Genomic DNA, 57671 nt, shown 5'->3' with positions numbered 1-57671 from the left:
TCGTCAATCAGTAGAATAATTTGATATACTTCAGGATGATTTGCCGCAATTGCATTTGCAACATCTTTCAATAACATGGTTTTACCCGTTTTTGGTTGCGATACAATCATTCCTCTTTGTCCTTTCCCGATAGGAGAAAACAAATCAATAATACGTGTCGATATAGTACTTTGACGTTCTGCTAAATTGAATTTTTCATCTGGAAATAATGGTGTCAAATGCTCAAATGCAACTCTATCTCGTACAACTTGCGGATCCAAACCGTTAATTTTACTCACTTTAATTAAAGGGAAATATTTTTCTCCTTCTTTTGGAGGTCGTACAATTCCTAAAACCGTATCTCCTGTCTTCAATCCGAACAAACGAATTTGCGATTGTGATACATAAATATCATCAGGAGACGATAAATAGTTGTAATCAGATGATCTTAGAAAACCATAACCATCTTGCATGATGTCTAACACACCTTCACTTTCTATAATACCATCAAACTCAAAATCAGGCTCGCGGTAACGGTTGCGCTGATCTTTGTTTCCATTATTTTTGTTAGAATGATCTTTCTTGTTGTGTTTGTTAGAATGATCTTTTTTATTGTTGTGCTTTTGATTGTTGTTGTTCTGTTGCTTATTATTAGTATCTGAAGAATCGTTTCCAGCTTTTTTGTTATCATCCTTTTTAGAATGTGGCGCTGTATTTTTTTGACTCTTATCAGCTTGCTTACGAACAGGTTTGTTTTGTTTTGGTGCTTGCGGTGCACTTGGCTTTTCAGCAGCTTTAGTTTCAGTTTTAGCTTCAACTTTAACTTCAGGTTTGCTTTGTTGTGGCGCTGCTTGTGTAGTTGGTTTTTTCTCAGTACGTTGATTTGGCTCTCTTTTGATTCGCTTTCGCTGTTTTGGAGTTGAATCTTCCGTAGGTTTTGATTCAGATTTTGTAATTGGCGCTACCGATTCAGGATTGCTAGCTTGAAGATCTAATATTTTATAAATTAAATCTAATTTCTTTAAAGTTCTGTATTTTGGAACGGATAAAGTCTTGGCAATTTCCTGCAATTCTGGAAGCTTTTTGCTCTTTAATTCTGAAATTTCTAACATTTATATGGCTGTAATGAATTATAGTTTGAAAAATTGAGTGATAAAATACTCGTATGAAGTGTGTAAATCTATTAGTAGCAATAGATTATGATATGTCTATGCAATAATACAAATTTATTTTAATAAACAAAATAGTATTTTATGAAAAGAACTATTATTTTTGTGATCCAATTTTAAGATATGATCCAAAGAATACAAACTGTTTACATGTTATTAGTTGCTGCAATTAGTGGTGGACTGACATTTATATTCAGTTTATATACACTAGCAGATGGAACAATCGTTTTTGCAAAAGATGACCTTTTGTTATTAGGTTTGTTCATGGCTTCAGCGGTACTTGCCCTGATCACTATCTTTATGTTTAAAAATAGAAAATTACAATTTGTGTTGAATCGTTTCAACAACATATTTAACCTTATTTTATTAGGAGTATTTGTATATCGAATGCTAAATTTATCTGGAGAGATGGAAATCTCAGAGAAAGGTATTGGGATCATTCTACCTATTATTTCTATCGTTTTATTAGTGCTCGCAAACCGAGCAATAAAAAAGGATGAAGATCTTGTAAAATCTGTAGATCGATTACGATAAACCTAACATCTTAGTAATATTAGTGCGTAAGAAACTCCAAAGTGAAAACTTTGGAGTTTTTTTATGAACAGCTAATTTTTAAACAGTTTTAACTACTTCACTGATATTTCTTCTAGATTTTGGATTTTTACTTGGTTGATTTCCATCATCTTCATGACGATATCCTATAGCAACCGCAGCCAATGTTTTGTAATTTTTAATTCCTAAAATTTTATCATAATTGTCAGGTTCAATACCTTCCATCGGCGTAGCATCAATACCCATTTCGGCGCAAGCACTTAATAAAATACCTAAGGACAAATACACTTGTTTGTCAAACCATGCTTTAATTTCTGCATCAGGCTTCGGTTTTATAAATTCCTTGTAATAATCTACCGCACCTTTTGGAAGTGTTGCTTCAATTTGTTGCTCAAAAAGTGAAGTATCGTCAATTCTGCTAAAAACAATTACAGTGTCACTATCCACTACTTTTTCAGTATTAAGCCATGAAACTTTTGAAAGTTTTTCTTTGACTTCACTATCGGAAACAAATGTAAATTTCCATGGTTGACTGTTTATAGAAGAAGGACTTAGCCGTAAAATTTCTTTTAATTCCTCTATTTTTTCAACAGCAATCTTTTTTGAATCATTATACTTTTTTGTAGTATAGCGTTGTTGCATTGATGTAATAAAACTCATTGGATTCTATTTTTTAAAATTTTATACTATATTTTTTATAGTAGCAAAAATAAGTATAGTTTGTTACCTTTGCAATAACGGTCAAAAATGATAGTGCATATTTATGAAAGATAATACATCTAAAATATTGATTTTTAATGACAAAGAATATCCATGTTGCACAAGTTTAACAATGGGAGTCATCGGCGGAAAGTGGAAAACTGTAATTTTATATCACTTGCAAACTACACAATTGCGATATAGTGAACTAAGAAAGGTAATGCCAACAGTTACCGAACGCACACTAAGTTTGCAGCTGAAATCACTAGAAGAAGATGGATTAATTACACGCACCGTATATACTACAAAACCACCTTTAAAAGTAGTATATTCATTAACAGATTTCGGAAAAACGTTGATTCCAGTAGTGAAAGCTATAGCAGATTGGGGCGATCAAGTTGCAAAAGATGTTGTAAAAAAATAAATCCTCTAATATCGATTGGCAAGTTCAATGATTTCCAAATCTTTAATTTTATCCTGATCAATCACAAAGCGCAACATGGTCCGTACTTTATGAAAACCATGTTTTCCGCATGCGCCAGGATTCATGTGTAACAAATCCAATTTTTTATCAAACATCACTTTTAAAATATGTGAATGTCCACAAATAAACAATTTTGGAGGATTTTGCTGAATTTCTTCACGTACACGCACATTATATTTATGTGGATAGCCGCCAATATGTGTTATCCAAACATCCACACCTTCGCACATAAACCGATTGTGTTCTGGAAATTCCATTCGTGCTTTATCATCATCAATATTTCCATACACACCGCGCAATGGTTTTAATTTTTGAATGGTGTCCGTCACAGACAAATCGCCAATATCGCCAGCATGCCATACTTCATCAGCATACTGTACATGTTTCAAAATCTGATCGTCTATGTGACTATGCGTATCTGATAACAATAAAATTTTCTTCATAAAATATTTTGGACATCTTGTTAAACATACTGAGAAATCCACCTTTAAAAACATTGAATCAAGCATTGGTTTCTATAAATCTCGATTATCGAGTTAAACTTTGCTAAATAATTGTGAATTCAAGTAAAATAGTGAATTAAAACTTATCTTTGTGAGTCTGAAACAAAAGTAGCAAATATTACCTTGAGATACTTCATAGAACTTTCTTATAATGGCGAAAATTATCATGGTTGGCAAAATCAACCAAACGCTATTTCTGTACAAGAAGTTCTCGAAAAAGCATTGTCAACACTATTGCGAAAAGAAATTTCAATTGTAGGCGCAGGCAGAACAGATGCTGGTGTACATGCAAAGCAAATGTTTGCACATTTTGATGTAGGAACTGCAATAAATACAACGGAATTGATATTTAAACTCAATTCATTTTTACCAAAAGATATTGCTATTCAAGATATTCATAGTGTAAAAGAAGATGCACATGCACGATTTGACGCAACTGCACGGACGTATGAATATTGGATTGTTACAGAGAAAAATCCGTTTCACAATCAATCAGCACATTTAGTTTACAAAAACTTAGATGTTAATTTGATGAATAAAGCAGCGAACGAATTGTTCAATTATGAAGATTTTAAATGTTTTTCAAAAACGCACACGGATGTAAAAACGTATCTATGTACGATTGAAAAAGCAGTTTGGGAACAACGAAATGAATTGTTTGTATTTACCATCAAAGCAGATCGTTTCTTGCGAAATATGGTGCGTGCCATCGTAGGAACACTCATAGAAGTCGGATTGGGCAAACTAACTATTGACGAATTTAAACAAATTATAGCATCGAGAAATCGAAATAATGCAGGAACTTCTGTACCTGGAAAAGCATTATATTTAACCGCGGTAACATACCCAGCAGAAATATTTATAACACATGGCTAAAGTAACAGGAAAAGTATTCGACGTAGGTCTTTTTAAAAGATTAATGGTCTATACAAATCCCTACAAAATCACGTTGTATTTTGTGGCGTTGGCTGCAATTTTACTAGCTGCTTTTGCGGTTACACGACCAATTTTACTAAAAATTACAGTAAACGAATATATTCTGACCAAAGACGAATACGGATTGTTAATGCTCATATTGGCAATGTTAGGCGTTTTGGTATTTGAAGTTGTATTTCAGTTTCTATTTGTTTTCTATGCAAATTGGCTTGGACAAACCATCATAAAAGATATTCGTCAGAAACTCTTCAATCATATGCTCAATTTTAAAATGGCATATTATGATAAATCTTCGGTTGGACGTTTGGTAACTAGAGCCGTGAGCGATATTGAAACCATTGCAAGTATCTTCAGTCAAGGACTTTTTGTCATCATTGCCGATTTGCTCAAAATGTTAGTTGTAATGGGCGTAATGTTGTGGATGAGTTGGAAACTATCACTCATCGTTTTCGCCATACTTCCATTCATCATTTACGCAACACGTGTATTTCAAAAAGCAATGAAATCAGCATTTGAAGAAGTACGTACACAAATATCAAATCTAAACTCGTTTGTACAAGAACGTGTGACAGGAATGAAGATTGTACAACTATTTTCAAGAGAAAAAACAGAATACAACAACTTTAAAGAAATAAACGAAAAGCACAAAAAAGGTTGGTTACGAACGGTTTGGTATAACTCTATATTCTTTCCAATTCCAGAATTGGCGAACTCTATTGCTATTGGTTTGGTTGTTTGGTATGGCGGATTAATGGCTGTAGAGCAAAACTCCTTAGTATTATTAGGAGATGTCATGGCGTTCATTATGATGATCGGAATGCTTTTTAGACCCTTACGACAAATTGCAGACAAATTCAATACTTTACAAATGGGAATGGTCGCGGCTGGTCGTGTATTTGATATTTTAGACACAGAAAGCACTATTAACGATGAAGGAAAAATGACTTCAATTGATATCAAAGGCGATATCAGTTTCAAAGATGTACGTTTTTCATATGTCAAAGGAGAAGAAGTATTGCACGGAATTTCATTTGATGTGCAACAAGGACAAACCGTAGCAATTGTTGGGGCAACAGGCGCGGGAAAATCGACCATTATCAATCTGTTAAATCGTTTTTACGAAATAGATTCAGGAACCATTTACATAGATGAAACGGATATAAATAATGTCAAATTAGAGGCATTACGCACAAAAATAGCTGTCGTATTGCAAGATGTTTTTCTATTTGCAGATACAATTTTAAACAACATTACCTTAGAAAATCCTGAAATCAGTCGTGAAACAGTTGAAAAAGCTGCCAAACAAATTGGTGTACACGATTTCATTATGAGTTTGCCAAATAACTACGATTATAACGTAAAAGAACGTGGCGGAATGCTTTCTTCAGGACAACGACAATTGATTTCATTTCTGCGTGCGTACGTAACCAATCCTAGGATTTTAATTTTGGATGAAGCAACTTCTTCGGTAGATTCGTATTCGGAGCAACTCATTCAAAACGCAACGGATACCATTACACAAGGAAGAACTTCCATTGTAATTGCGCACCGATTGGCAACCATTAAAAAAGCAGATACAATTATTGTAATGGACGCTGGAAACATTGTAGAACAAGGTTCGCATGACGAGTTATTGCAACTCGAAAACGGCTATTACAAAAATTTATACGAAGTACAATTTATTCAGCAAGAAACGGCTTAGTTACTTGCCTTTTAATTCTTGTTGTTGTTTTACCATTTCTATAAAACTTCCGTCTAATACCATGGAAACGATCATGATGAGTCCAAAAAATAAGGAAATTACAATGTAGAATACCAAGCCAACTACAGTAAAGAGCATTGTTTTCAAAAAGATTTTCTTAAAGCTCAATTCAAACAATCGTTTCAATACGTATGCTACATAAAGTATGCTGATTGGAATAGATAAAATAGTTAAATAGCTCAAAAAAGGATCGTAAATAACAATCGTTATCAAATACAAAATATTCAAAAATGCCAACGTATGTGAGTAGGCATACAAATAAATAATGGCATGTTCGGTGTAGTTATATTTCTTATAATTATAAAATACAATTTTCGAAATCAATGCAAGTATCGGAATCAATAAAAAATACATCAATGATTGGTAATCAAAAATGGTAGCCATCAAATTCGAAAACATTTCTTTCTGCACTTCTGTCTGTTGCGATGCGTTCATATAATCCATCGCTCCTGTATAAACTTCAGGAAAAAACTTTAAAAAGATAAACGTAAAAAAACCTGTAATGGTAAGTGAAATTGCAAAATAATTGAAAACGTTCAAATACTTTTTTCGCGTTCCATTGATATAACTATCAATCACAACTTCGGGTTTGGTAAACAAATGACGAACAGTTTTAAAAAACGTATTGTCATAATTTAGAAACCGTTGTGAAAATTCGTTCCACAAACTTTTCAATGTCAATCGATTGTGAATCACTTTCGCGCCACAATTTGAACAAAATTTATTTTCAACTTTAAGTTGGAGTGTACAGTTTTTACAATTCATAAGCTTGGTTTTAGCCTAAGTTGGTTATGAGGGAAATCAGGTTTATATACTCTTTTAGTTGTGCAATGTGTAAAATGTTACCCTTGGCGGGAATTAACTCAGATCATTTTGAACCATTTCTGCTAGTATTGTAATATCTTCGTACAATACAAATTCGCCATTTCTAATATATGAAATTTGTCCAGTTTCTTCTGAAACGACTAATACTAGCGCATCTGTTTTCTCGGTAATTCCAACGGCGGCTCTATGTCGTAATCCAAAACGTTGTGGAATAATAGTTTCTTTTGAAATAGGCAAAATAACACGCGTGGCAGTCACACGATTTCCTTGAATAATAACAGCGCCATCATGCAACGGACTATTTTTAAAAAAGATACTTTCTAAGGTAGGAATATTAACGTCCATGCCCATTTTGTCACCAGAATCTTTTACAAAATCTAACGAATTACTGCGTTCAATCACAATAATAGCTCCTGTTTTAGTGCTAGCCATTCTAGCGCAAGCTGTCACAATTGCTTCCACATCGGTTTCAGTATTGATATCTTGTTTCAAAAACTTAAAATGCTTGATAAAACTTCGTTTTGTGGCAAAATTTGTAGAACCAATCATTAACAAAAACTTTCGTATTTCTTGTTGAAAAACAATAAACAGTGCAATAATTCCAACATTAATAAATCCGCCAAAAATATTACTCAATACTTTCATTTCAAGCGCTTCCGTTACTTTCCAAATGATGAAAATAATAACGATTCCGATAAAAATATTAATAGCCGCAGTTCCTTTCACAAGCTTGTATACATAATACAAAAGCACTGCTACCAAGATGATTTCAATGAAATCTAACCAGCCAAAATTTAAAAAGCTTAAAAAATCCAAAATGAGTTGGGTAAACGATTCGAGTAAAAATAGCAAATATTATAGAATGTAAAGCGAAAACCTGCTTTTTTTCAAGATTGTAATGAAACTACAGATTTGTAAGGCTAAACCTTACCAATTTCCATGCTCAATTTAGTACATTAAAAGTTATTAATCATAAAATAACAAGTTATGTTACACAAAATTTTAAGCCTAAAAGGCGCAGAAGAAATCAGTAAATCACAACAGCACAAAATTAATGGCGGTCGTGCCAAATGTTTTAACGGTGGTGTTTGTACAGATTGTGGACATCATTGTGCTGAAGTACAATGTTGTTACTGTTTCGATTTCTAACACGTAAAAAAGTTGTCTGAATATATCATTTCAGGCAACTTTTGTTTTTTTACTAGCAACGAACAACGAATTTTGAAATTATACATGTAAAATGCTAAATGTTAAATTAAGAAAAATACTTTTCAGACCCAAGACCCAAGACCCAAGACCGAATATCGAATAACGAATAACGAACAACGAACAACGAAGTTAAAATGTTGAATGCTACATGTTGAATTTTAAATTAGAAAGTAGTTCTTTCTACCAGCAACAAGCAACAAGCAACAAGCAACGAACAACGAACAACGAAGTTAAAATGTTGAATGTTACATGTTAAATTTTAAATTGAAAAGAATACTTTTAAAAAGCAACAAGCAACCAACCAACAAAGCCACTAACAACCAAGCATTCCAACCAACCGCACACATTCCATTGCTTCTTTAACATCATGAACGCGTAAAATAGAAGCGCCATTTTGTAAGGCAATCGTGTGCAACACGGAAGTTCCGTTTAAGGCTTCTTGTGGCGAATTTTCCAATACTTTATAAATCATCGATTTTCTGGAAACGCCAGCCAATACTGGAAAATCAAGTAACTGAAATACTTCAAGCTGTTTCAGGATTTCATAATTATGTGCCACCGTTTTTCCAAAACCAAATCCAGGATCAATAATAATATCGTTTATTTTATGTGACTTCGCTTCCGCAATTTTACCCGAAAAATAATGAAGTAACTCTTTTACAATATTTTCATAACTCGGATTGTTTTGCATCGTTTTCGGCGTTCCTTGCATGTGCATCATAATATAGGGAACACGAAGCATACCAACAGTTTCCATCATGTGCGCATCTAAATTTCCCGCAGAAATATCATTAATCAATGCCGCGCCAGCTTCAATAGCTTCTTTGGCAACAGCACTTCTAAAAGTATCGATAGAAATAATAGTTTCAGGAAAATGTTTCAACACGGTTGTAACTATCGGAAGCAAACGTTGTTTCTCTTCGGTTTCGGAAACATGCGGTGCATTTGGGCGCGAACTATACGCACCAATATCAATAAAAGTAGCTCCATCTGTCAACATTTTTTCTACCTGAGTTAACATAGAAACTTCATCTTTGTACTTTCCTCCATCAAAAAAAGAATCAGGCGTTACATTCAAAATCCCCATCACTTTTGGCGTTTCTAAGCTTACCAAACGACCTTTACAATTGATACTTTTCATACATATATACCTTTAAAACAAACTTATGTCCGTTTCTTTTTCTAAATTGGTAATTTTGGGCGAAATTTACATAAAATCTCACAGTTAATAGACAAAAACGGAACAACACATGAAAAACCTTGTAGCACTTTCAAGAATCTTCGTCGGTGGATTATTTATATTTTCAGGATTTATAAAACTGAATGATCCGGTTGGATTCTCTTTTAAGCTGACAGATTATTTCGCTGAAGATGTATTGAATATGGAATTCTTAACGCCATATGCTTTAGGAATTGCGTTGTTTGTCGTAATCCTTGAAGTTATTCTTGGTGTGATGATTCTTATCGGATATTTCAAAAAACCAGTTTTGGCAATGTTATTAGGTTTGATCGTTTTCTTTACCTTTCTTACCTTTTATTCCGCATACTATAACAAAGTAACCGATTGCGGCTGTTTTGGTGATTTTTGGAAGTTAACACCTTGGGAAAGTTTTAAAAAGGATTTACTATTACTCTTCTTTATTATTGTACTTATCGCTGGTCAGAAATACATAAAACCGTTATTTTCAAACAAAACAAACTTAGTAATCACGGTGGTCAGTTTATTGGCTTGTATTCTTTTTGGAAGACACGTGCTCAATCATTTACCAACATTTGATTTTCGTCCATACAAAATTTCTGCAAACATTATGGAAGGAATGTCCGTTCCTCCTGATGCGCAAAAACCAGTATTTCAGTACAAATGGATTTTTGATGTCAATGGCGAGCAACGAGAAATTGTGACCACTTCAGCAAACTATCCAGAAGTAGAAGGCGGAACGTATGTAAGTGTAACTAGCGAAGTTTTGATACCAGGTTATGAACCACCAATTCATGATTTTAGTATTGAAAGTTTAGAAGATGGTGATATGACGGAAGCAATGATGGCAGAAGAAAAACTTGTCATAATTGTCATATATAGCTTAGACAAAACGGAAGAAGCAGGATTACTAAAAGTAAAAGCAATTACAGACAGAGCAATCCAAGCAGGTTACAAAGTCATCGGACTATCATCTTCTGATCCTAACGATTTGCAAGATTTGGCTTCGCTAATGCAATATAATTTTGAATTTTACTTAACGGATGAAACGGCATTAAAAACCATCATTCGTTCCAATCCAGGTGTGTTAAAACTAGAAAAAGGAACGATTATCGACAAAGCGCATTACAACGATTTTGAAAACGTAACATTTTAGAAAACGACTTTTTGGGAACATACATTTTACATAAAATCGGATATGCATTTCTAACACTCTTTGGAGTCGTGACGGTCATTTTTTTCCTATTTAATATATTGCCTGGCGATCCAGCAAAAATGATGCTTGGGCAAAATCAAACAGCAGCACAAGTGGCAATTGTAAAGAAAAAATATGGTTTTGATAAGCCAATATTGACGCAATATGCATATTATATCAACGATTTGTTGCCAATATCATTTCATTCCACAAAAGAAAACGATTATACCTATTTAGCAACTGGAAAATACAGCGCAGCAAAGTTATTTACCATCGGAAACACCACAACAGTTGTTAAACTTCCGTACTTGCGTGAATCGTTTCAAAAATCAGGAAAAAGTGTATCACAAGTTATTCGAGAAACTTTACCTAATACCATTGTGCTGGCAATTGCTGCGATTAGTATTGCCATGTTGCTCGGAATTATTTTTGGCATCATTTCGGCATTATACAAAGACACGTTTATAGACAAAACCATTCAAATCATAAGTACATTAGGAATGAGTGTTCCTTCGTTTTTTAGTGCGATATTATTTGCATGGATTTTTGGATTTCTATTGCATGAATTCACAAACCTAAACATGACAGGAAGTTTGTACGAAGTTGACGATTTTGGCGAATCCGTCAGCATTCGCTGGAAAAATCTTATCTTACCAGCCATTGTACTTGGAATTCGTCCGTTAGCTGTTGTTATTCAACTCATGCGAAACTCGTTATTGGAAGTATTCAATCAAGATTACATCCGAACCGCAAGAGCTAAAGGATTGAGTGAATTTCAAATCATCAAAAAACATGCTGTCAAAAATGCATTAAATCCTGTAATTACAGCAATTTCAGGTTGGTTTGCTTCGATGTTGGCAGGTGCTGTTTTCGTAGAATACATATTTGGTTGGAATGGACTCGGTAAAGAAATCGTTGATGCACTAAACAGTCAAGATTTGCCCATAATTATGGGTTCTGTGCTAATTATTGCAGCTATGTTCATCATAATTAATATTCTAGTTGACGTTATTTATGGCTGGCTTGATCCTAAAATTCGATTGCAGTAAAATATACATTTATGAAAGTAAAAGCGCTATATTTCGTCTACATATGTGTATTTTTCATAATATATTCATGTAAAGATGAATCGTCAAAAGCTGAAAAACACACAAAAGAAATAGCAAAACCATTATTGCCAAAAAATACTTCTGTAGATGTAATTATTGACAAAAGCGATTACACACTATCCATATTTACAGCAGATACATTGGTAAAACAATACAATGTTGTTTTTGGAGGAAATCCCGTTGACGATAAACACAAAGAAGGCGACAAACGTACGCCAGAAGGTGTGTTTGGAATGCGAGACAAATATCCGCATAAAAGTTGGTCAAAATTTATTTGGATCGATTATCCGAATGCAGATTCTTGGCGGAAATTCAATCAACGAAAAGCTGATGGAATCATCAAAGAAGGCGAAACCATTGGTGGCGAAGTTGGAATTCACGGCGTACCTGACGGAATGGATCATTTAATTGACGACAAACGCAATTGGACATTAGGTTGTATTTCTATGAAAAATAGTGATGTAAACGAACTATTTCCTTACATCACAAAACAAACAAAAATTACAATTCAAAAATAATGAAAAACTTCATATACATATGTATAATAGGATTTCTATTGACTAGTTGTCAAAAAGAAATTCTCACAGCATTTCCACCAAAAGCTTTGCAAGAAAACATGCGAACAGTAAACGGAAAGGACATAACTTTTGAAGAAATATTAGCCAAATACAAAGGCAAAACAGTATTTGTAGACATTTGGGCATCTTGGTGTGGCGACTGTTTGCAAGGAATTCCAGGTGTAAAAGAAATTCAAAAAAATAATCCTGAGTTAACATACCTATTTTTATCTTTGGACCGAAAAGAAACAAGCTGGAAAGCAGGAATCAATAAGTACAACTTAAAAGGAGAACATTACTTTGTGCCAACAGGGTTCAAAGGTGCTTTTGGAAAAGCCATTGGACTCGATTGGATTCCAAGATACATGATTATCAATCCAGATGGAAGTATCAAGCTTTTTGAAGCCGTAAAAACAAACGATGAAGCATTGCAAATCGCAATCAAACCATAAATAATAATACAATGAGACGTAAAATAGTTGCAGGAAACTGGAAAATGAACAATGATCTTTCGCAAACGGAAGCATTACTAAATGATTTAATAGCGCAAGTGCCACAAACAGATGCGCGTGTAATGATTGCACCAACATTTGTAAACCTTTTTCAAGCGTTTAATGTGTTAAAAGGACACAACATTGAAGTGGTAGCACAAAATATGCATCAAGCTGAAAAAGGAGCCTACACAGGAGAAGTTTCGGCACAAATGCTTAAAAGCGTTGGTGTAAATACGGTAATTCTCGGACATAGCGAGCGTAGAGCTTATTTTGGAGAAATTGACGAATTACTAGCTGCCAAAGTTGATACAGCGTTAGCAAATGACATGGAAGTTGTATTCTGTTTTGGAGAAGAGTTAGAAGACAGAAAAGCAGAAAATCACTTTGCTATTGTAGAAGCACAATTAAAAAATGCGCTATTTCATTTACAGAAAGAAGATTGGAAAAATATCATTTTAGCATATGAACCTGTTTGGGCAATTGGAACTGGCGAAACTGCTTCTCCAGCGCAAGCGCAAGAAATGCACGCATTCATTAGAAAAATAGTTTCAGAAGCTTTTGGAAGCGAAGTAGGAAATAATGTTTCTATCCTTTATGGAGGAAGTGTAAAACCTGCAAATGCTGCCGAAATATTTTCTAAGGAAGATGTCGATGGCGGATTAATTGGTGGAGCCGCGCTAAAAGCAGCAGATTTTGTAGCCATTATAAACGCAATCTAAACTAAATGTCAACAACATATATAGGATATACCTTCAAAGTAGCGCCTGTACAACCTGCTGTAGAAATTTTGATAGCAGAATTAGGTTTTGCAGGGTTTGAAAGTTTTGTGGAAAATGAAGATGGTGTCAATGCATACATTCAAAAAGAAGAATGGAATGAAGCTATCTTAGAAAACATTCAAATTCTAAAAAATGAAGACTTTACCATTAGCTATGAGCATGAGGAAATTGCACAAGTAAACTGGAATAAAGAATGGGAAAAGAATTTTGAAGCCATTGAAGTTGACGGAAGATGTGTAGTTCGTGCACCATTTCATGAAAAACGTGCGGTGGAATATGATATTGTCATCGAACCTAAAATGAGTTTTGGAACGGGACATCATGAAACCACACATATGATGTTGCAACATATTCTAAAAACAGACGTCAAAGATAAAAAAGTACTAGACATGGGTTGCGGAACTGGTGTTTTGGCAATCTTAGCTGAAATGCGCGGAGCAAAGCCTTTGGATGCCATTGACATAGATAATTGGTGCTACCTAAACACATTGGAAAATGTAGAACGCAACAATTGCAAACATATTTCTACCTATGAAGGCGATGTTTCTTTATTGAAAGATAAAAAATATGACATTGTTATTGCAAACATTAACAGAAACATATTATTAAGCGATATTCATCAATATGCAGCATGTCTAAATACGGATGGAATTTTATTTCTAAGCGGATTTTACACAGAAGATATTCCCATCATCACAGAAGAATGTGCTAAAAACAAGTTAAAATTGATGGATACGCTGGAAAAAAACAATTGGGTAGCTTTAAAATTTGTAATTTTGCAGTAAAATATTGAATATGAGTACACAAGAAGAAATTAAAGAAGAAGTATTAACATTAGAAGATGTGCAAAAAAACAATGAAATTGTATTGTACAACGACGATGTAAATACATTTGATCATGTGATTCAGACTTTAATATATGCCTGTGATCATACTGCCGAACAAGCGGAACAATGTTCCATAATTGTGCATTACAAAGGAAAATGTACAGTGAAAACTGGAGAATATGAAGATTTAAAACCAAGATGTAGTAAACTACTTCAAGCTGGTCTTTCAGCAGAAATTATTTAGTAACATAAAGATTTTTAGTACATTAAGAAAAAATAAGCGCCTTTTATGAGGCGCTTATTTTTTTGATAAATATTTAACAAAACGTACATAAAGTGTTAATTTTTTAATTATTCTCAGTTTTTTTAACATTTCATTAGCAATTTATTAATCTTATTATTACTTTTGGAATGTGTTAAAAATCGCTCCAAACTTTTAGTAACATAAACCAAAAACTTTAAAAATGAAAAATTTTAAAAACTTAACCTTAGTATTCGCCCTAGCTTTAGGATTAATGGTTGTATCATGTAGTAAAGATACTGCCGTAGTAGATGAGGAGCAAGACACAGCAATCGGAATTTCGCAAGATGTTCTTGAAAAAGCAAGATCTCTTCACTTCAATACAGATGACATGCAGTTGACTACTTTTGAAAAGCCAAACGGTAAAATCGAAGAGGCTTATTTGATGGAAGGTGACATCATTATGACGCATGATCAATTAATGAATATGCAGCTTGGTGGAGACATCACAACCAAGCAATACCGAACAAATAACTTAGTATCTCCTGGAACAATCAATATTCTTGGATACACTGGTGGTAGCAATGCATTAACTAGTAAAATGAGAACAGCTTTACAATGGGCTGTAAATAACTATAACAGATTAAACTTAGATATCAACTTTAACTTAACGTTCGGAACTAACTTCCAAGCGGCTGATATGGTTGTATATTTAGTACCTAACGGACAATCAGGAGGACAAGCAGGTTTCCCTTCAGGAGGAAATCCATTTAAATTTGTACAAATCTTTTCAGGATTAGATAGCTTTAGTACAAACGTAAATGAACATGTAATTACACACGAAATTGGTCACTCAGTTGGATTCCGTCACACAGATTACTTCAGCAGACAAAGTTGTGGACAAAACACAAATGAAGGAAGCGCTGGTGTTGGTGCAATTCACATTCCAGGAACTCCAACAGGATATGATTCTACATCAATCATGTTAGCATGTTTCAACTCAGGTGTAAATGGTGAATTCAATAACAATGACATCACTGCTTTAAATTTCTTATACTAATATATAAGGAAACAATAACATAGTAAATCAAACTCACGAGTGATTTTTAACATACACAAGGCGCCTAACCAGCGCCTTTTTGCTATTTATATATTTTCTAAAATGTTACGAAAGTGTAGACGGACACACAAATTCAGTCAAAGGCAAATCGGTCTTTTTAATAGCGCCAAATCCGCCAGCAACATCAATAACCTTGTGAAATCCACGTGCTTTTAAAATTGAAGCAGCAATTACAGAACGGTAACCACCAGCACAGTGAATGTGATATTCTGTATCTGGATCAATTTCGTGCATGTTTTCATTAATATAGTCTAATGCAAAATGCTGCACATCTTCAATATGTTTTGCTTTATATTCTCCGTCTTTACGTACATCCAACACATTGATATCGTTTTTAAAACGTGTTGCAAATTCTTCCGCAGAAATAGAGGCAATGCTATCAGTTTCTCTTCCTGAAGCGTTCCAAGCATTTATTCCGCCTTCTAAATAACCAAGTGTATTATCGTATCCAACACGAGATAAACGAGTGATTGCTTCCGCAGATTTTCCTTCTGGAACAACTAATAATATTGGTTGTTGCAAATCTGTAATTAGGGCGCCAACCCAAGGCGCAAATCCACCATGTAAACCAATAAAAACACTATTTGGAATATGTGCTTCCAAGAAATCTTTTTGATGACGTACATCTAACACCAATGCATGTTCTTCATTAGCAATTGCTTCAAAAGCTTCTGGTGTGAGTGGAATATTTCCTTTTTTTAATACATTTTCAAAAGAAGTATAACCAGATTTGTTCATCATGGCATTTTTTGAAAAATACTGTGGTGGAGGCGCAATACCATCCAAAACTTCTTTTACAAACTCTTCTTTTGTCATATCAGCGCGCAACGCATAATTGGTTTTCTTTTGTTCGCCAAGAATTCCAACAGTTTCTTTGCTTAGGTTTTTTCCACAAGCCGAACCAGCTCCGTGTGCAGGATATACAATAACATCGTCTGGCAATGTCATTATTTTAGTACGAAGCGAATCGTACAACATTCCTGCCAAATCTTCTTTTGTTAAGTCGCTTTTAATGGCTAAATCAGGTCGTCCCACATCGCCTAAAAACAAGGTATCTCCTGAAAATATAGCATGTTCCTTACCGTTTTCATCCAATAGTAAATACGTAGTAGATTCTAACGTATGTCCTGGTGTGTGCAATACTTTTATTTTAATATCGCCAATAGTAAATACTTCTTCATCTTTGGCATTGTAGATGTCATAGCTTGTAGTTGCGTTTGGACCAAAAACGATGGTGGCGCCAGTTGCTTTCGCTAAATCAATATGACCCGAAACAAAATCTGCATGAAAATGTGTTTCAAAAACATAAGTAATTTTGGCATTGTTAGCCTTTGCTTTTTCAATATATGCTTTGGTTTCTCGAAGTGGATCAATAATAGCAACTTCTCCCTTAGATTCTATATAATAAGCACCTTGTGCAAGGCAACTCGTATAAATTTGTTCAATCTTCATAATGCTGAATTTACAGTACAAATATAACAAAGATTGCTAGTATACATACTGTGCTTGCATTGTATTTATTTGTTAAAAATAAAAGTGATTTATTGCGAATTTCATAATAATGAAGAGGTTTCTGGGGAAAACTTATTTTATGAGATTTATACTTTTACATAAAGTGACCAATCGATACAATTATGTTTTACCATATAAATTATGTTATATTTACAAAAAATGAATTCATATGTTTATAATTTTTGGAACAAGAGGAATCAAGCATACGGTAAGTGAGAGTCCTGTCTTAGAGAATAGTTGTCCTAATTGCGATAGCGGAAGTTTAGTAAATAAGTTATACCGACGTTGGTTTACCTTATTTTTTATTCCTGTAATTCCATTAGATGTTGTAGATCGTTTTTATGAATGTACAAATTGTAAAAGTGCTTACAATGAAAAGATCAAAGACATTTTAGGACAATCGCAATCGGTGCGTGATAATGCCCAACATCAAGCTCGTTATATTTATGCAAAAGCATTAATTGCAACCATGACGCATATGTCAGTGATTGATGGTAATTTTGCTATTGAAGAAGAACGTGAAATTAAAGAAGCCATAGAACAGTTTGATGATATCAAAGCAGAATTAACGGAAATTATGGAACGTGTAAAACGTGATCAAAACAAAGATAATTTTGTCTTTAACTTATTAAATGAAGCACGAACGGAATTATCTGCGGAAGCTATCATGAATATTTTGGCTCAAGCTGGCGTTGTATTATTGGCAGATGGAATTATTGACAAAGCGGAAGAAGAGTTGATGAAAGAATATTTAATTGCTTGCGGACTTCCAAAAGATATGTACAAAACATTAATTGATAAATTGCAAGTAAAAGAGATTCAAGAAGTCAATTAAATACAAAAAATATTGATTATCTAGCGAGCTCATGCTCGCTTTTTTTATGGTTTCTAATGAACAAATGCCATATTTTAGATTAAATATACCAAGCAATTTTTGTTCTAAAAAATTGCTAAAAAAATATATGTTAGCTGTTGTTTATCAATAATTTACATATGAATTTAGACGTACGTAATTTATAAATTACGTATGCTAATTCTTTTATATTATAGCTACAATAGCTAAGTTTACCACAGGTTTTTTAGGTTATTTATTCTTCAATAAAATTTCAAACTGGGTATTTTATTCCATGAAAAGAAGAATATAATTTCTTATGAAAAAGGAGTGTTGGGGGACACTCCTTTTTACTTTTCTACACTTTTTTCAACGTTTACAAAATTTTAGCTACGCTTACAAAAAATACACGGCATACATCAAGTCGTTTTAGTATTTTCGAACCAAGTTTCAATGAGTATTTGTTGAGGTTTATTATTCTACAATCAGAAAGGAGTGTTGGGGAACACTCCTTTTGCTTTTGTACTAAATTTATGATATAGTTGTAAATATCCTTATTTTTACAACTTAAGTGCTTGATTTACTGATGGAAAATCAATTTTTGAAGCTTAAACGTCTCAATAGTGTCATTCGTCTACACTATAGGCTAATCTGAACGACTTTTACTAAAGTGCTTTAACTTAGAAGCTTATATTTACAAAGAATATTTAGTATTACGATAAATTACAATCTGGTAAATTGTATAAGATAAAGAACTTTTGTGCCCCCAAAAGTTCTTTTTTTTGTTTTGAATCCAAGTATTATCTAAAAAAAATATAAAAGCTTTGTAAGCTTATCGATATAAAACGACCACTTATCTATACTTAGTTGTAATTTCATCGACTTTGTGACGGTAAAAAATGTAACTATAGTATTTTTATACTATTAATATTTAGTATTACTAGTGTTAACAATCTGATAAATTGTATTAAAAATAAAAAAAGAATCCTTTGCCCTGAGGATTCTTTTTTTATTTATACCTTTTTTGAAGTTTTTTGCGCTTCTTAATGAAAAGCTTCTTCTTTTATTTGAAATATATTTCAGAAAACCATAAATAAGCGATCTAAAATATAAGCGATTGAAAAAGCGGTTTTAAAGAGTCTATTCGGTGTCTTTTTCCGTTTTGGTAACTACATCCAAAAGTTTTAAAATAGTTGGCATACGATGTTCTCCATGTAATAGTTTTACTTTTTCAAGAACAATTTCTTTTGCAATTCCAATACACGAAACAAACAATGGTTTTTCGCTTGAACCTCGTAAAATTGGTGTCGCAACTTGTGAAGTATTTATAAATGATTTTTTAGCTATCCCAATAATTGGAATTTTTCGATCAAGTGCTTCCCACAAATAACCGCCCAAGCCGTAACTTTTATCATCATGGATAAAAACATGTCCATCAACAATAATTGCTTCAATATGATCTAAATCAATTTGAGCTAACACTTTTAAAATACACGGAAGTTCTCGTTTGTAAAATTCGCCAGGAACATATGGAGCTACTTCATCAATAGTTGTCGTATATATTTTCTCAGGAATGGCATCTTCCCAATCAAATATAATACAAACAGCTTTTGCATAGGTTTCTTTGTAATGAATATCGGTGGCTAAAATCATAGCATAAAATTACTATATAAAAACAAAACCACCAATATGAATTATTGACGGTTTTGGTATATGCCTTGTATGTTGAAGCTATTTTCTCGGATAACGAACATCTTGTGCAGTAATCGTATAATCAAATGCTTTGGTTCCATCAGAATCGTAAATCGTCAATACCAACACACGTTCACGACGTTTTCCTGAAACTTCAATAATTCCAAAATTACGATTGTAAAATGTTTTACCTTTTACTTGCAACGTATTGCCTTCGTCTCTTGGTTTATGGGTTCCCGCAGTTAGTGGAGAACAGGTAATATCAATTAACGGATACGCACCTACACGCTCCAATCGTGAAATTTCTGTATGATGTCTATCGCCACTCAAAAAGATAACACCTTCAATCTTTGCATCATGCAAACGTTTAAAAAGTTCGGCACGTTCTGTAGGATACATTGCATAATTTTCAAACTTTGCAACATCACTTACCACTTGTCCGCCATTAATCACAATTTTAAAGGTAGCTTTACTCGTGGTCAATGCATCTATCAACCAATTGAGTTGTTGCGTTCCTAAATAGGCTTTATCTTGGTTAGGATCTTTATTTGGCGCTCTGTGATATCGATCGTCTAACATAAAAAATTCTACATCATTCCAAGCAAAATGTTGTGTAACGCCACCATTTCCAGCCGCATTTGTATTTAAGTTGCCCCAATAATCATTAAAGGTTTGTTCGGTAAGTTTTTTGTTTACGTAACTTCGATCGGCATCGTTTGGACCAAAATCATGATCGTCCCACGTTGCGTAATGATGTACACTTCCGAGTAGCGCTTGCAATTCAGGTGTTGCACGCGTATGTCTGTATCGATGACGAATGCCTGTTTCGGTCATAAAATCAGGCGTTCGTAAATACATATTATCGCCAACCCACAACATTAAATCCGGATTTTTAGCTAGGATAGAATTAAAAATTTGATACTTAGCTCCATAAGGTTTTGGACGATCATCTTTTTTCTCATTGATAAAACTACACGAACCCAACGCAATCTTAAAATTTGGCGGATCCGTTCGGAATTGCCACAATGTCTGTGTTTGAAACGTTAACTTATAATCTCGCGGAACATACTGATCGTTAATATAAAGTTTGTAGGTGTACGTTTTTCCATAATCAACTTCATTTGGAAATAGCTTGGCAATCAAATCGCCTTCAACTGTTGTTTGTACTTCTTTTGTGAATTTTTCAGTTTCACCTGCAGTGAAATATCCTATTTTCACGGAAGCTGGCTCAGTGGTTTGTACCCAAATTAAAGCTTCTCGAAAATCTGAATATCCAACCATTGGCCCAGATTGCAATAAAGATTCTTGTGCAATGCTCACAAAAGAACACCACACAAAAAGGAATGACAATACGATCTTTTTCATTATATGAATTGTTTAGAATACAAATTTCAACATAAAAAAGTACTTTCATATGAAATTTAGCGTATAAATTATAAACAATCTATTCAAAATTAACTCTATTTTAGAACGCAAGAATTAAAAAAATAAATCAATGGAGCCATTACTTTTTTATCAACAACGAAAACATACGATACGACAAATTTTCATTGCAATAGCGGTACTATCTGTATCGGGAAGTATGATGTACTTTTTTTCAGGAATTCTAAGTTACGTGTTTTTTGGATTTTTATTTTTCTTGGGTTCGTATGTATTGCTTCGTTTAGCAGTACGCAAACCAACCGTTACGGTTACTGAAGAAGGAATAAAAAGTAGTGGAAATGGTATGGGATTTATTCCTTGGGAATTCATTACAGGTTTTGAAATTAAAAAAGGTATAAATTTTACAGCGATCGTCATTATGATAACTGATCAAGAACGATTCTTTGAAGATAAAACGAATATTGTTACGAAAATAATGCATGTTAATGTAAAACGATTTGGAACTCCAATCGTACTTTCAGAATCACTATTTCATATTCCGTTAGAGAAAGTAAAGGCGCATTTAGAAGACTTTTATACATATAAAAACCCATATTGATTTTTTAATATAAAATACTGATTATTAAGAGTTAATGATGTGTAATTTGTAATATTTAACATAAAGTCTAAAAAAAAGTTAATCATTTTATAAATTTTGCCTTTACGAGTTTATATTCTTTATCCTACAATTGTTTATCAGTATCTTTACAAAAACAAAAAAAATAATCATGAAAAAGAAAAATTTTAAATTAGCATTAGGGAAAAAGAAAATCTCAAGCTTTAGATCTACAGCATTAACAGGAGGAACAAGAACGTCTAACCTATGTTCAGTATACTGCTCATTACAAGGTGGTTGTGGCACAACAGGTCCAGCACCAACAAATGATGATGCATCACAATGTAAGTGTTTGTAGAAAATAGACACATAAATGTATAAAAGTGGACTTCGGTTCACTTTTTTTTATGCTTTTTTTTAAAAAAGTACTTCTTTCCCAGTTTGATTACAAAAGTACGTTCACTTTACGTTGAACTGTAAAATCATACAACATTCAATCTATCAAATAGTTACAATTTGCACTTTACATATTAACGTATTTTGTCTGTAAGCGAACTCATTCAGCGTGCGGTATATTTTTACGATTTCTTCCAATAAGCACCTTTTCTAAAAGGGTAAAAACACGGTATCATAAAAAGGAATTTCACACCTATTTCTCCATTGTTGGCTAGCTAATTTTACCAAATCATTTTAATAAAATTCATACCAAATGGAAAACACAGTAATTATCAATTCTATTGGAACCGCTACTCCAGGAGCGTCCAAAGTGCTGTCGGATGCGCTAAAAGTTCCACAAGATTACATCTTAAAACTATTGTACAATGCACCTTCTATCTTATTCCAAAAAGTAGATGAAGATACTGCGCAAAAAGCTGAAAACACACTAACAAAACTAGGCTTAGATGTTTCAATTTGTACACCAGAAGACGAAATCGATTTAACTACAGAATTAATCGATATCAGCGTGAGTTTAAATAACGTTTTATTACTGCCAAAAGTAACGGAACAACTTGCCGAATTTTTAGGTTGCAAACAATCAGAAGTACTAACCTTAATGCTAAACGAACCAAGTATTGTACTTGGAAATGTATCTGTAGCTACTGCAAAAGCACTTCAAAAACGTACGGATGCAAATGTGCATTTTTCAAATCCTCGCAAAGACTTTTATACAATATTGATTAGCAAAGAAGCTGAAAATACACAGTTGCGAAGTATTGAAAAAGTATTAAAAACAAAAGCATACGAAACAGCAAGTGCATACGTAATTGAAGATGTTTCGTATGATAATTCTCAATTATTATGGCGACAGTACCAATCTAACAAAGCGGTAAAACTATTAAATCAAAATCATCAATTGGTCTCAGTAATGTTGCAAGATTTTGATGTTACTAACCAAGCGCATGCTGCATTTTTAGTAGAAAACGTAGGAATGCCAACAGAAATTTTAGAAGAGGTACATGCAGCACTTCCAATTGTATTATTTGAAAATTTAAACAGAAAAAATGCAGAAACTGTTCTTGCAGATTGTACTTCAATTGGATTAACAACTACACTCGAAAAAGATTTCAACTTCAAGAAAAAACTACAAGTTAATGACATTGAAGATCTTGAAAAAGTAACTCAAATCTTAGGACAATTTATTCCAGAAAAAAACCTTCCAAAAGCGAAAACAACCAATTGGACAAGCAATGACGAAGTGCCGCCATTAATTGCCAGATATCTGTTAGCACAATTAGAACAAGTAACGTGTAACCCTGAAATCATCAACTAATCATGGAAGTACAAATGTTACACTACCGAATTGCTGAACGTGGAAAAATGCACGCTATTGACAAAAATCATAAAGAAGCATTACGCCATTACAAAGAAGCAATGAAACTTACGCAACAAGAGCAAGACAGCGAATTGTTTTACCAACATTACAGTCAATGTGTAATGGAGTCTTTAGAACTCTCAGGTGCGCACGATCAAGTGATTTCGTTCTGTGAAAACTATCGTTCTTTTTTACAAGACAAAGAGCAAGATGTTTTGGTAAGAAAGCACAATGCTTTTGTAAGCGAACGTCAAGCTATTCAACATGTTTTAAAAGGAGAACAAGAAGAAGCTAAAGAATTGCTACAAGAAGTGCAGCAAGATTTAGGAAAAGGAAAACAACCGATTACAGATGAACTTTTAGGTTGGTTGCAAAGAGGCTACAAAGTAAATAAAGATCAATTAACACGATTACAAAAAAAACATAATTATTTCATTGTGAGAAAAGAATCAGTGAATCCAAAAATTGCCATGGATTTACCTGAGGGCGTTTCTCCTTTCTAACTCTTAAAAACAGAAACAAAAAATGGCAGACATTAAAACATTTGATCAAGGATCAAAAATACTGCAAAACGTAGACGTGAGTAGTATGGTAACAGCGCTCGCTCTAGGAATAGCAGAAGCACAAGAGCGACTCGATACGAATTCCGTATCGCAGCTCATTCGGCTTTCCGAAAGTAAAGTAGCCGGAAGATCATTATTAGAACTAGGATTTCAACCTGCATTTTATGCCTTTGATTATGCTGATATTTCAGCGTCCATTAGCTTAAAAATGGCCGTCAAAGAAGAAGTGGAAGTTGACTTTAGTCTCTCTGTAGAATACACTAATAACAAAACATTCAACGAAAAATTCTTTGATGATTTAAAAGACAGCAAAAAAGAATCGCTAAGTCAGTATTCCAAAACGCAAAAAGACATTGCCCTAAAAGCAAAAACTTCTGAAGACATTAGTATTAATGAAAAATCGTTCAAAATTCACAAAGAAGAAGGTTCGTATTCTAAAGTTGAAAAAGCAAAAGAGCAAATGCGCGATGAAAGTAGTGAACTTCGTGCCGAAAGTGTAATTCAAGACGAAAGAATATTGGAAAGCATTACAGCTTCGGAAGTGTACATTGCAAAAGAAGGCGGTTATGTAGTCATTAGAGAACCATACATTCATACCGATATAGAAGGTTTACTAAAACTAGATGCTACGTATGTACCACTTTCGAGTTCGTCAATTCCAAAAATAACAGTAAAAACGGGGAGTCCTAATAAGGAATTCAACAAAGAAGTCGATTTTGCAACAACATTAGCAAATGCAAGAACTTTAAATGGTGGAACTGTCGTTGGAATCAATTCAGAAGGAATTCACAGAGTTGCTGGAAAAAAAGTATATGAATTCTACTTTGGTTGGGATAAATACGACATCAACTATGGATATTCTGCAGGCGTAAAAGCCGATGCTATAATTGAAGCTGACATGACCGCTTTGGCAATGTTGTTAAAAAGAGATACTTCGCTAGTGGTAACCGTAAAAGGATTTACTGACGGAAGCGGAAGTACCAGTCAACAAAACGCAGATTACAATCAAAAACTCGGTAAAAAACGAGCAGAAGCATTCAGAAGCGAACTAAGCAAAATTGCAGGTGTAACATTTACAGATACACGCGTAATCGTAGAAACAGAAGGAGAATCTTTAGCCAATGGAAGTTCTGCAAAAGATGCAGTCATTCGTAAAATTACGGTAGAATTCCCAACGGGCGCGTCCGACTATATTCTTTTCAATGGAGGAGAAATAGGAGTTTCAGCAAACCCTAAAAAGACAACTTCAAACCCTAATCCACCAGACTATTTTGTATACGTAGCTGCTGATAATACACCAACACCAGCAAATGCTGAAATAATTTTCACATACGGAGGTGTTCAATACACCATACGTGATGCTTCTAGTAATTTATTAACTACACTAAATAACAGCAAAGGGAAAATTCTAGAATCATACATTGAAAAAGTAAACGAAACGTATTATCTGTTGCATGAAGAAACAAAAATTAACTACTTCATTCATTCCAAAGAAAACAAAGAATTGGATGTAAAAGTAAAAAATGAATCTTCAACCACGATGGACAAAGAATCAACGGAAATTTACGTTGGGGAAACGCAAAATGAATTTACAAAACTAAAGCAATCGAGTCAAGACCTTCAAGGCGATCGATCGGTAGCAATTAGTGGTTCATTAGATGTACGATATGCACGTCAATTTAACATGTCTGTAGAAGGAAATGCTTCGGTTTCGGCTCGAATGATCTCTGTGCCGCCACCAACAGCATTAGAAAACTACATTCAATCATTGACAAACACTAATACAACTTCAAACTAATTATTGATGAGTACAGCGCCTAAAGTAATACAACAAATTACCAATGCTCCATTGCCTTTCATGTTGGAAAAGCTCGGAATGTCAATTGCCAATGCGCAATCGGCTTTAGATGCAAATTCCATTCGGTTGGCAAACGAATTGGCTGCGGTAAAAATTAATATAGGCGATGAAGAATATAATTTATTAAGCCTTGGTTTTGCACCAACATTTTACGCTTTTACAGAAGCTTCTGTAGAAATGAAAATGGAATTTTCTATGGCTGAATCTGAAAGCTACGGAGGCGCATTAGGATTCAGCTATGGAAATAGCAATAGTTCCAATAGCAATGTAAGCGCAAGTGCTAGTAACGGTTCCAGCAGCAATAGTGCTAGTAAAGATTCCACATCTACACAAATGTTTGGAGTGTCAGTTTCGGCACATTATGCGCGTAAATATTCAACATCGGCAGAAGGCTCATCATCAATTGCGGCAAAAATAGTGTCTTTGCCTGCACCTGATATTTATTTTGAAATACTAAAATCAACAATCAACACTGAAAAATAACAAATTTTAAAAATTATACTATATGTTAAAAAATAATCCAGAAATAGGACAGGAGTTACTAAACGTTCCTATGGGAGAAATGATAGAAAGTATGGCTATATCAATAGCCAACGCACAAATGGCATTAGACTCTAATTCCATTGAAGTTGCAGAAATGATGGGAGGATTAAGTCCTGTAAAATCAGAAATCAACGGAAAAGAATTTATCAACTTCAAAGACAGTCGTGTATTCTTTGGAAAAGAAAAAGTATCGCTTGCCGGTGCTGTAGAATCATACAATGCCAGCAGAGACGAGGCATACAGAGCTTCTATTAATGATAAAATTAAAGATGATGTAGAACCGTTGTATGACAAACCTGTTGTGAATGTAGATAAAGCGCCAACAGACAATAGCGCAGTATTTACGCCAGACAACAAAGTAAACACAGAAGTATACTACAGAAAAAGTGCTACGGAGTGGTTTGAATATGATGGAAGCGCATACACATCCATTGCAACACCAACCACAACGAGTGTAGCATTAAAATCTGGAACAGTAGAAAGAACAATTTACATTCCGCAACGATTATCCATGTTAGAACTTGGTTTCTCGCCAACATTTTACCAATTTGTAGATACCATTATCAAAGTGGCAATTACTATTAAATTTAAACGAGAAGGATCTTCCTCTTTCAACTACAAAAGAGATTCTAAAAGTACAGACAGAAGCGCAAGTTTCAGTTGGAGAAAAGGTTTAAAAACGAACAAAACCGTGACAACTTCGCAGGTAAATGCTAACTATTCTCAAAAATATAGTTACTCGGCTGAAGGTTCAAGTTTGCTACAAACAAAACTCGTTCCGATTCCGCCACCAGCAGCACTAGAAGAACGTATTCAATTACAAATGGAATTAGCGAGAGAAGAAGCTGAAAACTAATATCCATGGGTAGAATCACCAGAGAAATACAAAACGCACCCTTACCAGAGATGATTCAATCTCTGGGTGTAGGGATCGCGAAAGCGCAACAAGCTTTGGACAGAGTTTCAATGGATTTAGCAAAAGAACTCGTAAACACCAAAGTAGAAATGGGCGGTGAAGAATATAGCTTACTATCATTAGGCTTTACACCAACCTTTTACCAATTTGTAGATACATTTTTTGAATGTAAAATGTCTGTTTCCATGATGGAATCAAAAGAATTTGGAGCTTCCGTTTCGGTAAGTGCAGGATTTAATGTAGGATTTGCAGCTGTAAGTGCTTCCGTTTCAGCAAGCTATTCGCAAAAATATCAGTACTCCGCAGAAGCAAGTTCACTAGTGAGAACCAAACTAGTAACCGTTCCAAATCCACCCGTTTTTGAACAGCGTTTACAGGCAATGATTCAAAACGAATTGGAAAGCAAAAGACAAGCAATAACTTCAAATCAATAAAAGATGGCTAAACATTGGAAAAGCTTTGTTAAAAAAGAAGAAACTCCGAAAAAGGAAGACAAAGAACTAGAAGACATTGGTTCGTTACTTTCCAAAGAAGGAAAACCGTCTGACAAATCTTTAGAAGATGTAGCCGAATTTAATTCGAGTTTGAAGTCATTGATTGAAGAGCAAAAACAGCTCGAAGATCAAATGGCAGAACTGACAGGAAAAAAGACAGCATCAAACACTGATAAAAGGTATGAGAATGACATAAAAACAATCGACCAGAAGAAGAAAGAAGAAAAAGCAGCCGCAGCAAAGCGACAAAAACGAAAGGAAAATCATCGAAAAAAACAAGATGAACGTTGGGACGTAACACCTTCTTTTACACTAAAAAAGAAAAATAGTTCAACAATTCCTGCTATTGCTGAGCAAAGGAAAAAAGCGAAACCAAACACAGAATTATTACATAAGAAAAAAGCAAGAAATCCTGTTGCAACGCTTCCAAAACTTCCGAAAACTCCTAAAAAAGTTCAACAACCAAAGCGAGTTGCCAAGAAAAAAAAGCAACCGACAACGATTATTGAATATGGTGAAAAGATTCAAAAAGCAGCTAAAAGCATAGACGATTTTATACAAAAACCAAAAAAATCAACCCAAAAGGAAAAAAAGCAAAACCCAAAAAGGCAAGAAAAAACAGGTTTACAAACAATCGCTAAACGCAAAGTTAGCAGTGTAATTGGCGCACAACAAAAACGCAAGAAAGAGGTTTCTAAAGTAGCTATAAAAAGCAAAGAAAAGCTACATGATTTTGTGACAAATACAACAAAATCAAAACCGATTGCAACTGTACAACCCATCGTTAAAAAAGCTTCCGAGCATCTTGAAACTTTTCAAAAAGTTACCAAAAAAGTAAAAAAGGTAAACCATACATTTCAGACCATTCAGAAAACTGGAAATGATGTCCAAACAGGAATTGAAAAACTAAACTCCGTAGTTGCTTCTCCAGAATTAAAATCATTGGGCAAAAAACTAACCAAAGGAACTGAAATTGTCAATAAAGTTGGGAACAAAATAAAAAAGGTCGATAAAGTATTCAATACCGCCAACAAGCATTTGGAAAAAACACAAGCTGTAACGAGTCTATTTCAGAAAAAACTCAAAGCAGTCGATTTTATCAGCGCAAAAGATACCAAAACGAATAATGCTTTCGATTTTGATTTTATTCAAAAACAAGAAACAAAAAAAGAAGAAACAACAAGCTTTACTGTTGCAAACAAGAAGTTAAATGTTGCAATCAATGCAATCAAAACCATTAAAAATATCAAAAAAGGTATTGGCATTTTGAACGAAGCAAAGAAGAAAAAAGACAGTTTCTCATTTTAAAAATATACACAATGAGCACAACAAATAACGCATTAACGCTAAAGCAAATCCTATTGGGAATTTCCGATAGTTTGAATGAAGCACAAAATCATCTCAGGAATGTAAAACCCTACGATGAATTTGGAAGACCAAACACATTATATACCTTACCATATTTAGATTTTAACTTGCAAGTAGAAGCCGAATTTGAAAAAGAAACAAGTTCAGAAACACAAACTTCTCAAAGTCCTGAATCGCTTCCGTATGCACGATCGTATCAAAAAGGATATGAAAGAGCGTTGGCTTTTAAACCAGTTGCAAACACCACAACGGATACGAAAGAAACCAATAAAGTTACGAGTACAATTTCTGGTCGATTTATCGCCGTTGTACCCAACGAAGGATTGCCGCAAATGATTATCAATGCCACGCCAAAACCAACAAATAACATTCATGTATTTGATGTTGAAGTGGAGGTTTTCAATGCCGCAGGCGAAAATATATCGGATGCGTTGGTAGAATTCAATTACAATCAAGCAAAAACGGAATTGTTGAATCCGAATGCAACACTAAATCATGGTACATCATTTTTAAACACAAGCGAAATTCGCACAGATGCTAACGGAAAAACCAAAACACAAGTCACAGTTGATAGTGTCGATTTTGCAAACGGTCACATTTTAATCGTGGAAGTCAATGTGGGAAATGTGCTCACTAAAATCTCAATTCAAAAATAAATCATGGCAGTAACTATAAAATATATAGCATTCAAACATATTCTATTTGATGCTTCCGATGCGCCTGCAAATGGTGAAAAAGTAATAATTCAGTTTTACAATGTGAACCTGAAATCGTGGCTATCATTAACAGATGGAATTAAGATTGTAAATGGTAAATTTTCATATCAATTAACCATTCCATCACGAATTTCAACCAGCGATCAAACCATTCGTGTGGTTAGAGAAGTATTAAAATATGGCGGAATGCCTTCGTTCAGAATCGTTAAAGAAGATGCAGCAGACAAAATTCCTCAAGTCATTGCCGTAAACTTTGATGCAAAAATTGAAGGCGATGGAATACTTACCATCAATTTTGGGAAAAGTTGGTTGTTAAAAGATGATCGAATTATTGTAAAAAACGATCATGTTGTCATTGCTTCAGAAGTGCCAATGTTTGAATTAATGAATTCCATTAAAGAAATTGAAGCGCAAAAAGAGGAAGCAACAGCACAACTTGAAGAACTCAATACGACAATTACATCGTTAGCAAACGAACGTGAAGTATTAAAAACGCAACTCAGTACTGTACAAAATACTGTTGCAACTAGAGATGAGGAAGTTTCTACCTTGAATACCAACATGCAAACGTTGCAAGCTGAGTATGAAAGCGAAAAATTGTTGAGAGCATCGCTTGAAGCGAATCAGCAAGTGTTAGCAACACAATTGGCAACACAGCAAGAACAGTTAGAAACCTATGAAGCTTCTGCAAATACGGCTAATAATTTTGAAGTATTATATCAAGATTTACAACAGCAAGTTTCAGATATTACAATTCAGAATGACAACCTAACACAAGAACGAGATTCATTTTTAATGAGTATTTCACAACTGCAAGATGAGGTGCAGCAAGAAAAACTTCTTACACAAGCCAAAGATACCGAATTGCAAAACAAACAAGTATTGGTAACATCGCTAGAGCGTCAAAATTCAAAATTGCAGCAAGAATTAGAAGAAGTTAAAGATTTCAATGCGACGGAACATCCAAATAAATTATCTGCGAGTAAAGTCTACGGAAGTATTGTAAAAGATGTCATCAAAGCTGATGAGGAGTTGATCAATTCACGCTACAAACTAGCAAATGTATCTTTAAACCTAAAAACTACGGTTGAAAAAGGACCAGAAGGAACTGTATTTGGTTTGTTAGATTTTGAAACGGCAAAAGGAATCAACGGCGCGGCAATAAGTGACATTAGTATTGATATTGTTCCCACAGGAAATACCACTGCAAATGTGAGTCAGAAAATGCCAAATATTCTTGGTTTAACAGAAACGGCGGTTCGAAAAATATTGCTCAACAACGGATTAAAATTAGATGCAGTATACCATCCGACAACCAATGAAAACTTAGTTGCAGGACAATCATTTAAACAATCGCCAGCGCCAGATGCAAGCATTATAGAAGGACAAGAAGTTATAGTAATTTTCGCAAAACCAATAAACTAAAAAAATTATGTCAAGCAATTCATACGATTATGTAAAAGATGCGTTCGCAGCACCATTAGGAGATTTTATAGCTGCTATCGGAGAAGGCGTTGGAGAAGCACAAGCAGCACTTGATGAAGGTTCGTTGCGACAAACCTTAGAAATATATAACAGTGATCCAGATAGCGGTTCGGAAACTTTGAAAATGCTACGAGAAGTAGGATATCAACCAACGTTTTATACCATTCCGAAAACGACCGCAAAAGCCAAAATTTCATTGTCAATATCGCAACAAAGCACGAGCAGTTCCATTCAAAATGAACGTTCATTTCGACCAAAAATGTATGCAACACCCGTAAATGCATCAAACAGTAATAAATACAATTTGGGTTTAAACGCAACGGCAGAAATACAATTTGATATTGTTCCTGTGCCACCAACAGATGCACAAATCATTCGGTTCTTACCAAATGTTATCTATAAAAATGATACTGACAAAAGAACGTTTGCCGAAATAAAAACACTACTAACAGCATATGGTTTAGGATACACATTTGCCGAATCTGTAGATGAAGAAACCATCACAGACGAGTCAACCTTTACCAGCCAGCTTCCAGCATTTGATACAGACAAACCACGTCTTATCCGTGCGGATGATGTAATTATCTTGGAGTAATTGCATGTATATTAAAATGATTAATTATGTAAAAACCCTAACCGTTTGTGTTAGGGTTTTTATGCGTTTTATATTGTTGAAAAGGCTAAAAACGATAGCCAATACGTAGATGTAAATTTACAGTAACATCAGCGTTTTCTGCAATCGTTATAATATCATCATCGAAATAATGAATATAGCCAATACCAATACCAGTTTCATATGTAAAATGCTTGCCAATATGCCTGCGAATTCCCCAAGTAGGAACAATAGAAAGATCACTAATAAAGTTAATGTTGGGTTCATTGGAAATCACAAACCAATCAGGATGATACGTAATTTTAAGCGCAAGAAAATTTCCGCTATTTCCATCAATTCGTCTCGATTTTGATTGGCGCTTTTCAAGATTATAATACCAACGCGGCTCTAGTGTTATTGTCGGAGCTAATAAAAAGCCACTGACATCATACAAAGCACTTCCAAAAAATCCTGTATCTAAGCCTAACTCGGTTCGTAAGGCGATTTCAGAGGATAATCTAGATTCATTATGTGCCCAAATACCCAAAAAACCAGTTTGTATTCCAAAAACAGATTTTTCAACACTTGCCGTTTGCGAATTTACAATGACAGTACAAAAGCAAAAAAGGAGTGTACACGCAATTTTTCTCATAAGAAATATATTAAGTTAGTTGTTTTTTAAAGTGTAAAAAAAAGTACATATAACACAGTACCTGATTTAAAAATATGTTACCTAAAAAATGTAGTGAAGCATCAATAATTATTCCATAAAAATACATTCAATTTCTATACAGTTTGTTACATGCTACATTGCCTAGTAAATATATATGGCTAAATTTTTTTTAAAAAGAACAAAATGATCTTCCACAATTCAAAGCATGGGAAAGCTCACATAGATTACGGTAAAACCATACATATCATAAACTTATCAACACGAAAACGTTTTCGCTAGTCCTGTGATTATTGTACTCTCAAATAAATATTTACATTAAAAGATAACCATAACCAAAACACCATGAAAACAAGTAAAATTTTATACTTCTTTTTGATGAGCTTATTCTTTATAAGCTGTTCTAACGATGAGGTATTTCAAGAAAAAGAACAAAGTACAACAGTAGAAAAAGAGCCTGTAAACTCGGCTAAAAACAGAGCAAACCTAAAACCCATAGGTTCAGGCGTAATGATGCAAGCCTTCTATTGGGACGTGCCCGCAGGAGGAACCTGGTGGAATGTCGTAAAAGGCAAAGTTGCCGCTTGGAGCAACGCAGGAATCGACGCCATTTGGTTGCCGCCAGCGTCAAAAGCACAAAACGGACCATTCTCCATGGGATACGATCCTTTCGATTACTACGATTTTGGCGAGTACAACCAAATGGGAAGTGTTGAAACACGATTTGGCTCAACAACCGAATTACAAAGTTTAATCAACACTGCACACAACAATCGCCTAAGTGTCATTGCGGATATTGTTTTAAACCATAACAGCGGAGGAAACAGCGAGTACAATCCGTTCAAAGGAACAAACACATACACTGACTATCAACCAATGTCTGGTTTATTCAATAGAAGTTACTACGACTTTCATCCAAATGATGCACAAGCAAGTGATGAAGGCGTATTTGGAGGATTTGCAGATTTATCACATAGCAAAAGCTATGTTCGCGACTGGCTTTGGGGACGATCAAACTCAGTTGCCAAATACTATAAAAACTTTGGTTTCGACGGTTGGCGATTTGACTACGTAAAAGGATTTGGCGCTTGGGTAGTAAAAGACTGGAAAAATGCGGTCGGCGGATTCTCAGTTGGAGAATACTGGGACGGAAACGCCGCTACACTCGATTGGTGGTCAGGACAAGCAGAAGTAAGTGCCTTCGATTTTGCATGCTACTACAGAATGCGAGATGCATTTCAAGGAAACAACCTAAATCGACTAAATGATGACATGCTTTGGAAACGAAACGCGTCAAAAGCAGTAACTTTTGTAACAAATCATGATACGGACGAAATCATAAACAATAAAATATTAGCCTATGCATATATTCTAACGCATGAAGGTTATCCAACAATCTTTTACAGAGATTACGAAGACTGGTTAGATAAAAACAAGCTAAACAATCTTATATGGATTCACAACAATCTTGCAAGCGGAAACACATCCATTCTATATGTAGACAATGACGAATACGTTGCGCGACGAAACGGGAACAACAGTGCAGGAATAGTTGTATATATCAACAACTCCAACAGCTGGAAAGAACGTTGGGTAGAAACCAATTGGTCCAACACGCGCATCAAAGACTACACAGGACATTCTGGTTGGGAACCTGTAACGCAAGGCGGAAAATGGGTAAAAATTCAGGCACCACCAAAAAGTTACTCTGTTTGGTCGGTAAAATAACAAAATAGGCTTTAGGTTTTGGAGTTTCAGATGTTAGCTATTTTCAAAAGAACCTACAAATGGACAAATCAACAACTAATACCCAATACCTAATACCTAATGCCCAACACCCAAAACCCAAATGCCCAAATACACAACACCCAATTTATAAATGGCATTCCGCAGAAAAAGCGGCCGCGCTTTCGGCTATATCTCCCGAGCAATCGGGAGGATGCCGCCTCTATCGCTAATGCAAAATAAATTCACCTATAAAGTTTGAAATTAAAAAATAGTCTTTATATTTGCACCCACAAAATCTAAAAGAGAGGAGGTTACGTACTATGTTAATAATACCAGTAAAAGAAGGAGAAAATATAGACAGAGCGCTGAAACGTTTCAAAAGAAAATTTGATCGTACAGGAGGAATGCGTCAGTTAAGAGCTAGAAAGCATTTCACAAAGCCGTCAGTAGCTCGTAGAGCGCAAATACAAAAAGCGCAATACATACAGCACCTTAGAGATCAAGAAGAAATCTAAGATGTTCTCAAAAAAAATAAAAAGGTTTCCATTTTGGAAACCTTTTTTTATGCTCAAAATTTAGAGATTGCTATATTCTTTAGTAACTTTAAATTCACAAATCAATATAATTATGAATTATGAATTCAGAATTATGAAACTATTGCCAAATTTCAAAAGCAAGAGAAACATTGAATAACCTTGAACCTTGAACCTTGAACCCAATACCCAACACCCAACACCCAACAATGACTTTCACTTCATTCACAGAATATCTAAAACTAGAAAAAAACTATTCCGATCATACGGTTACAGCGTATCAAAACGATCTAGTTACATTTTCTAAATTTTGTGAAGAAGAATACCAAAATACCAACATCAATCAAGTACATTACGTTCAAATTCGAAACTGGATTGTTTCCTTAGTCAATAGTGGTTTGCAAAACGCAACCATAAACCGTAAAATATCTTCACTAAAAACCTATTACAAATACTTACTCAAAACAAAACAAATCACAGTAAGTCCATTAGTAAAACACAAAGCACTAAAAACGGCTAAAAAAATACAAGTACCATTCTCAGAAAAGGAAATGCAGATGGTATTGGTAAATATGAACTTTAATAATGATTTTGAAGGCATACGAAACAAAACCATTATAGAAATGCTGTATGCGACAGGAATGCGTAGAGCAGAATTAATCAATCTGAAACAATCAGATATAGATTATGCAAAAAAAACAATCAAAATTCTCGGAAAAAGAAACAAAGAAAGGATCGTTCCACTCTTACAAAAACTAGAAACTCAATTAAAACAATACACGCTACATCGTCAACAAGTTGACAGTAACCAAAAGGAAGAATTATTTTTAACCGCAAAAGGAAATAAAATGTATCCGACTCTTGTTTATCGTCTAATAAATGATTATTTTAGTATGGCATCTACGAAAGTAAAAAAGAGTCCACATATGCTGAGACATACATTTGCAACTCATTTACTCAATCAAGGTGCAGACTTAAATGCTGTAAAAGAATTACTTGGTCATGCTAGCTTAGCTTCTACACAAGTATATACACATAACAGTTTAGCCGAACTCAAAAATGTATATGCCAAAGCACATCCTAGAAACAAAAAGTAACTTCTTTAGCAGAAAAAACCTAAACAATAACCTTTTAAAATGTCGCGTATGAAAGTAAACATGCAGTCCGTAAATTTTACGGTTGATCGTAAACTGGTAGATTTCATTCAAAGAAAGATGGATAAACTAGAAAACTACTATGACAAAGTAATAGATGCAGACGTATATCTCAAAGTAGAAAACACTAGTGCAAAAGAAAACAAAATAGCCGAAATAAGAGTAAACATTCCTGGCGACGATATTGTGGTAAAAAAAACATGCAAAACATTTGAAGAAGCCGCCGATGAAGCAACAAAATCACTCCAAAGAGCCTTGCTAAAAAGAAAAGAAAAAGTCAGAGCACATTGATAAGTAAAAATTTTTCAAAAATTGTTTTGATTAAAAAAAATAATCTCTACATTTGCAGTCCGTTAGAAATAGCGGACTTTTTTTATGAGCAAAAGCCGATGTAGCTCAGCTGGCTAGAGCAGCTGATTTGTAATCAGCAGGTCGTGGGTTCGAGTCCCTCCATCGGCTCAAAAGTAAAAGTTTATTAGAAGAATGTTTTTTAATAAACTGCTCGTGAAATTTTTGAAATATTGAACATTTATTGGGGAGATACTCAAGCGGCCAACGAGGGCAGACTGTAAATCTGCTGACTACGTCTTCGCAGGTTCGAATCCTGCTCTCCCCACTAAATAAAAGCGAAAGTAGCTCAGTTGGTAGAGCGTCAGCCTTCCAAGCTGAATGTCGCCGGTTCGAACCCGGTCTTTCGCTCTATATATTTCTTGCCGGTGTAGCTCAGGGGTAGAGTGTTTCCTTGGTAAGGAAGAGGTCACGGGTTCAAATCCCGTCATTGGCTCATAGAATGTATAAATTGAACACTAATATATAACTAAGATTAAAAAAAATTATTAAATCATGGCAAAGGAAACTTTTGATCGTTCCAAACCGCACTTAAATATTGGTACTATTGGACACGTAGATCACGGTAAAACTACATTAACAGCAGCTATTACAAAAGTATTGGCTGATGCTGGTCTTTCTGAAGCAAGAGACTTCGATACTATCGATAACGCTCCTGAAGAAAAAGAAAGAGGTATTACTATTAACACTGCGCACGTTGAGTATGAAACGTCAAACCGTCACTACGCACACGTTGACTGTCCAGGTCACGCCGATTACGTAAAGAACATGGTAACGGGAGCTGCTCAAATGGATGGAGCTATCTTAGTAGTTGCTGCTACAGATGGACCAATGCCGCAAACTCGTGAGCACATCTTATTAGGACGCCAGGTTGGTATTCCAAGAATCGTTGTATTCTTGAATAAATGTGATATGGTAGATGATGAGGAATTATTAGAGCTTGTTGATATGGAAGTAAGAGATTTACTTTCTTTCTATGAGTATGATGGTGATAACGGACCAGTTATCCAAGGATCTGCTTTAGGAGCTTTAAACGGAGAAAAGCAGTGGGTTGATACTGTAATGGAATTAATGGATGCTGTTGATAGCTGGATTGAAGAGCCATTAAGAGAGGTTGATAAAGATTTCTTAATGCCAATCGAAGATGTATTCTCAATTACAGGTCGTGGTACTGTTGCAACAGGTCGTATTGAAACTGGTGTAGCTAACACAGGAGATGCTGTAGATATTATCGGTATGGGAGCTGAAAAATTAACTTCTACAATTACAGGAGTTGAGATGTTCCGTAAAATCCTTGATAGAGGAGAAGCTGGAGATAACGTTGGTATCTTATTGAGAGGTATTGAAAAAACTGATATCAAAAGAGGTATGGTAATCTGTAAGCCAGGTTCTGTAACTCCGCACGATAAATTCAAAGCTGAGGTATATGTACTTAAGAAAGAAGAAGGTGGACGTCACACTCCATTCCACAATAACTACCGTCCTCAATTCTACGTTCGTACAACGGATGTAACAGGAACGATTAGTTTACCAGAAGGAGTAGAGATGGTTATGCCAGGAGATAACTTAACAATTACTGTTGAGTTGTTAAACACAATTGCAATGAACGTAGGTTTGCGTTTTGCAATCCGTGAAGGTGGTAGAACTGTTGGTGCAGGTCAGGTAACTGAAATCTTATAATTAAGAATCAACAATTAAATAATACAGAGGTGTCCCGTTTTACGGGACGCCTTTTTATAAAATACGGGTTTAGCTCAGTTGGTAGAGCACTGGTCTCCAAAACCAGGTGTCGGGAGTTCGAGCCTCTCAACCCGTGCTAATAAAATCACAATATGGCTGGTATAGTAAATTATGTTAAAGAATCTTTTGAAGAGCTAAGGACTAATGTCACTTGGACTAGCTGGTCTGAAGTGCAACGTTTGACTATAGTTGTAGCGATCTTTTCTATCTTGTTTTCATTGGCAATATGGGGAGTAGATACAGCTTTCTCAAAATTGCTAGGTCTTGTGTATGATGTAGTAGCTGGACAAGTTTAATAACAATTCTTTAAAAATATACGTATTATGGCGGATTCTAATGTAAAGAAGTGGTATGTTGTAAGAGCTGTTAGTGGACAGGAAAACAAAGTTAAAGCTTACATTGAAAGTGAAATAACAAGACTTGGTCTAGAGGATTATGTAGAGGAAGTTTTAGTTCCAACGGAAAAGGTTATCCAAATCCGTAATGGAAAAAAAATAAATAAAGAAAGAGTATACTTTCCAGGGTATATTATGATAAAAGCAAATATTGCTGGAGAAGTAACACACGTTATAAAATCTGTTACCAATGTGATTGGTTTCTTAGGAGAAGTAAAAGGAGGAGATCCAGTTCCATTAAGACAATCAGAAGTAAATAGAATGTTAGGAAAAGTAGATGAGTTAGCTGTGAAAACAGATAATGTTGCAATTCCATTTACATTAGGGGAAACAGTGAAAGTAATTGATGGTCCTTTCAATGGTTTTAATGGAACAGTAGAAAAGATCAACGAAGAGAAAAGGAAACTTGAAGTAATGGTTAAAATCTTTGGAAGAAAAACACCATTAGAATTAAGTTACATGCAAGTAGAAAAAGTATAAGTAAGAATATAATTGTTACACATTATATATACGTAGACATTTTTAGCTTCCAATTAAAGATGTTATACATTTAAAAACAAGAAAATGGCAAAAGAATTAAGTAAAGTAGTTAAACTACAAGTTAGGGGAGGTGCAGCGAATCCGTCGCCACCGGTTGGACCCGCTTTAGGTGCTGCCGGAGTTAATATCATGGAGTTCTGTAAGCAATTCAATGCAAGAACACAAGATAAACAAGGTAAAGTAGTACCAGTTGTTATTTCTGTATACAAAGACAAATCATTTGACTTTGTAGTGAAAACAGCGCCAGCAGCAGTTCAGCTAATGGAAGCGGCAAAGATTAAAAAAGGATCAGGAGAACCAAACCGTAAAAAAGTAGCAAGCGTTACTTGGGATCAAGTAAAAGCAATTGCAGAAGACAAAATGCAAGATTTAAATGCATTTACAGTTGAATCAGCAATGAGTATGGTTGCAGGAACTGCAAGATCTATGGGATTAACTGTATCTGGAGATAAACCTTTTTAAATCGTAAGAACAATGGCACGAGTAACAAAAAAGCAAAAAGAAGCTTTAGCTAAAGTTGATAAGAATAAATTATATTCTGTCGCTGAAGCATCAAGCTTAGTGAAAGAAATAACAAATGTAAAATTTGATGCGTCTGTTGATATAGCGGTAAGACTAGGAGTTGATCCTCGTAAAGCAAATCAAATGGTAAGAGGTGTAGTAACATTACCTCACGGAACTGGTAAAGACGTAAAAGTTTTAGCATTAGTAACTCCAGATAAAGAAGCCGATGCTACTGAAGCAGGAGCTGATTATGTTGGATTAGATGAGTACCTTCAGAAAATCAAAGCAGGTTGGACAGATGTTGATGTTATCATCACAATGCCAAGTGTAATGGGTAAATTAGGTCCTTTAGGTAGAATATTAGGACCAAGAGGATTAATGCCTAACCCAAAAACAGGTACTGTAACAATGGACGTTGCTAAAGCTGTAAAAGAAGTGAAAGCTGGTAAAATTGACTTTAAAGTTGATAAAACAGGAATCGTTCATGCAGCAATAGGTAAGTCTTCATTCTCTGCTGAAAAAATTCAAGGGAATGCAGCTGAATTATTACAAACATTAATGAAATTAAAGCCAACTGCGGCAAAAGGTACATACATTAAAAGTATTTACATGTCTAGTACTATGAGCCCAAGTGTAGCTGTTGATCCAAAAACAATTGCATAGGTAGTTAAAAAGATTTTATCATGACTAAAGAAGAAAAATCAGTAGTAATAGACGAATTAACTGCACAGTTAGCTGAAAATACAAATATTTACTTAACAGATATCTCTGGTTTAAATGCTGATGCAACATCAGACTTACGTAGAGCATGTTTCAAAGAAAATATTAAACTTGCAGTAATCAAGAACACATTGCTTGCAAAAGCAATGGAAGCTTCTGACAAAGATTTCGGAGACCTTCCTGAAGTATTAAAAGGAAACACTTCGTTAATGCTTTCAGAAACTGGAAACGCTCCTGCGAAATTAATCAAAGAATTCAGAAAGAAAAAGAAATCTGAAAAGCCACTTTTAAAAGGAGCATTCATCGAAACAGCAGTATATGTTGGAGATGATCAATTAGATGTCTTAGTTGATATCAAATCTAGAGAAGAGCTTATTGGAGAAATCATTGGATTATTACAATCTCCAGCTAAGAACGTTGTTTCTGCACTTCAATCTGGAGGTGGTAAACTAGCAGGTATCTTAAAAACATTATCTGAAAGATAATTCAAAAAGTACGCACTTAATAAAACAAATATTTAACAAAAACACATTATTTTAAAACGATAGAAAATGGCAGATTTAAAAGAATTCGCAGAACAATTAGTTAACTTAACAGTAAAAGAAGTTAACGAATTAGCAGATATATTAAAAGACGAGTACGGTATCGAGCCTGCTGCTGCTGCTGCAGTAGTTACTGCTGGACCAGCTGCTGGTGGAGACGATGCAGAAGAGCAAACTGAGTTTGACGTTATCCTTAAAGCTGCAGGTGGATCTAAATTAGCAGTAGTTAAATTAGTAAAAGAATTAACAGGATTAGGTCTTAAAGAGGCTAAAGGTATTGTTGATTCAGCACCAGCTCCAATCAAAGAAGGAGTATCTAAAGACGAGGCAGAAGGTCTTAAAGCATCTTTAGAAGAAGCAGGAGCAGAGGTTGAGCTTAAGTAAGCTTACCAAGCTATAAAAACTTGGTTTAGGTCTTTGGGGTAGTCCCTGAGACCTAAACCCTTTTGTGTATATAAGCGTGAATACGTTTTATTTTATTTTATTTTAATCATAATATTGTCCATTGATGTTCACAAATCAGACTGAAAGATTAAATTTCGCCTCGGCAAAACACACACCTGATTATCCAGATTTTCTAGATATTCAGATCAAATCGTTTCAAGATTTCTTTCAATTAGAAACGAAATCAGAAGAACGTGGCGAAGAAGGATTATACAATACCTTCCAAGAAAACTTTCCAATTACAGACACGCGTAATCAATTCGTATTAGAATTCCTCGATTACTTTGTCGATCCACCACGATACAATATTCAAGAGTGTATTGAAAGAGGATTAACGTATAGTGTGCCGTTAAAAGCACGTCTAAAATTATACTGTACAGATCCAGAGCACGAAGACTTTGAAACTATTGTACAAGATGTATATTTAGGAACTATTCCTTACATGACTCCAAGTGGAACTTTCTGTATCAACGGAGCAGAACGTGTAGTAGTTTCCCAATTACACCGTTCGCCAGGAGTATTTTTTGGACAATCTTTCCATGCAAATGGAACTAAGTTGTATTCTGCCAGAGTAATTCCTTTTAAAGGTTCTTGGATAGAATTTGCAACAGATATCAATAGTGTAATGTATGCATATATTGATAGAAAGAAAAAATTACCTGTAACTACATTATTTAGAGCAATCGGTTTCGAAAGTGATAAAGATATCCTTGAGATATTTGACCTTGCGGAAGAAGTGAAAGTTTCTAAAAGTGGACTCAAAAAAGTATTGGGTCGTAAGTTAGCCGCACGTGTATTAAACACATGGCATGAAGACTTCGTTGATGAAGACACAGGAGAAGTAGTATCTATCGAACGTAACGAAATCGTTTTGGATCGTGATACTATCCTAGAAAAAGAACACATAGAAGAAATCGTGGAAGCTGGTGTAAAAACTATTCTTTTACACAAAGAAGAAAACCAAGCTGGTGATTACGCGATTATCCATAATACATTACAAAAAGACCCTACAAACTCTGAAAAAGAAGCTGTAGAGCATATTTATCGTCAACTTCGTAATGCTGAACCGCCAGATGAGGAAACAGCACGTGGTATCATCGATAAATTATTCTTCTCTGACCAACGTTATAACCTTGGTGGAGTAGGTCGTTACCGTATGAATAAAAAGTTAGGATTGAATATCGATATGGATAAGCAAGTCTTAACAAAAGAAGATATCATCACAATCATCAAATATTTGATTGAGTTAATTAACTCTAAAGCAGAAATTGATGATATTGATCACTTATCTAACAGACGTGTTCGTACCGTAGGAGAACAATTAGCGCAACAATTCGGTGTTGGACTTGCTCGTATGGCAAGAACAATCCGTGAGCGTATGAACGTTAGAGATAATGAGGTATTTACACCAATCGACTTGATTAATGCAAAAACCTTGTCATCTGTAATTAATTCTTTCTTCGGAACGAATCAGTTATCTCAGTTCATGGATCAAACAAATCCATTAGCAGAAATTACACACAAACGTCGTTTATCGGCTTTAGGACCTGGAGGACTTTCAAGAGAAAGAGCTGGTTTTGAGGTACGTGATGTTCACTATACACATTACGGTCGTTTATGTCCTATTGAAACACCAGAAGGACCAAACATTGGACTAATATCATCTCTTGGAGTATTCGCAAAAGTGAACTCTATGGGATTCTTAGAAACACCATATCGTAAAGTAGAAAACGGAAAAGTTGACATCAACAAATTTTCATACTTAAGTGCAGAGGAAGAAGAAGGAATGAAAATTTCTCAAGCAAACATTCCGACCACTGAAGATGGTACCATAAGTGTTGAAAAAGTAATTGCTCGTGAAGAAGGAGATTTCCCAGTGGTTTCTCCATCTGAAGTAGATTACACGGATGTTGCTCCAAATCAAATTGCATCAATCTCAGCATCTTTAATTCCTTTCTTGGAACATGATGATGCCAACCGTGCATTGATGGGATCAAACATGATGCGTCAGGCAGTACCATTATTGCGTCCACAATCTCCAATCGTAGGAACAGGATTAGAGCGTCAAGTAGCTTCTGATTCAAGAGTATTGATTAATGCAGAAGGAGATGGATACGCTGAATATGTAGATGCAAACAAAATTACAATCAAATATGATCGTACGGATGAGGAAAGATTAGTAAGTTTTGACGGAGACTCAAAAACATACAACCTTATCAAATTCCGTAAAACAAACCAAAGTACCTCTATTAACTTAAAACCAATCGTAAGAAAAGGTGACCGAGTTAAAAAAGGACAAGTACTTTGTGAAGGATACGCAACTCAAAAAGGTGAATTGGCTCTTGGACGAAACATGAAGGTTGCCTTCATGCCATGGAAAGGATACAACTTTGAGGATGCAATTGTAATCTCTGAAAAAGTAGTTCGTGAAGATATCTTTACGTCTATCCACATCGATGAATATTCAATGGATGTAAGAGATACAAAACTAGGTGCTGAAGAATTAACAAATGACATTCCAAACGTTTCAGAAGAAGCTACAAAAGACTTAGATGAAAACGGAATGATCAGAATTGGTGCTGAAGTAAAACCTGGAGATATCCTAATTGGTAAAATTACACCAAAAGGAGAATCTGATCCTACACCAGAAGAAAAACTATTACGTGCAATCTTCGGAGACAAAGCAGGTGATGTAAAAGATGCTTCATTAAAAGCGTCTCCATCATTACACGGAGTTGTAATTAATAAAAAATTATTCTCAAGAGCAATCAAAGACAAGCGCAAAAGAGCTAAAGACAAAGAGGAAATCGCAACTTTAGAACTTGAATACGCTACAAAATTTGAAGAATTAAGAAGTATCTTAATAGAAAAGCTATTCACAATAGTAAATGGAAAAACTTCGCAAGGAGTTCAAAATGATCTAGGTGAAGAAGTATTGCCAAAAGGAAAGAAGTTTACCCTAAAAATGCTAAATGCTGTTGAAGATTATGCACATTTAACAGGTGGAACTTGGACTACAGATGATGATACAAATAGCGCTGTTGCAGATTTAGTACACAACTACAAAATCAAACTTAATGACCTTCAAGGAGCATTAAGAAGAGATAAATTTACAATCTCAGTTGGAGATGAATTGCCAGCAGGAATCTTAAAACTTGCTAAAGTTTACATCGCTAAGAAACGTAAACTAAAAGTAGGAGATAAAATGGCAGGTCGTCACGGTAACAAAGGTATTGTAGCACGTATTGTGCGTCAAGAAGATATGCCTTTCTTAGAAGACGGAACGCCAGTTGATATCGTATTAAATCCATTAGGTGTACCTTCTCGTATGAATATCGGTCAGATTTATGAAACGGTATTAGGATGGGCAGGAGAAAAACTTGATAAAAAATATGCAACGCCAATTTTTGACGGAGCTTCATTAGATCAAATCAACGAAATCACTGACGAAGCAGGAGTTCCAAGATTTGGACACACCTATCTATATGATGGTGGAACTGGAGAACGTTTTGATCAGCCAGCAACAGTAGGTATTATTTACATGCTGAAACTTGGTCACATGGTAGACGATAAAATGCATGCACGTTCAATAGGACCATACTCGTTAATTACGCAACAACCATTAGGAGGTAAAGCTCAGTTTGGTGGACAGCGTTTTGGAGAAATGGAAGTTTGGGCACTAGAAGCATATGGTGCATCAAGTACACTAAGAGAAATATTGACTGTAAAATCTGATGATGTCATTGGAAGAGCCAAAACATACGAAGCAATCGTAAAAGGTGAACCAATGCCAGAACCAGGATTACCTGAATCATTCAATGTATTAATGCATGAATTGAAAGGTCTTGGATTAGACATTAGATTAGAGGAATAAATTATAAATGCCGTGTAACTTCACAGTTGCACGGCTACAATTACACATAATTCATTATCAACCATTAGTATGGCAAGAAATAAAGATAAGAATACTGTAAAGAGATTTAATAAAATCTCAATAGGTTTAGCCTCTCCGGAGTCTATATTAGCAGCATCAAAAGGTGAAGTGCTAAAACCTGAAACCATCAACTATCGTACACACAAACCAGAGCGTGACGGATTATTCTGTGAGCGTATCTTTGGTCCTGTAAAGGATTACGAATGTGCTTGTGGAAAATACAAGAGAATTCGTTACAAAGGAATCGTTTGTGACCGTTGTGGTGTTGAAGTTACAGAAAAGAAAGTACGTAGAGACAGAGTTGGTCATATCAACTTAGTAGTACCAGTAGCGCACATTTGGTATTTCCGTTCTTTACCAAACAAAATAGGATACCTTTTAGGGTTACCATCTAAGAAATTAGACATGATCATTTACTACGAACGTTACGTAGTAATTCAGCCAGGTGAAGCTAAAAATGAAGCGGGTGAGCCAGTTCAAAAAATGGATTTCCTTACGGAAGAAGAATACTTAAACATTCTTGAATCACTTCCGCAAGAAAACCTATACCTAGACGATAACGACCCTAACAAGTTTATCGCTAAAATGGGAGCTGAATGTTTAATTGAATTGTTATCAAGAATTGATTTAGACCAATTATCATTCGACTTACGCCACAAAGCAAACAACGAAACTTCTAAACAACGTAAAACGGAAGCATTAAAACGTTTGCAAGTTGTTGAATCATTACGTGATGCGAACAAAAATCGTGAAAACCGTCCAGAATGGATGATCATGAAAGTTGTTCCTGTAATTCCACCAGAATTACGTCCGTTAGTACCATTAGATGGTGGTCGTTTTGCAACGTCTGATTTAAATGATTTATACCGTAGAGTAATCATCAGAAACAATCGTTTAAAAAGATTAATGGAGATCAAAGCTCCTGAAGTAATCTTACGTAACGAGAAGCGTATGCTTCAAGAATCTGTAGATTCATTATTCGATAACACGCGTAAATCATCAGCCGTAAAAACAGATTCTAACAGACCGTTAAAATCATTATCTGATTCCTTAAAAGGTAAGCAAGGACGTTTCCGTCAAAACTTACTTGGAAAACGTGTGGATTATTCAGCACGTTCAGTAATTGTTGTTGGTCCAGAATTAAAATTATACGAATGTGGATTGCCAAAAAATATGGCAGCAGAATTATACAAACCTTTTGTAATTCGTAAACTAATTGAAAGAGGAATTGTAAAAACTGTAAAATCTGCAAAGAAAATTATAGACAAAAAAGAGCCAGTAGTTTGGGATATCTTGGATAACGTTATTAAAGGGCATCCAGTATTACTAAACCGTGCGCCAACGCTTCACCGATTAGGTATTCAGGCATTCCAGCCAAAACTTATTGAAGGGAAAGCAATACAATTACACCCATTAGCATGTACGGCATTCAACGCCGATTTTGATGGAGATCAAATGGCAGTGCATTTACCATTAGGTCCAGAAGCAATCTTAGAAGCACAATTATTAATGCTAGCTTCTCAGAACATTCTGAACCCAGCAAATGGATCGCCAATTACAGTACCTTCTCAGGATATGGTATTAGGTTTATACTATATGACGAAGTTGCGTAAATCTACTCCAGAGCGAAAAATCAAAGGAGAAGGATTAACATTCTACTCAGCAGAAGAAGTAGTAATGGCATACAACGAGAAGAAGATTGAATTAAATGCTTCAATGAAAATTAGAGCAATTGACTTCAATGAAGAGGGAGAATTAGTGCCACAAATTATAGAAACAACGGTAGGTCGTGTACTTTTCAACGAAAAAGTGCCAGCACAAGCAGGATTTATCAATGAAGTATTAACGAAAAAATCGTTACGTAATATCATTGGTGGAATCTTAAAAGTAACAGACATACCTACAACATCTGCTTTCTTAGATGATATTAAGAGTCTTGGATACGGATTTGCCTTTAGAGGTGGATTATCATTCAGTTTAGGAGATATCATCATTCCAAAAGAAAAGCAATCGTTAATTGACAAAGCAAACGCGGAAGTTGATACAATTACCATGAACTATAACATGGGACTTATCACAAACAACGAGCGTTACAATCAGGTAATTGACAAGTGGACGACAACAAATGCTAACTTAACTGAGTTGTCAATGAAGCACATTAGTGAAGATCAACAAGGATTTAACTCTGTGTATATGATGCTTGATTCTGGAGCCCGTGGTTCAAAAGAGCAAATTCGTCAGTTAACTGGAATGCGTGGATTAATGGCGAAGCCGAAAAAATCGACTGCAGGTGGTGGAGAAATTATTGAAAACCCGATTCTTTCTAACTTTAAAGAAGGACTATCGATCTTAGAATACTTTATCTCAACTCACGGTGCACGTAAAGGTCTTGCCGATACCGCATTAAAAACTGCCGATGCAGGATACTTAACACGTCGTTTAGTAGATGTATCGCAGGATGTAATTGTGAACATTCACGATTGTGAAACATTAAGAGGTGTTGAAGTAAAAGCATTAAAGAAAAACGAAGATGTAGTTGAACCATTAAAAGATCGTATCCTAGGTAGAATTTCTCTACACGATGTATACAATCCGTTAACGGAAGAAATTCTAGTAGCTGCAGGAGCAGAAATAGATGAAGAAATTGCACAAGCTATTGAAAACTCTCCAGTAGAATCAGTAGAAGTTCGTTCTCCATTAACATGTGAAGCACCAAAAGGTATTTGTGCTAAATGTTATGGACGTAACCTTTCTACAAACAAAATGGTTCAAATTGGAGAAGCTGTAGGAGTTGTTGCTGCACAATCTATTGGAGAACCTGGTACACAGTTAACGCTTCGTACATTCCACATGGGAGGAACAGCAAGTAACATTTCTGAAGAAAACCAATTAAAAGCTAAATTTGCCGGTGTCGCTGAAATCGAAGAACTAAAAACAGTTCAAGGTGAAGACGCCGATGGAAATCTTTCTGAAATTGTAATTTCTCGTACTTCTGAAATTAAAATAATCGATAAGAAAACAGGAATTACCTTAAGTACAAATAACATTCCTTACGGATCTACAATCTTTGTGAAAAACGGAGATACAGTGAAGCAAGATCAAGCGATTTGTCAGTGGGATCCATATAACGGTGTAATTATCTCTGAATTTGCTGGGAAAATTAAATACGAAAACATCGAACAAGGTGTTACGTTCCAAGTAGAGATTGATGAGCAAACAGGATTCCAAGAAAAAGTAATTTCTGAATCAAGAAATAAAAAATTAATTCCAACACTTCAAATTTTAAATAGTAAAGGCGAAGTACAACGTTCATACAACTTACCAGTAGGTTCTCACTTAATGGTAGACGATAGTGAAAAGATTAGAGTTGGTAAAGTATTAGTGAAAATTCCACGTAAATCTGCTAAATCTGGAGATATTACAGGAGGTTTACCACGTGTAACAGAATTATTCGAAGCACGTAACCCTTCTAACCCAGCGGTTGTATCTGAGATTGACGGAGTTGTTTCTTTTGGTAAAATTAAAAGAGGTAACCGTGAAATCATTGTTGAATCTAAATTTGAAGATGTTAGAAAGTATTTAGTAAAACTTTCAAACCAAATCTTAGTTCAGGAAAATGATTACGTACGTGCAGGAATGCCACTTTCAGATGGTTCTATAACACCAAATGATATTTTAAATATCAAAGGACCTTCTGCAGTACAACAATACTTAGTAAATGAAGTACAAGAAGTATATCGTTTACAAGGTGTGAAAATTAATGACAAGCACTTTGAAGTAATTGTTCGTCAAATGATGCGTAAAGTAAGAATTGGAGATCCAGGAGATACAATCTTCCTAGAAAACCAACTAATTCACAAGTCTGATTTCATTAGAGAAAACGACAACCTTTACGGTCAAAAAGTAATTGAAGATGCAGGTGAGTCAGAAAACTTCAAGCCAGGACAAATTGTTTCGCCAAGAGAATTAAGAGACGAGAATTCTGTATTAAGAAGAGCTGACAAGCAATTAGTATCTGCAAGAGACGTAGTGCCAGCAACGGCAACACCAATCTTACAAGGTATTACAAGAGCTTCATTACAGACGAAATCATTTATCTCAGCAGCATCGTTCCAGGAAACTACAAAAGTACTGAACGAGGCAGCCGTAAGTGGTAAAGTGGATGCATTAGAAGGATTAAAAGAAAATGTAATTGTTGGGCATAAAATACCAGCAGGAACAGGAATGCGTAAGTACGATGATATTATTGTAGGATCAAGAGAAGAATACAATGAAATCATGGCTGCGAAGCATGAAATTAACTTTTAATACATGAATCAGGACAAAGCTAAAGAAAAGCAAATTAACATTGAGTTAGATGACGCTACGGCGGAAGGAATATATTCCAACTTAGCCATCATCAATCACTCACCGTCTGAATTTGTAGTAGATTTTGTAAACATTATGCCTGGGAGACCAAAGGCAAAAGTGAAATCTAGAATTATATTAACACCACAACATGCAAAACGATTAATGAAGGCATTAGGTGAAAATATACATCGCTTTGAAAAGGCTAATGGAAAAATCACAGATTTTGAACAACCTCCAATTCCAATGAATTTTGGACCAACTGGAGAAGCTTAATATAAAAAACCTCAATTTTCGAATTGAGGTTTTTTAATTTCCAATACTATTTGAAAAATCTATACTATTTTTTATAAAATAAATTTTAACTATTTTATTTAAAATAATGACTTCTATATTTTAATTGTAAGACATACAAAAAAGACACCAATATAAGTTGATGTCTTTTTTTTATAAACCCGTTAAAAGGCTTTAAAATGATTATTTTTAGAAATAAAGCGTTTATTCTTTAAATCATTTAATCGTTGAATTTTTTAATGATTCAATCTTTCAATCTTTTTAATCGTATCAAAATTCACTCGTAAAGTGAAACTTTATGTTAGGATATTTCTGCTGTGTCATTTGAAGTGAAAAAGAAGAATCGGCCAAGAAAACGAGTTTATTCTCCTTATCTCTAGCTAAAAATTTCTGCTTTACACGTTTAAAATCTAAGAACTCAGGATCTTTTTCGTTTTTAACTTCTATCCAACATGCTTTGTGTACATTCAAATTTTCATACGTACATTTTGCGCCATATTCGTGTTCCAATCGGTACTGAATTACTTCATATTGAAGCGCTCCAACGGTTCCAATAATCTTTCTTCCATTCAAATCTAACGTGAACAACTGCGCAACTCCTTCATCCATCAATTGGTTGATTCCTTTATTCAACTGCTTAGATTTCATAGGATCCGCATTGTTGATATATCTAAAATGTTCAGGAGAAAAACTCGGAACACCTTTGTAATTCATCTTCTCTCCCGCAGTTAAGGTATCGCCAATTTTGAAGTTTCCAGTATCATGAAGCCCTACAATATCGCCAGGAAATGATTCATCTACAATCTGTTTCTTTTCTGCAAAAAAGGCATTCGGACTTGAAAATTTAAGCTTCTTATCCAAACGGACATGTAAATATGGTGTATTTCGTTTAAAAACACCTGAAACAATTTTAATAAACGCCAAACGATCTCTATGTTTGGGATCCATGTTGGCATGAATCTTAAACACAAAACCAGAAAAATCTTTTTCATTAGGATTTACCAAACGTGTGTCAGAATCTTTTGGAAGTGGAGTTGGAGCAATTTCAACAAAACAATCGAGCAATTCTCTCACACCAAAATTATTCAAAGCTGAACCAAAAAATACAGGTTGCAATTCACTTTTCAAATATGCTTCTCTATCAAACTTTGGATACACTTCATACACCAATTCCAATTCTTCTCGTAAAGTTTCCGCAGCACTTTCTCCAATATGCGATTCCAATGCAGGATTATTAACATCTTCAAAATGAATCGCTTCCGAAATCGTCTGCTTATTTTCTCCTGTAAATAAATTAATATTTTTCTCCCAAATATTATAAATACCTTTAAAATCGTATCCCATTCCTATTGGAAAACTCAACGGTGTAACACGCAAACCAAGTTTTTGTTCCACTTCATCTAACAAGTCAAAAGCATCTTTTCCTTCTCTATCCAATTTATTAATAAAAACAATAATTGGAATCTTTCGCATACGACAAACTGCTACTAACTTTTCAGTCTGTTCCTCTACACCTTTAGCAACATCAATGACCACAATAACGCTATCAACAGCACTCAAAGTTCGGAATGTATCTTCTGCAAAATCCTTGTGACCAGGCGTGTCTAAAATGTTGATTTTCTTATCTTTATAAATAAAAGCAAGTACGGAAGTAGCTACCGAAATTCCTCTTTGGCGTTCAATTTCCATAAAGTCACTCGTAGCTCCTTTTTTAATCTTATTATTCTTAACAGCTCCCGCTTCCTGAATTGCGCCACCAAACAATAATAACTTCTCTGTTAAAGTTGTTTTTCCAGCATCTGGATGTGATATAATTCCAAAAGTTCTTCGTTTTGCTATTTCTTGTTGTATGCTCATTTGAAGTATTTATAGTTGGCAAAAATATCATTTTTTAATCAAATAAAACATAAAGTTAATAACAAGTTTGCTTGAGAAAAATGCAACTTTTTAACTAAAAAACTGAGATTTTGTATAAAAACAGCGAGTAAACACTTGAACGAAAAAAGCTTACATTTTAACGAAAAAACAAATCCTTTAAGCTATATGACTACGTATATATAATTGTCAGTCGTTACATTTGTTAAAATGTGTTAAAGGAATAAGTGACTGTTATTTCCTATAACTGCCTTAAAAATACTTGAATGAACAACATTACTATTAGTATGCTGTTGAGTCCCAAAAACTCAATCAGCTACTCTTATGTTATACATACTTTTAAAAGGTTATCCCTCATTTCAGTGATGTGGTTTTTTATACTACATACACAAAGTACGCTTGCGCAAGAAAAAACAATCTACGATGTGCAAGACTTAAAACTAAACGAAACTACAGCAGACGGAATCATTTCTTTCCAAAAAATAGTGCCACATCTTACAGGTGTTGCAAAACTTAGAAAACATGTGTTAGACAATCCAACATTGTATCCTATGGAACAAAAGGCGATTGAAACTAGCAGAGATAAAAAACATGAAGCGCACAAACGCTGGGAACGATACATGCGGAAACTTCCCGTACAAGTATACTTGGTTGACGATATACAAAACTACATTACAGTAACAACCAAGATAAGTCAGCAATTAACGGTTTGTGAAAAATTCAACGACGAACTAACGCTCAGTATAGAGAATAAAAATGAATATCCAGTTAGTGCAGAAATTGAACTCGAAGCAGGGAAAATTATTAACTTCCCGAAATCAAATGATGAAATAAAAAAATCAATAAATAAAAAACAAAAAGTTGCTTTCAATTACATTAGTAATGGTAGAGCAACTTTTAGCTTACCAGCAAAATCCAAACTAGCAGTTAAAATTCCAATAGTATACAGCTGTGATGGAAGAAAAGGGATTACACTCAAAGAATTAAACAACCAAATTTCGATAAATCATAAGATTAATCTTGCAGGTTATGTATATAACGAGGAAAAGAAAGAGTTATACAGAATAACGTCGATTCCAGTTACAACCTCAAGAATTAACCTTACATATCTATAAAATAAAGTTTCATGACTATGAAAAATATTACACCAAAAATACTAGTAACACTTGTAGTGTCATTATTATTTTTTTTCAGCGCTAGTGCACAAAACATATCAGGAGTAGTAAACACATATACTACAGTATCCTCTATCAGTGGAACAACTGTTAATGTTGGAAGTAGTGCTGGTTTAGCGATCAATGATCCTGTGATGATTATTCAAATGACAGGTATTAGTGGTGGTGGTAATACTGGTGGAGCCGACAATGGTGCGGGTAATTTCCATTTGGCAAAAATAACAAACATTGCAGGAAATACGCTGACCATTGATACAGCAGTTACAAAAACATTTACGCCAGCTACGGAAAGTGTACAGTTGGTTGGAATTGCAAAATTTACAAGTGATGTAACAGTCACTGGAACGGTGTCAGCTCAGCCATGGAACGGAAGTACAGGAGGAGTAGTTTTTATAGATGCATGTGATAATAACATTACCATGAATGCTAACATTAGCGCAACAGGTGATGGTTTTTTTGGAAGAAATACAACTGGAAACTTTGCAGTAAATAACTGTGGAGATTCTTCTGGTTTACTAAATACGCCTGATGAAAATTGGGGAACAGATCCAGCATACTTTGGAGGAGACTTTGGAGTTGCTGCACCATTATCTGGAGGAACAGGTCGTGGAGGACACGGTGGATGTAACGGATCTCAAGGTGCGCCAGACGGTGGTGCCGGAGTTGGAGGAGATGGAGCAAACTCTACAGACATCACACTAGGTTCTGGTGGTGGTGGTGGTGGCTACGGTGGTGGTGGTACCAGTGGAGGAGCTGGAACAACAATCTCAGGATCAGCAGCACCAGCTACAGGAAACGTGTTCAGTAATGCAAGTAACTTACGATTATTTATGGGAGCTTCAGGAGGTTCTGAAGCAGAATGGGCGCCAGCCGTAGGAAATGGTGGAGGAATTGTTATCGTTTTAGCAAACAATATCACAACAAACGGATCCAATAGAGATATTTCAAGTGATGGTAACGATGGACCAAACACAGGAACCTACAGTTTCGCAGGAGATGCTTCAAATGTAACAGGTGGAGCTGGTGGAGCAGGATACATTGTTGTACAAGCGAATTCAATAAATTCTCAAGTAAGAGCTTTTGCCCGTGGAGGAAATGCTACAATACAAACTGGATCGTCGCCAGTATTCATTGAATATGGTGGACCAGGTGGTGGAGGATTTGTAATCAGTTCTTCAGCAATAACAACAACAAATGTAAATAGTGGTAATATCCCTGTAGGGAACGGTGCAAGAGCTGGAGCAGCTGGTAGAGTCGTTACAGATTCAGGAATAACATCTACCTTTACACTAGAATGTTTAAATTGTTCTTTAGCAGATGCAGGAAAAACAAATGAAACATGTAACAATAACCTAACACGTGATCGTTCCGACGATTTTGTGAGTTTTGATTTAAATCCAACAGGAACAGACTTAGGAACAACATATACAGTATCTGTAGACAATGGTGGAGTAATCTCTCCAACAACAGGAACATACGGTGCTGCAACAAGTTTTAGTTTACAAAATGGTTCTGCAAATAATACATTGTACACAATTACCATTACTGATGATACAACTGGAACATGTACAACTACAACAACAGTACAACAAAGTAACTGTGATATAGATTTTTGTGATCTATCAATTACAGGAAATGTTGATAGTGATTTAGATGGTGTAGCAGATTACTGCGATGAAGATGACGACAATGATGGTATATTAGATACGCAAGAGCAGTGCGGTACGGATCCAGTAACGCTAAATCCAGATTCAATAATACGAATTGAAATAGACGTAGACCAATTTTCTACTGAAGTTGGTTGGACATTATCGCTTGGAGGATCTACTGTAGCAAGTGTACCTACAGGAACTTATACAACATCAAACACAACAGAATCGCAGGATATTACGATTACCGAAAATGGAAATTACTTTTTTGTAATAACAGACACATTTGGAGATGGTATTCAAGGAAATTCATATCGAATAATTGTAGATGGTACCACAGTCATAAACCGTACTTTCGGTTCGCCAACTGATACAACCACTACTTCTCAATCAGATAACTTTCTTGTAAATACAATTGTAACAAACCCTTTCAGTTGTCTGTCAGATGATCCAATGGGAGATGCTGACGGCGATGGAATTATCAATTATCAAGATTCAGATTTCTGTGCATTAAATGCAAATGGAGTATGTGCAAGCTTAGATACAGATAATGATGGAATAATCAATTCGCTTGATGATGATAGTGATAACGACGGTTGTGCTGATGCACTTGAAGCTGGACATGACGACGACGACGACGACGGAATATTAGGAAATTCTCCAGTAACAGTCAATTCTTCAAATGGTAGAGTAACAGGACAAGGCGGATACACAGGAACAGATTTAGCAGTAACAAACTCAGGAAATACAGTAGCTTGTGATTCATGTGAAATTTTAAGTGCTTCCATAACAGCAATATTCTGTGATAACAATGGAACACCTACAAACGATTCCGATGACACATTTACTTTCTATATGAGCCCTAATGGGAATTTATTAGGTTCTACTTATAGCGTATCAGGAGATATTACTCAGGCAAATGTTTCATACAGTTTGCCACAACAATTTGGACCATTCTCAATATCAGGAGGAAACCTAACATTCACAATAACAGATGATTCTGACGGTTCGTGTCAACTTACAAATGTTGTTGTTACGCCACCAGCTACATGTTCTAGTTCTACGTTTACAGATACTGATAACGACTCAGTTCAAGATAATATTGATATCGATAATGATAACGACGGAATCATTGATGATAATGAAAATGTATGTGCGTCAAGACCATTAACGAGTGGTACTTGGACAGGAAGTTTGCCATATACAAACAGTGCAGGACCAGTAGGAATAAGCTACAATAGTACCATTCCAACAGGCGGACTCATTGCATACACGCCAAATGGAACAATGACCACAAACTCTTTTTTCTCTGATGCCGCAGTAGAAGGATCAAACTCTTTAGAATTTCTATTCGCATGGGATACTTCTTCAGAATCACTTGATGCAGCTTCTGATGATCGTGTCACAGGAACAATTACAATAACATACGATCAACCAGTCTACAATCCAATAATACATATCGATAGACTTGGAGGAAACAATCAAATATTATCTGGAAACTTTATATCAAATACCTCTTTATGGACGCTGCAAAATGCAGATCTTTCAATGGGGAAAATTTCTGGAAACAATCAACTAATAGTTACGCCAAAACAATTCTACAGAGATGTCAATCAAAATCTAGGAACAAGCTCGCCTATCGTACTCTCAGGAGAAGCAGACAGTGCAGGACTTGGGACAGCGGCAGGAAGTATTCAAATCTACGGTAGAGTAACAACACTAACCTTCCAAGTTACAGGAGAAGGTATAGATGGTACAGGTTCAGATGTGTTAGAAATGACTTTCGATGCTTGTCCAATTGTAGATACTGATGCAGATACAATTCCAGATTTCTTAGATACCGATAGTGATGGCGATGGTTGTCCAGATGCACTAGAAGGAGCCGATAATTTGGCAGCAACTTCTATTGATGGAAGCGATATGCTAAACGGAACGGTAGAACCTACAACAGGAGTTCCAAATAATGTAAATACAACAACAGGTCAAGGAGCAGGAAGCGCTAAAGATGATACTACAACAGCAGGGCAATGTGATGATGATAATGACGGAGTTGTAAATGATAATGATCAATGTAATGGATATGATGATGCTGCAGACAATGATGGTGATTCAGTGCCAGATGGCTGCGATTTAGATGATGATAATGATGGTATCTTAGATGTTGATGAAAGCGATTGTTCGCCAAATCCAACAGCAATTAATACAGCAGGTTATACATTAGGTGCAGACTTTTCAGGTTCTTCATTGCCAGATTTAGCGGCTTACAACGGAACAGATATAGACTTATCGTATGTGTTACAAGGAACTGCAACATGGAATAGTGGAGTTCAAATTCTAAACAATGGAGCAATAAATCCTGATGGAGATTACATAAATCTTCAACCAGACAATACAAACTTCCAAAATGGAGACGTTGGTGTCTATACAATGGATTTTAATCGATCAGGAGTAACATCAGCTGTAACAAATCTTTCATTCAGAATGGGAGGTTTAGATAATGGAGATATTGTTCAATTTCAAGCCTTTTACGAAGGAGAAGAAGTGCCTGTAACACAAGCAAACATAACAAATATCAACATTACAGCAGGAAACTACATTCCAATAGGAAATAATGCAGTAAGAAGTGATAATGGAGGAGCAAATGCACCAAGTAACTCTGTAGGTTTTTCAATTACATCACCAGTTGATCAAGTTGTAATTACTGTTGGAAAAAATGGTGCAAATAGCGCAAACATTACGCTTCAAATATATAACATCGCATATTGTATTGATAGAAACTCTGATGCAGATGGTATCCCTGATGCTTTTGATACAGATAGTGACGGAGATGGTTGTGCAGATGCAATCGAAGGAGCTGGAACTTTTGATTTATCAGATTTAGTAAATCCTGGTACAGACGACAGTTTAGGTGATAATGTTGATGGAAGCGGTATTCCACAAGTAGGAGGTTCTTCAGCGCAACAATCAACAACAACAGCAGTAACAGATAGTGGAGATAGTACCGCATGTGTGGTGCCAGCCATGAGCGTTGGAGATGTAACCATCGCAGAAGACGGCGGCTCAGCATCAGTTCCAGTAA

The 57671-nt window shown here is 35.1% G+C and carries 53 protein-coding genes and 5 tRNA genes (1 of these 58 running past the window's edge); 47 read left to right on the top strand and 11 right to left on the bottom strand.

Features of this window, described 5'->3' with window-relative positions:
* A protein-coding gene (rho, locus tag AA089_RS17595) for a transcription termination factor Rho (protein ID WP_046758305.1) crosses the window boundary here: on the bottom strand, nt 1–1091 show its 5' portion. The gene continues 625 nt to the left of window position 1, outside the view; the window shows 1091 of its 1716 coding nt (coding positions 1–1091); the start codon lies at nt 1089–1091; its stop codon lies off the left edge, out of view.
* A gap of 180 nt (nt 1092–1271) precedes the next feature.
* On the opposite strand from rho, the gene AA089_RS17590 reads away from it, so the two are divergent.
* Nucleotides 1272–1682, top strand: coding sequence for a DUF4293 domain-containing protein (locus tag AA089_RS17590; protein WP_046758304.1), 411 nt, complete (start codon nt 1272–1274; stop codon nt 1680–1682).
* Between the two features lie 78 nt (nt 1683–1760).
* Here AA089_RS17590 and AA089_RS17585 read toward each other — a convergent pair whose 3' ends face one another.
* Complete coding sequence (locus AA089_RS17585) at nt 1761–2360, bottom strand: nitroreductase family protein (RefSeq protein WP_046758303.1); 600 nt, start codon at nt 2358–2360, stop codon at nt 1761–1763.
* A 103-nt stretch (nt 2361–2463) separates the two neighbouring features.
* Here AA089_RS17585 and AA089_RS17580 point away from each other — a divergent pair, with 103 nt between their 5' ends.
* Nucleotides 2464–2823: a winged helix-turn-helix transcriptional regulator gene (locus tag AA089_RS17580; protein ID WP_046758302.1), complete on the top strand. Its 360-nt coding sequence runs from the start codon at nt 2464–2466 to the stop codon at nt 2821–2823.
* A gap of 5 nt (nt 2824–2828) precedes the next feature.
* On the opposite strand, the gene AA089_RS17575 is transcribed toward AA089_RS17580, so the two are convergent.
* Nucleotides 2829–3326 (bottom strand): metallophosphoesterase family protein, encoded by a 498-nt coding sequence (locus AA089_RS17575; protein ID WP_046758301.1) that lies wholly within the window; start codon nt 3324–3326, stop codon nt 2829–2831.
* Between the two features lie 183 nt (nt 3327–3509).
* On the opposite strand from AA089_RS17575, the gene truA reads away from it, so the two are divergent.
* Nucleotides 3510–4262 (top strand): tRNA pseudouridine(38-40) synthase TruA, encoded by a 753-nt coding sequence (gene truA / locus AA089_RS17570; protein WP_046758300.1) that lies wholly within the window; start codon nt 3510–3512, stop codon nt 4260–4262.
* Entirely contained in the window at nt 4255–6024 is a 1770-nt protein-coding gene (locus tag AA089_RS17565; RefSeq protein WP_046758299.1) for an ABC transporter ATP-binding protein, read from the top strand. The genes truA and AA089_RS17565 overlap by 8 nt, the downstream gene beginning before the upstream one ends.
* Here AA089_RS17565 and AA089_RS17560 read toward each other — a convergent pair whose 3' ends face one another.
* Nucleotides 6025–6849, bottom strand: coding sequence for a DUF3667 domain-containing protein (locus AA089_RS17560; protein WP_046758298.1), 825 nt, complete (start codon nt 6847–6849; stop codon nt 6025–6027).
* 93 nt (nt 6850–6942) lie between these two features.
* Nucleotides 6943–7725: a diadenylate cyclase CdaA gene (gene cdaA / locus AA089_RS17555; protein WP_046758309.1), complete on the bottom strand. Its 783-nt coding sequence runs from the start codon at nt 7723–7725 to the stop codon at nt 6943–6945.
* Between the two features lie 171 nt (nt 7726–7896).
* Here cdaA and AA089_RS24935 point away from each other — a divergent pair, with 171 nt between their 5' ends.
* Complete coding sequence (locus AA089_RS24935; protein WP_156169090.1) at nt 7897–8058, top strand: hypothetical protein; 162 nt, start codon at nt 7897–7899, stop codon at nt 8056–8058.
* Nucleotides 8059–8431: 373 nt separating this feature from the next.
* On the opposite strand, the gene folP is transcribed toward AA089_RS24935, so the two are convergent.
* Nucleotides 8432–9259: a dihydropteroate synthase gene (gene folP / locus AA089_RS17550; RefSeq protein ID WP_046758297.1), complete on the bottom strand. Its 828-nt coding sequence runs from the start codon at nt 9257–9259 to the stop codon at nt 8432–8434.
* A gap of 109 nt (nt 9260–9368) precedes the next feature.
* On the opposite strand from folP, the gene AA089_RS17545 reads away from it, so the two are divergent.
* The 8 genes from AA089_RS17545 to AA089_RS17510 all read left to right on the top strand — a co-directional run bounded on the left by AA089_RS17545 (nt 9369) and on the right by AA089_RS17510 (nt 15578).
* Nucleotides 9369–10472, top strand: a complete 1104-nt coding sequence (locus AA089_RS17545; protein ID WP_046758296.1) for a BT_3928 family protein — start codon at nt 9369–9371, stop codon at nt 10470–10472.
* An 11-nt stretch (nt 10473–10483) separates the two neighbouring features.
* Nucleotides 10484–11560, top strand: coding sequence for an ABC transporter permease (locus AA089_RS17540; RefSeq protein ID WP_046758295.1), 1077 nt, complete (start codon nt 10484–10486; stop codon nt 11558–11560).
* 11 nt (nt 11561–11571) lie between these two features.
* On the top strand, nt 11572–12138 hold the full coding sequence (locus tag AA089_RS17535; protein ID WP_046758294.1) for a L,D-transpeptidase family protein: 567 nt from the start codon (nt 11572–11574) through the stop codon (nt 12136–12138).
* On the top strand, nt 12138–12629 hold the full coding sequence (locus AA089_RS17530) for a TlpA family protein disulfide reductase (RefSeq protein ID WP_046758293.1): 492 nt from the start codon (nt 12138–12140) through the stop codon (nt 12627–12629). Before AA089_RS17535 ends, AA089_RS17530 begins: the two co-directional genes overlap by 1 nt.
* Nucleotides 12630–12640: 11 nt before the next feature.
* Nucleotides 12641–13390 carry a triose-phosphate isomerase gene (gene tpiA, locus AA089_RS17525; protein ID WP_046758292.1) on the top strand — a complete coding sequence of 250 codons (750 nt, stop codon included), beginning with the start codon at nt 12641–12643 and terminating at the stop codon, nt 13388–13390.
* Between the two features lie 5 nt (nt 13391–13395).
* Nucleotides 13396–14235, top strand: a complete 840-nt coding sequence (gene prmA, locus AA089_RS17520) for a 50S ribosomal protein L11 methyltransferase (protein ID WP_046758291.1) — start codon at nt 13396–13398, stop codon at nt 14233–14235.
* 10 nt (nt 14236–14245) lie between these two features.
* Nucleotides 14246–14521, top strand: coding sequence for an ATP-dependent Clp protease adaptor ClpS (locus tag AA089_RS17515; RefSeq protein WP_046758290.1), 276 nt, complete (start codon nt 14246–14248; stop codon nt 14519–14521).
* 220 nt (nt 14522–14741) lie between these two features.
* A complete protein-coding gene (locus AA089_RS17510; RefSeq protein WP_046758289.1) occupies nt 14742–15578 on the top strand; it encodes a zinc-dependent metalloprotease in 837 nt (278 codons plus the stop codon).
* Nucleotides 15579–15683: 105 nt separating this feature from the next.
* Here the strand turns inward: AA089_RS17510 and AA089_RS17505 are convergent, their stop codons facing one another.
* The gene (locus AA089_RS17505; RefSeq protein WP_046758288.1) at nt 15684–17090 is read right to left on the bottom strand and encodes an MBL fold metallo-hydrolase; all 1407 of its coding nucleotides are present in this window, start codon (nt 17088–17090) and stop codon (nt 15684–15686) included.
* A 229-nt stretch (nt 17091–17319) separates the two neighbouring features.
* Here AA089_RS17505 and AA089_RS17500 point away from each other — a divergent pair, with 229 nt between their 5' ends.
* Nucleotides 17320–17985: a tellurite resistance TerB family protein gene (locus tag AA089_RS17500; RefSeq protein ID WP_046758287.1), complete on the top strand. Its 666-nt coding sequence runs from the start codon at nt 17320–17322 to the stop codon at nt 17983–17985.
* Nucleotides 17986–19122: 1137 nt separating this feature from the next.
* On the opposite strand, the gene AA089_RS17495 is transcribed toward AA089_RS17500, so the two are convergent.
* Nucleotides 19123–19635: an endonuclease V gene (locus tag AA089_RS17495; RefSeq protein ID WP_046758286.1), complete on the bottom strand. Its 513-nt coding sequence runs from the start codon at nt 19633–19635 to the stop codon at nt 19123–19125.
* Nucleotides 19636–19713: 78 nt separating this feature from the next.
* Nucleotides 19714–21039 (bottom strand): alkaline phosphatase D family protein, encoded by a 1326-nt coding sequence (locus AA089_RS17490; RefSeq protein ID WP_046758285.1) that lies wholly within the window; start codon nt 21037–21039, stop codon nt 19714–19716.
* 130 nt (nt 21040–21169) lie between these two features.
* On the opposite strand from AA089_RS17490, the gene AA089_RS17485 reads away from it, so the two are divergent.
* From AA089_RS17485 to AA089_RS17430, 12 genes are all read left to right on the top strand, one after another.
* Nucleotides 21170–21655, top strand: a complete 486-nt coding sequence (locus AA089_RS17485; protein ID WP_046758284.1) for an STM3941 family protein — start codon at nt 21170–21172, stop codon at nt 21653–21655.
* 169 nt (nt 21656–21824) lie between these two features.
* On the top strand, nt 21825–22010 hold the full coding sequence (locus AA089_RS24930) for a hypothetical protein (RefSeq protein ID WP_156169088.1): 186 nt from the start codon (nt 21825–21827) through the stop codon (nt 22008–22010).
* A gap of 351 nt (nt 22011–22361) precedes the next feature.
* Nucleotides 22362–23423, top strand: coding sequence for a hypothetical protein (locus AA089_RS17475; protein ID WP_046758282.1), 1062 nt, complete (start codon nt 22362–22364; stop codon nt 23421–23423).
* A gap of 2 nt (nt 23424–23425) precedes the next feature.
* Nucleotides 23426–23968: a hypothetical protein gene (locus AA089_RS17470; protein ID WP_046758281.1), complete on the top strand. Its 543-nt coding sequence runs from the start codon at nt 23426–23428 to the stop codon at nt 23966–23968.
* 22 nt (nt 23969–23990) lie between these two features.
* A complete protein-coding gene (locus AA089_RS25210) occupies nt 23991–25826 on the top strand; it encodes an OmpA family protein (RefSeq protein ID WP_046758280.1) in 1836 nt (611 codons plus the stop codon).
* Nucleotides 25827–25832: 6 nt separating this feature from the next.
* On the top strand, nt 25833–26369 hold the full coding sequence (locus tag AA089_RS17460; RefSeq protein ID WP_046758279.1) for a hypothetical protein: 537 nt from the start codon (nt 25833–25835) through the stop codon (nt 26367–26369).
* Between the two features lie 22 nt (nt 26370–26391).
* Complete coding sequence (locus tag AA089_RS17455) at nt 26392–27285, top strand: hypothetical protein (RefSeq protein WP_046758278.1); 894 nt, start codon at nt 26392–26394, stop codon at nt 27283–27285.
* 5 nt (nt 27286–27290) lie between these two features.
* Nucleotides 27291–27779: a hypothetical protein gene (locus AA089_RS17450; protein WP_046758277.1), complete on the top strand. Its 489-nt coding sequence runs from the start codon at nt 27291–27293 to the stop codon at nt 27777–27779.
* Between the two features lie 3 nt (nt 27780–27782).
* On the top strand, nt 27783–29147 hold the full coding sequence (locus AA089_RS17445; RefSeq protein WP_046758276.1) for a hypothetical protein: 1365 nt from the start codon (nt 27783–27785) through the stop codon (nt 29145–29147).
* 11 nt (nt 29148–29158) lie between these two features.
* Complete coding sequence (locus AA089_RS17440) at nt 29159–29863, top strand: hypothetical protein (protein ID WP_046758275.1); 705 nt, start codon at nt 29159–29161, stop codon at nt 29861–29863.
* Nucleotides 29864–29866: 3 nt separating this feature from the next.
* Nucleotides 29867–31348 carry a PASTA domain-containing protein gene (locus tag AA089_RS17435; protein WP_046758274.1) on the top strand — a complete coding sequence of 494 codons (1482 nt, stop codon included), beginning with the start codon at nt 29867–29869 and terminating at the stop codon, nt 31346–31348.
* A 7-nt stretch (nt 31349–31355) separates the two neighbouring features.
* On the top strand, nt 31356–32003 hold the full coding sequence (locus AA089_RS17430) for a hypothetical protein (RefSeq protein ID WP_046758273.1): 648 nt from the start codon (nt 31356–31358) through the stop codon (nt 32001–32003).
* Between the two features lie 85 nt (nt 32004–32088).
* Here AA089_RS17430 and AA089_RS17425 read toward each other — a convergent pair whose 3' ends face one another.
* Nucleotides 32089–32652 (bottom strand): hypothetical protein, encoded by a 564-nt coding sequence (locus AA089_RS17425; protein ID WP_046758272.1) that lies wholly within the window; start codon nt 32650–32652, stop codon nt 32089–32091.
* 363 nt (nt 32653–33015) lie between these two features.
* Between AA089_RS17425 and AA089_RS17420 the strand changes: the two genes are divergently transcribed.
* The 19 genes from AA089_RS17420 (at nt 33016) to AA089_RS17330 (ending at nt 49875) form a co-directional block, all read left to right on the top strand.
* The gene (locus tag AA089_RS17420) at nt 33016–34398 is read left to right on the top strand and encodes an alpha-amylase (protein ID WP_046758271.1); all 1383 of its coding nucleotides are present in this window, start codon (nt 33016–33018) and stop codon (nt 34396–34398) included.
* 320 nt (nt 34399–34718) lie between these two features.
* Nucleotides 34719–34913: a 30S ribosomal protein S21 gene (gene rpsU / locus AA089_RS17415; RefSeq protein WP_046758270.1), complete on the top strand. Its 195-nt coding sequence runs from the start codon at nt 34719–34721 to the stop codon at nt 34911–34913.
* Between the two features lie 227 nt (nt 34914–35140).
* Entirely contained in the window at nt 35141–36028 is an 888-nt protein-coding gene (locus AA089_RS17410; RefSeq protein WP_046758269.1) for a tyrosine-type recombinase/integrase, read from the top strand.
* 48 nt (nt 36029–36076) lie between these two features.
* A complete protein-coding gene (hpf, locus tag AA089_RS17405) occupies nt 36077–36376 on the top strand; it encodes a ribosome hibernation-promoting factor, HPF/YfiA family (protein WP_046758268.1) in 300 nt (99 codons plus the stop codon).
* A 94-nt stretch (nt 36377–36470) separates the two neighbouring features.
* Nucleotides 36471–36544: transfer RNA gene (locus tag AA089_RS17400), tRNA-Thr, on the top strand.
* A gap of 75 nt (nt 36545–36619) precedes the next feature.
* Nucleotides 36620–36701, top strand: a tRNA-Tyr gene (locus tag AA089_RS17395).
* Nucleotides 36702–36711: 10 nt separating this feature from the next.
* Nucleotides 36712–36784, top strand: a tRNA-Gly gene (locus tag AA089_RS17390).
* A 13-nt stretch (nt 36785–36797) separates the two neighbouring features.
* Nucleotides 36798–36869 (top strand) — tRNA-Thr (locus tag AA089_RS17385).
* A gap of 59 nt (nt 36870–36928) precedes the next feature.
* Nucleotides 36929–38113, top strand: coding sequence for an elongation factor Tu (tuf, locus tag AA089_RS17380; protein WP_046758267.1), 1185 nt, complete (start codon nt 36929–36931; stop codon nt 38111–38113).
* Nucleotides 38114–38176: 63 nt separating this feature from the next.
* Nucleotides 38177–38249: transfer RNA gene (locus tag AA089_RS17375), tRNA-Trp, on the top strand.
* Between the two features lie 16 nt (nt 38250–38265).
* Nucleotides 38266–38469 (top strand): preprotein translocase subunit SecE, encoded by a 204-nt coding sequence (secE, locus tag AA089_RS17370; RefSeq protein ID WP_046758266.1) that lies wholly within the window; start codon nt 38266–38268, stop codon nt 38467–38469.
* A 27-nt stretch (nt 38470–38496) separates the two neighbouring features.
* Complete coding sequence (nusG, locus tag AA089_RS17365) at nt 38497–39048, top strand: transcription termination/antitermination protein NusG (RefSeq protein ID WP_046758265.1); 552 nt, start codon at nt 38497–38499, stop codon at nt 39046–39048.
* A gap of 84 nt (nt 39049–39132) precedes the next feature.
* Entirely contained in the window at nt 39133–39570 is a 438-nt protein-coding gene (gene rplK, locus AA089_RS17360) for a 50S ribosomal protein L11 (protein ID WP_046758264.1), read from the top strand.
* A gap of 12 nt (nt 39571–39582) precedes the next feature.
* Nucleotides 39583–40275, top strand: coding sequence for a 50S ribosomal protein L1 (rplA, locus tag AA089_RS17355; RefSeq protein WP_046758263.1), 693 nt, complete (start codon nt 39583–39585; stop codon nt 40273–40275).
* Between the two features lie 20 nt (nt 40276–40295).
* Nucleotides 40296–40817 (top strand): 50S ribosomal protein L10, encoded by a 522-nt coding sequence (gene rplJ, locus AA089_RS17350; RefSeq protein WP_046758262.1) that lies wholly within the window; start codon nt 40296–40298, stop codon nt 40815–40817.
* Between the two features lie 66 nt (nt 40818–40883).
* Complete coding sequence (gene rplL, locus AA089_RS17345) at nt 40884–41258, top strand: 50S ribosomal protein L7/L12 (protein WP_046758261.1); 375 nt, start codon at nt 40884–40886, stop codon at nt 41256–41258.
* Nucleotides 41259–41382: 124 nt separating this feature from the next.
* On the top strand, nt 41383–45192 hold the full coding sequence (gene rpoB / locus AA089_RS17340) for a DNA-directed RNA polymerase subunit beta (protein ID WP_046758260.1): 3810 nt from the start codon (nt 41383–41385) through the stop codon (nt 45190–45192).
* A 69-nt stretch (nt 45193–45261) separates the two neighbouring features.
* Nucleotides 45262–49560, top strand: coding sequence for a DNA-directed RNA polymerase subunit beta' (rpoC, locus tag AA089_RS17335; RefSeq protein ID WP_046758259.1), 4299 nt, complete (start codon nt 45262–45264; stop codon nt 49558–49560).
* A 3-nt stretch (nt 49561–49563) separates the two neighbouring features.
* Nucleotides 49564–49875 (top strand): DUF3467 domain-containing protein, encoded by a 312-nt coding sequence (locus AA089_RS17330; protein WP_046758258.1) that lies wholly within the window; start codon nt 49564–49566, stop codon nt 49873–49875.
* 288 nt (nt 49876–50163) lie between these two features.
* Here the strand turns inward: AA089_RS17330 and AA089_RS17325 are convergent, their stop codons facing one another.
* A complete protein-coding gene (locus tag AA089_RS17325) occupies nt 50164–51750 on the bottom strand; it encodes a peptide chain release factor 3 (protein WP_046758257.1) in 1587 nt (528 codons plus the stop codon).
* Nucleotides 51751–52130: 380 nt separating this feature from the next.
* Between AA089_RS17325 and AA089_RS17320 the strand changes: the two genes are divergently transcribed.
* Together AA089_RS17320 and AA089_RS17315 are read left to right on the top strand one after the other, a co-directional pair.
* The gene (locus AA089_RS17320) at nt 52131–52883 is read left to right on the top strand and encodes a hypothetical protein (protein ID WP_156169086.1); all 753 of its coding nucleotides are present in this window, start codon (nt 52131–52133) and stop codon (nt 52881–52883) included.
* Nucleotides 52884–52900: 17 nt separating this feature from the next.
* The coding region (locus tag AA089_RS17315) for a beta strand repeat-containing protein (protein WP_394334129.1) at nt 52901–57671 on the top strand (4771 nt) is incomplete at its 3' end.

It is taken from the genome of Kordia jejudonensis (assembly GCF_001005315.1).
In the GTDB taxonomy this organism is placed as follows: domain Bacteria; phylum Bacteroidota; class Bacteroidia; order Flavobacteriales; family Flavobacteriaceae; genus Kordia; species Kordia jejudonensis.
The sequence above is the reverse complement of the archived record's forward strand: the minus strand, read 5'-3'. Positions and strand labels throughout refer to the sequence as shown.

Coding starts and splice junctions, on each gene's coding strand:
- AA089_RS17590 (WP_046758304.1), top strand. CDS start 1,272: ATGATCCAAAGAATACAAACTGTTTACATGTTATTAGTTGCTGCAATT.
- AA089_RS17585 (WP_046758303.1), bottom strand. CDS start 2,360: ATGAGTTTTATTACATCAATGCAACAACGCTATACTACAAAAAAGTAT.
- AA089_RS17580 (WP_046758302.1), top strand. CDS start 2,464: ATGAAAGATAATACATCTAAAATATTGATTTTTAATGACAAAGAATAT.
- AA089_RS17575 (WP_046758301.1), bottom strand. CDS start 3,326: ATGAAGAAAATTTTATTGTTATCAGATACGCATAGTCACATAGACGAT.
- AA089_RS17565 (WP_046758299.1), top strand. CDS start 4,255: ATGGCTAAAGTAACAGGAAAAGTATTCGACGTAGGTCTTTTTAAAAGA.
- AA089_RS17560 (WP_046758298.1), bottom strand. CDS start 6,849: ATGAATTGTAAAAACTGTACACTCCAACTTAAAGTTGAAAATAAATTT.
- AA089_RS24935 (WP_156169090.1), top strand. CDS start 7,897: ATGTTACACAAAATTTTAAGCCTAAAAGGCGCAGAAGAAATCAGTAAA.
- folP (WP_046758297.1), bottom strand. CDS start 9,259: ATGAAAAGTATCAATTGTAAAGGTCGTTTGGTAAGCTTAGAAACGCCA.
- AA089_RS17545 (WP_046758296.1), top strand. CDS start 9,369: ATGAAAAACCTTGTAGCACTTTCAAGAATCTTCGTCGGTGGATTATTT.
- AA089_RS17535 (WP_046758294.1), top strand. CDS start 11,572: ATGAAAGTAAAAGCGCTATATTTCGTCTACATATGTGTATTTTTCATA.
- AA089_RS17530 (WP_046758293.1), top strand. CDS start 12,138: ATGAAAAACTTCATATACATATGTATAATAGGATTTCTATTGACTAGT.
- tpiA (WP_046758292.1), top strand. CDS start 12,641: ATGAGACGTAAAATAGTTGCAGGAAACTGGAAAATGAACAATGATCTT.
- prmA (WP_046758291.1), top strand. CDS start 13,396: ATGTCAACAACATATATAGGATATACCTTCAAAGTAGCGCCTGTACAA.
- AA089_RS17515 (WP_046758290.1), top strand. CDS start 14,246: ATGAGTACACAAGAAGAAATTAAAGAAGAAGTATTAACATTAGAAGAT.
- AA089_RS17510 (WP_046758289.1), top strand. CDS start 14,742: ATGAAAAATTTTAAAAACTTAACCTTAGTATTCGCCCTAGCTTTAGGA.
- AA089_RS17505 (WP_046758288.1), bottom strand. CDS start 17,090: ATGAAGATTGAACAAATTTATACGAGTTGCCTTGCACAAGGTGCTTAT.
- AA089_RS17500 (WP_046758287.1), top strand. CDS start 17,320: ATGTTTATAATTTTTGGAACAAGAGGAATCAAGCATACGGTAAGTGAG.
- AA089_RS17495 (WP_046758286.1), bottom strand. CDS start 19,635: ATGATTTTAGCCACCGATATTCATTACAAAGAAACCTATGCAAAAGCT.
- AA089_RS17490 (WP_046758285.1), bottom strand. CDS start 21,039: ATGAAAAAGATCGTATTGTCATTCCTTTTTGTGTGGTGTTCTTTTGTG.
- AA089_RS17485 (WP_046758284.1), top strand. CDS start 21,170: ATGGAGCCATTACTTTTTTATCAACAACGAAAACATACGATACGACAA.
- AA089_RS24930 (WP_156169088.1), top strand. CDS start 21,825: ATGAAAAAGAAAAATTTTAAATTAGCATTAGGGAAAAAGAAAATCTCA.
- AA089_RS17475 (WP_046758282.1), top strand. CDS start 22,362: ATGGAAAACACAGTAATTATCAATTCTATTGGAACCGCTACTCCAGGA.
- AA089_RS17470 (WP_046758281.1), top strand. CDS start 23,426: ATGGAAGTACAAATGTTACACTACCGAATTGCTGAACGTGGAAAAATG.
- AA089_RS25210 (WP_046758280.1), top strand. CDS start 23,991: ATGGCAGACATTAAAACATTTGATCAAGGATCAAAAATACTGCAAAAC.
- AA089_RS17460 (WP_046758279.1), top strand. CDS start 25,833: ATGAGTACAGCGCCTAAAGTAATACAACAAATTACCAATGCTCCATTG.
- AA089_RS17455 (WP_046758278.1), top strand. CDS start 26,392: ATGTTAAAAAATAATCCAGAAATAGGACAGGAGTTACTAAACGTTCCT.
- AA089_RS17450 (WP_046758277.1), top strand. CDS start 27,291: ATGGGTAGAATCACCAGAGAAATACAAAACGCACCCTTACCAGAGATG.
- AA089_RS17445 (WP_046758276.1), top strand. CDS start 27,783: ATGGCTAAACATTGGAAAAGCTTTGTTAAAAAAGAAGAAACTCCGAAA.
- AA089_RS17440 (WP_046758275.1), top strand. CDS start 29,159: ATGAGCACAACAAATAACGCATTAACGCTAAAGCAAATCCTATTGGGA.
- AA089_RS17435 (WP_046758274.1), top strand. CDS start 29,867: ATGGCAGTAACTATAAAATATATAGCATTCAAACATATTCTATTTGAT.
- AA089_RS17430 (WP_046758273.1), top strand. CDS start 31,356: ATGTCAAGCAATTCATACGATTATGTAAAAGATGCGTTCGCAGCACCA.
- AA089_RS17425 (WP_046758272.1), bottom strand. CDS start 32,652: ATGAGAAAAATTGCGTGTACACTCCTTTTTTGCTTTTGTACTGTCATT.
- AA089_RS17420 (WP_046758271.1), top strand. CDS start 33,016: ATGAAAACAAGTAAAATTTTATACTTCTTTTTGATGAGCTTATTCTTT.
- rpsU (WP_046758270.1), top strand. CDS start 34,719: ATGTTAATAATACCAGTAAAAGAAGGAGAAAATATAGACAGAGCGCTG.
- AA089_RS17410 (WP_046758269.1), top strand. CDS start 35,141: ATGACTTTCACTTCATTCACAGAATATCTAAAACTAGAAAAAAACTAT.
- hpf (WP_046758268.1), top strand. CDS start 36,077: ATGAAAGTAAACATGCAGTCCGTAAATTTTACGGTTGATCGTAAACTG.
- tuf (WP_046758267.1), top strand. CDS start 36,929: ATGGCAAAGGAAACTTTTGATCGTTCCAAACCGCACTTAAATATTGGT.
- secE (WP_046758266.1), top strand. CDS start 38,266: ATGGCTGGTATAGTAAATTATGTTAAAGAATCTTTTGAAGAGCTAAGG.
- nusG (WP_046758265.1), top strand. CDS start 38,497: ATGGCGGATTCTAATGTAAAGAAGTGGTATGTTGTAAGAGCTGTTAGT.
- rplK (WP_046758264.1), top strand. CDS start 39,133: ATGGCAAAAGAATTAAGTAAAGTAGTTAAACTACAAGTTAGGGGAGGT.
- rplA (WP_046758263.1), top strand. CDS start 39,583: ATGGCACGAGTAACAAAAAAGCAAAAAGAAGCTTTAGCTAAAGTTGAT.
- rplJ (WP_046758262.1), top strand. CDS start 40,296: ATGACTAAAGAAGAAAAATCAGTAGTAATAGACGAATTAACTGCACAG.
- rplL (WP_046758261.1), top strand. CDS start 40,884: ATGGCAGATTTAAAAGAATTCGCAGAACAATTAGTTAACTTAACAGTA.
- rpoB (WP_046758260.1), top strand. CDS start 41,383: ATGTTCACAAATCAGACTGAAAGATTAAATTTCGCCTCGGCAAAACAC.
- rpoC (WP_046758259.1), top strand. CDS start 45,262: ATGGCAAGAAATAAAGATAAGAATACTGTAAAGAGATTTAATAAAATC.
- AA089_RS17330 (WP_046758258.1), top strand. CDS start 49,564: ATGAATCAGGACAAAGCTAAAGAAAAGCAAATTAACATTGAGTTAGAT.
- AA089_RS17325 (WP_046758257.1), bottom strand. CDS start 51,750: ATGAGCATACAACAAGAAATAGCAAAACGAAGAACTTTTGGAATTATA.